At 72.0% G+C, this 56,352-nt stretch carries 51 protein-coding genes (1 of these 51 only partly in view); 27 read left to right on the forward strand and 24 right to left on the reverse strand.

What is annotated here, in order from left to right; translation table 11 throughout:
- Both VQ02_RS10850 and VQ02_RS10855 read right to left on the reverse strand, forming a co-directional pair.
- Positions 1 to 187, reverse strand: a 187-nt coding sequence (locus VQ02_RS10850) for a transposase (protein WP_048444205.1), incomplete at its 3' end; no start/stop codon positions are given.
- A 59-nt stretch (positions 188 to 246) separates the two neighbouring features.
- Positions 247 to 759, reverse strand: a complete 513-nt coding sequence (locus VQ02_RS10855) for a MarR family winged helix-turn-helix transcriptional regulator (protein ID WP_209436999.1) — start codon at positions 757 to 759, stop codon at positions 247 to 249.
- Between the two features lie 77 nt (positions 760 to 836).
- Here VQ02_RS10855 and VQ02_RS10860 point away from each other — a divergent pair, with 77 nt between their 5' ends.
- From VQ02_RS10860 to VQ02_RS10870, 3 genes are all read left to right on the forward strand, one after another.
- Complete coding sequence (locus tag VQ02_RS10860) at positions 837 to 1,616, forward strand: glucose 1-dehydrogenase (RefSeq protein WP_048444206.1); 780 nt, start codon at positions 837 to 839, stop codon at positions 1,614 to 1,616.
- Between the two features lie 10 nt (positions 1,617 to 1,626).
- The gene (badI, locus tag VQ02_RS10865; RefSeq protein WP_048444207.1) at positions 1,627 to 2,418 is read left to right on the forward strand and encodes a 2-ketocyclohexanecarboxyl-CoA hydrolase; all 792 of its coding nucleotides are present in this window, start codon (positions 1,627 to 1,629) and stop codon (positions 2,416 to 2,418) included.
- Positions 2,419 to 2,874: 456 nt separating this feature from the next.
- Positions 2,875 to 3,111 (forward strand): hypothetical protein, encoded by a 237-nt coding sequence (locus VQ02_RS10870; protein ID WP_048444208.1) that lies wholly within the window; start codon positions 2,875 to 2,877, stop codon positions 3,109 to 3,111.
- Between the two features lie 76 nt (positions 3,112 to 3,187).
- Here the strand turns inward: VQ02_RS10870 and VQ02_RS10875 are convergent, their stop codons facing one another.
- Genes VQ02_RS10875 through VQ02_RS10885 form a run of 3 tightly spaced genes read right to left on the reverse strand, consistent with a single transcriptional unit; the run spans position 3,188 to position 6,257 of the window.
- Positions 3,188 to 3,505, reverse strand: coding sequence for an AtuA-related protein (locus VQ02_RS10875; protein WP_048444209.1), 318 nt, complete (start codon positions 3,503 to 3,505; stop codon positions 3,188 to 3,190).
- Positions 3,506 to 3,507: 2 nt separating this feature from the next.
- Positions 3,508 to 4,848: an acyclic terpene utilization AtuA family protein gene (locus VQ02_RS10880; RefSeq protein ID WP_048444210.1), complete on the reverse strand. Its 1,341-nt coding sequence runs from the start codon at positions 4,846 to 4,848 to the stop codon at positions 3,508 to 3,510.
- 35 nt (positions 4,849 to 4,883) lie between these two features.
- Entirely contained in the window at positions 4,884 to 6,257 is a 1,374-nt protein-coding gene (locus tag VQ02_RS10885; protein ID WP_048444211.1) for a CitMHS family transporter, read from the reverse strand.
- A gap of 102 nt (positions 6,258 to 6,359) precedes the next feature.
- Here VQ02_RS10885 and VQ02_RS10890 point away from each other — a divergent pair, with 102 nt between their 5' ends.
- From VQ02_RS10890 to VQ02_RS10900, 3 genes are all read left to right on the forward strand, one after another.
- Positions 6,360 to 7,259: a LysR family transcriptional regulator gene (locus tag VQ02_RS10890; RefSeq protein ID WP_048444243.1), complete on the forward strand. Its 900-nt coding sequence runs from the start codon at positions 6,360 to 6,362 to the stop codon at positions 7,257 to 7,259.
- A gap of 284 nt (positions 7,260 to 7,543) precedes the next feature.
- Positions 7,544 to 9,814, forward strand: a complete 2,271-nt coding sequence (locus VQ02_RS34715) for a PAS domain S-box protein (RefSeq protein WP_053080324.1) — start codon at positions 7,544 to 7,546, stop codon at positions 9,812 to 9,814.
- Entirely contained in the window at positions 9,811 to 10,188 is a 378-nt protein-coding gene (locus VQ02_RS10900) for a response regulator (RefSeq protein WP_048444212.1), read from the forward strand. The genes VQ02_RS34715 and VQ02_RS10900 overlap by 4 nt, the downstream gene beginning before the upstream one ends.
- Here VQ02_RS10900 and VQ02_RS10905 read toward each other — a convergent pair.
- Positions 10,169 to 11,104 (reverse strand): HWE histidine kinase domain-containing protein, encoded by a 936-nt coding sequence (locus VQ02_RS10905; RefSeq protein WP_157080581.1) that lies wholly within the window; start codon positions 11,102 to 11,104, stop codon positions 10,169 to 10,171. The two genes, VQ02_RS10900 and VQ02_RS10905, sit on opposite strands and share 20 nt — an antisense overlap.
- 669 nt (positions 11,105 to 11,773) lie before the next feature.
- On the opposite strand from VQ02_RS10905, the gene VQ02_RS10910 reads away from it, so the two are divergent.
- Entirely contained in the window at positions 11,774 to 12,523 is a 750-nt protein-coding gene (locus VQ02_RS10910) for a Crp/Fnr family transcriptional regulator (protein WP_053080326.1), read from the forward strand.
- 52 nt (positions 12,524 to 12,575) lie between these two features.
- On the opposite strand, the gene VQ02_RS10915 is transcribed toward VQ02_RS10910, so the two are convergent.
- Positions 12,576 to 13,694 carry a M48 family metallopeptidase gene (locus VQ02_RS10915; protein ID WP_245239687.1) on the reverse strand — a complete coding sequence of 373 codons (1,119 nt, stop codon included), beginning with the start codon at positions 13,692 to 13,694 and terminating at the stop codon, positions 12,576 to 12,578.
- A 2-nt stretch (positions 13,695 to 13,696) separates the two neighbouring features.
- Positions 13,697 to 14,962 (reverse strand): YjgN family protein, encoded by a 1,266-nt coding sequence (locus tag VQ02_RS10920; RefSeq protein WP_048444214.1) that lies wholly within the window; start codon positions 14,960 to 14,962, stop codon positions 13,697 to 13,699.
- A gap of 562 nt (positions 14,963 to 15,524) precedes the next feature.
- On the opposite strand from VQ02_RS10920, the gene VQ02_RS10925 reads away from it, so the two are divergent.
- Genes VQ02_RS10925 through VQ02_RS10955 form a run of 7 tightly spaced genes read left to right on the forward strand, consistent with a single transcriptional unit; the run spans position 15,525 to position 22,066 of the window.
- Entirely contained in the window at positions 15,525 to 15,821 is a 297-nt protein-coding gene (locus tag VQ02_RS10925) for a hypothetical protein (RefSeq protein WP_048444215.1), read from the forward strand.
- A 6-nt stretch (positions 15,822 to 15,827) separates the two neighbouring features.
- Positions 15,828 to 16,856, forward strand: a complete 1,029-nt coding sequence (locus tag VQ02_RS34720; protein ID WP_053080327.1) for a DUF6745 domain-containing protein — start codon at positions 15,828 to 15,830, stop codon at positions 16,854 to 16,856.
- A 60-nt stretch (positions 16,857 to 16,916) separates the two neighbouring features.
- Positions 16,917 to 17,843, forward strand: a complete 927-nt coding sequence (locus tag VQ02_RS10935) for an STM4015 family protein (protein WP_048444216.1) — start codon at positions 16,917 to 16,919, stop codon at positions 17,841 to 17,843.
- Positions 17,840 to 19,003, forward strand: a complete 1,164-nt coding sequence (locus VQ02_RS10940; protein ID WP_048444217.1) for an STM4014 family protein — start codon at positions 17,840 to 17,842, stop codon at positions 19,001 to 19,003. Before VQ02_RS10935 ends, VQ02_RS10940 begins: the two co-directional genes overlap by 4 nt.
- Positions 19,000 to 19,803, forward strand: coding sequence for an STM4013/SEN3800 family hydrolase (locus VQ02_RS10945; RefSeq protein ID WP_209437000.1), 804 nt, complete (start codon positions 19,000 to 19,002; stop codon positions 19,801 to 19,803). The genes VQ02_RS10940 and VQ02_RS10945 overlap by 4 nt, the downstream gene beginning before the upstream one ends.
- On the forward strand, positions 19,800 to 21,161 hold the full coding sequence (locus VQ02_RS10950; RefSeq protein WP_048444218.1) for an STM4012 family radical SAM protein: 1,362 nt from the start codon (positions 19,800 to 19,802) through the stop codon (positions 21,159 to 21,161). Before VQ02_RS10945 ends, VQ02_RS10950 begins: the two co-directional genes overlap by 4 nt.
- A gap of 2 nt (positions 21,162 to 21,163) precedes the next feature.
- Positions 21,164 to 22,066 carry an STM4011 family radical SAM protein gene (locus VQ02_RS10955; RefSeq protein ID WP_048444219.1) on the forward strand — a complete coding sequence of 301 codons (903 nt, stop codon included), beginning with the start codon at positions 21,164 to 21,166 and terminating at the stop codon, positions 22,064 to 22,066.
- A gap of 31 nt (positions 22,067 to 22,097) precedes the next feature.
- Here the strand turns inward: VQ02_RS10955 and VQ02_RS10960 are convergent, their stop codons facing one another.
- The 3 genes from VQ02_RS10960 to VQ02_RS10970 form a co-directional block, all read right to left on the reverse strand.
- Entirely contained in the window at positions 22,098 to 23,012 is a 915-nt protein-coding gene (locus tag VQ02_RS10960) for a carbohydrate ABC transporter permease (protein WP_245239688.1), read from the reverse strand.
- Positions 23,009 to 23,878 (reverse strand): carbohydrate ABC transporter permease, encoded by an 870-nt coding sequence (locus VQ02_RS10965; protein WP_048444220.1) that lies wholly within the window; start codon positions 23,876 to 23,878, stop codon positions 23,009 to 23,011. Before VQ02_RS10965 ends, VQ02_RS10960 begins: the two co-directional genes overlap by 4 nt.
- 265 nt (positions 23,879 to 24,143) lie before the next feature.
- Positions 24,144 to 25,520: an ABC transporter substrate-binding protein gene (locus VQ02_RS10970; protein ID WP_048444221.1), complete on the reverse strand. Its 1,377-nt coding sequence runs from the start codon at positions 25,518 to 25,520 to the stop codon at positions 24,144 to 24,146.
- 313 nt (positions 25,521 to 25,833) lie between these two features.
- Between VQ02_RS10970 and VQ02_RS10975 the strand changes: the two genes are divergently transcribed.
- Positions 25,834 to 26,922 (forward strand): mandelate racemase/muconate lactonizing enzyme family protein, encoded by a 1,089-nt coding sequence (locus VQ02_RS10975; RefSeq protein ID WP_048444222.1) that lies wholly within the window; start codon positions 25,834 to 25,836, stop codon positions 26,920 to 26,922.
- Positions 26,923 to 27,016: 94 nt separating this feature from the next.
- Here the strand turns inward: VQ02_RS10975 and VQ02_RS10980 are convergent, their stop codons facing one another.
- The 6 genes from VQ02_RS10980 to VQ02_RS11005 all read right to left on the reverse strand — a co-directional run bounded on the left by VQ02_RS10980 (position 27,017) and on the right by VQ02_RS11005 (position 35,644).
- The gene (locus VQ02_RS10980) at positions 27,017 to 28,324 is read right to left on the reverse strand and encodes an HlyD family type I secretion periplasmic adaptor subunit (protein WP_048444223.1); all 1,308 of its coding nucleotides are present in this window, start codon (positions 28,322 to 28,324) and stop codon (positions 27,017 to 27,019) included.
- Positions 28,321 to 30,099, reverse strand: a complete 1,779-nt coding sequence (locus VQ02_RS10985; protein ID WP_245239689.1) for a type I secretion system permease/ATPase — start codon at positions 30,097 to 30,099, stop codon at positions 28,321 to 28,323. Before VQ02_RS10985 ends, VQ02_RS10980 begins: the two co-directional genes overlap by 4 nt.
- 78 nt (positions 30,100 to 30,177) lie before the next feature.
- Positions 30,178 to 31,572 carry a hypothetical protein gene (locus VQ02_RS39720; protein WP_157080582.1) on the reverse strand — a complete coding sequence of 465 codons (1,395 nt, stop codon included), beginning with the start codon at positions 31,570 to 31,572 and terminating at the stop codon, positions 30,178 to 30,180.
- A gap of 336 nt (positions 31,573 to 31,908) precedes the next feature.
- A complete protein-coding gene (locus VQ02_RS10995; RefSeq protein WP_048444224.1) occupies positions 31,909 to 32,493 on the reverse strand; it encodes a hypothetical protein in 585 nt (194 codons plus the stop codon).
- Positions 32,494 to 32,702: 209 nt separating this feature from the next.
- Positions 32,703 to 34,571: a TRAP transporter large permease gene (locus VQ02_RS11000; protein WP_048444225.1), complete on the reverse strand. Its 1,869-nt coding sequence runs from the start codon at positions 34,569 to 34,571 to the stop codon at positions 32,703 to 32,705.
- Positions 34,568 to 35,644: a TRAP transporter substrate-binding protein gene (locus VQ02_RS11005; protein WP_245239692.1), complete on the reverse strand. Its 1,077-nt coding sequence runs from the start codon at positions 35,642 to 35,644 to the stop codon at positions 34,568 to 34,570. The genes VQ02_RS11000 and VQ02_RS11005 overlap by 4 nt, the downstream gene beginning before the upstream one ends.
- A gap of 340 nt (positions 35,645 to 35,984) precedes the next feature.
- Between VQ02_RS11005 and VQ02_RS11010 the strand changes: the two genes are divergently transcribed.
- From VQ02_RS11010 to VQ02_RS11035, 6 genes are all read left to right on the forward strand, one after another.
- Positions 35,985 to 36,902, forward strand: a complete 918-nt coding sequence (locus tag VQ02_RS11010) for a LysR substrate-binding domain-containing protein (RefSeq protein WP_048444226.1) — start codon at positions 35,985 to 35,987, stop codon at positions 36,900 to 36,902.
- 191 nt (positions 36,903 to 37,093) lie between these two features.
- Positions 37,094 to 38,455 carry an NAD(P)H-dependent oxidoreductase gene (locus tag VQ02_RS11015; RefSeq protein ID WP_048444227.1) on the forward strand — a complete coding sequence of 454 codons (1,362 nt, stop codon included), beginning with the start codon at positions 37,094 to 37,096 and terminating at the stop codon, positions 38,453 to 38,455.
- A gap of 116 nt (positions 38,456 to 38,571) precedes the next feature.
- A complete protein-coding gene (locus tag VQ02_RS11020) occupies positions 38,572 to 38,919 on the forward strand; it encodes a putative quinol monooxygenase (RefSeq protein ID WP_048444228.1) in 348 nt (115 codons plus the stop codon).
- Entirely contained in the window at positions 38,916 to 39,830 is a 915-nt protein-coding gene (locus VQ02_RS11025) for an NAD(P)-dependent oxidoreductase (protein ID WP_048444229.1), read from the forward strand. Before VQ02_RS11020 ends, VQ02_RS11025 begins: the two co-directional genes overlap by 4 nt.
- A gap of 99 nt (positions 39,831 to 39,929) precedes the next feature.
- Positions 39,930 to 40,775: a class I SAM-dependent methyltransferase gene (locus VQ02_RS11030; RefSeq protein ID WP_053080330.1), complete on the forward strand. Its 846-nt coding sequence runs from the start codon at positions 39,930 to 39,932 to the stop codon at positions 40,773 to 40,775.
- Positions 40,772 to 41,713, forward strand: coding sequence for a GNAT family N-acetyltransferase (locus tag VQ02_RS11035; RefSeq protein ID WP_053080331.1), 942 nt, complete (start codon positions 40,772 to 40,774; stop codon positions 41,711 to 41,713). Before VQ02_RS11030 ends, VQ02_RS11035 begins: the two co-directional genes overlap by 4 nt.
- Positions 41,714 to 41,762: 49 nt before the next feature.
- Here VQ02_RS11035 and VQ02_RS11040 read toward each other — a convergent pair whose 3' ends face one another.
- From VQ02_RS11040 to VQ02_RS11065, 6 genes are all read right to left on the reverse strand, one after another.
- Entirely contained in the window at positions 41,763 to 42,314 is a 552-nt protein-coding gene (locus VQ02_RS11040) for a histidine phosphatase family protein (RefSeq protein WP_048444230.1), read from the reverse strand.
- A 17-nt stretch (positions 42,315 to 42,331) separates the two neighbouring features.
- Positions 42,332 to 44,101 (reverse strand): hypothetical protein, encoded by a 1,770-nt coding sequence (locus VQ02_RS11045; RefSeq protein ID WP_048444231.1) that lies wholly within the window; start codon positions 44,099 to 44,101, stop codon positions 42,332 to 42,334.
- A 44-nt stretch (positions 44,102 to 44,145) separates the two neighbouring features.
- On the reverse strand, positions 44,146 to 44,760 hold the full coding sequence (locus tag VQ02_RS11050) for a DUF1989 domain-containing protein (protein ID WP_048444232.1): 615 nt from the start codon (positions 44,758 to 44,760) through the stop codon (positions 44,146 to 44,148).
- A complete protein-coding gene (gene gntA / locus VQ02_RS11055; protein WP_048444233.1) occupies positions 44,750 to 45,454 on the reverse strand; it encodes a guanitoxin biosynthesis heme-dependent pre-guanitoxin N-hydroxylase GntA in 705 nt (234 codons plus the stop codon). Before gntA ends, VQ02_RS11050 begins: the two co-directional genes overlap by 11 nt.
- 265 nt (positions 45,455 to 45,719) lie before the next feature.
- The gene (gene egtD / locus VQ02_RS11060) at positions 45,720 to 46,667 is read right to left on the reverse strand and encodes an L-histidine N(alpha)-methyltransferase (protein WP_048444255.1); all 948 of its coding nucleotides are present in this window, start codon (positions 46,665 to 46,667) and stop codon (positions 45,720 to 45,722) included.
- Positions 46,668 to 46,684: 17 nt separating this feature from the next.
- On the reverse strand, positions 46,685 to 47,653 hold the full coding sequence (locus VQ02_RS11065; RefSeq protein ID WP_048444234.1) for a methyltransferase: 969 nt from the start codon (positions 47,651 to 47,653) through the stop codon (positions 46,685 to 46,687).
- Positions 47,654 to 48,127: 474 nt separating this feature from the next.
- Here VQ02_RS11065 and VQ02_RS11070 point away from each other — a divergent pair, with 474 nt between their 5' ends.
- Genes VQ02_RS11070 through VQ02_RS11085 form a run of 4 tightly spaced genes read left to right on the forward strand, consistent with a single transcriptional unit; the run spans position 48,128 to position 52,165 of the window.
- On the forward strand, positions 48,128 to 48,703 hold the full coding sequence (locus VQ02_RS11070) for an alcohol dehydrogenase catalytic domain-containing protein (protein WP_083469153.1): 576 nt from the start codon (positions 48,128 to 48,130) through the stop codon (positions 48,701 to 48,703).
- A gap of 1 nt (position 48,704) precedes the next feature.
- Entirely contained in the window at positions 48,705 to 49,439 is a 735-nt protein-coding gene (locus VQ02_RS11075; RefSeq protein WP_053080332.1) for a GntR family transcriptional regulator, read from the forward strand.
- A 45-nt stretch (positions 49,440 to 49,484) separates the two neighbouring features.
- Positions 49,485 to 50,681 (forward strand): mannonate dehydratase, encoded by a 1,197-nt coding sequence (uxuA, locus tag VQ02_RS11080; RefSeq protein WP_048444235.1) that lies wholly within the window; start codon positions 49,485 to 49,487, stop codon positions 50,679 to 50,681.
- Positions 50,678 to 52,165 carry a mannitol dehydrogenase family protein gene (locus VQ02_RS11085; protein ID WP_425339894.1) on the forward strand — a complete coding sequence of 496 codons (1,488 nt, stop codon included), beginning with the start codon at positions 50,678 to 50,680 and terminating at the stop codon, positions 52,163 to 52,165. Before uxuA ends, VQ02_RS11085 begins: the two co-directional genes overlap by 4 nt.
- A gap of 497 nt (positions 52,166 to 52,662) precedes the next feature.
- Here the strand turns inward: VQ02_RS11085 and VQ02_RS11090 are convergent, their stop codons facing one another.
- Positions 52,663 to 53,328: a GntR family transcriptional regulator gene (locus VQ02_RS11090; RefSeq protein ID WP_053080333.1), complete on the reverse strand. Its 666-nt coding sequence runs from the start codon at positions 53,326 to 53,328 to the stop codon at positions 52,663 to 52,665.
- A gap of 224 nt (positions 53,329 to 53,552) precedes the next feature.
- Between VQ02_RS11090 and VQ02_RS11095 the strand changes: the two genes are divergently transcribed.
- Both VQ02_RS11095 and VQ02_RS11100 read left to right on the forward strand, forming a co-directional pair.
- Positions 53,553 to 55,154: an ABC transporter substrate-binding protein gene (locus VQ02_RS11095; RefSeq protein ID WP_048444238.1), complete on the forward strand. Its 1,602-nt coding sequence runs from the start codon at positions 53,553 to 53,555 to the stop codon at positions 55,152 to 55,154.
- A gap of 286 nt (positions 55,155 to 55,440) precedes the next feature.
- Positions 55,441 to 56,352, forward strand: partial view of an ABC transporter permease gene (locus tag VQ02_RS11100; RefSeq protein WP_048444239.1) — the 5' portion only. 102 nt of this gene lie beyond the right edge of the window; only the first 912 of its 1,014 coding nucleotides appear in the window; its start codon is at positions 55,441 to 55,443; the stop codon falls past the right edge of the window.

The raw sequence follows: 56,352 nt of genomic DNA on the forward strand, positions 1-56,352 counted from the left end.
CCCCGGCGCGCCTGCGGGTCGCTTTGGAGGTGGACCCCTCCATCAGCACGGTTCGCCACTGGCGCAGCATGGAGGGCTGGATCCCGAGTTCCGCGGCGACCTGCATCTGCGACCGGCCGCTGCTCTCGAGCAGGGCGACCGCCTCGCGCTTGAACTCGGGGGTGAATTCGCGTCGTGTCTTTGCCATCAAACACCTTCCCCGCCCGTAACGAGCGTAGCAGAGGTGTCCGCGAAACCGAGGGAGGATCAGTCCATCGCCGCAAGGCCGCTCTTCAGGCGGTCGAGCAGGCGGTAGAGCTGGAGCAGCTCGTCGGCCGAGAGACCGGCGAGCGACGCCTCGTAGAAGTCACCGATCTCGACGAGCATCCGCGTCCACTCGGCCTGGCCCGCCGGGGTCAGCCGCACCCGGCGGCTGCGCCGGTCCACCGGATCCGGCACGCGCTCGATCCAGCCGCGGCCCTCGAGGCGGTCGAGCACGATCGTGAGGTTCTGGCGGGTGAGCAGCAGGAAGGCGATCAGCTCCTTCACGCTGACGCCGTCCGCCGCGACCCGCGGGCGCGCCAGCGCCCCCAGCACCGCCCATTGCTGCGTCGTGCTGCCGAAGGACGACACCGCCCGCGTGCCGACTTTGTGCAGCAGGTTGGAGCTCTGATAGAGGCGGAAGAACAACCGGTTGGCCAAGTCGAAACGGTCGATGCCGAAACGGTCGGTGTCGGCGTCGACGCGGTCGGCGGCCGGGGGAGCGGCGGGATCGGTCACGGGCATATATGGCAAGGTATTGCTATTTCGGGCCGCAGGTCTAGGCTGCGTGCAGGATATCAGAAGGATGCCGGCGCGTGACGAGGTTCGAAGGCAGGACGGCCGTGGTGACCGGGGGCGCCGGCGGCATCGGATCGGCGGTCTGCCACCGGCTCGCGGCGGAAGGCGCGGCGGGGGGGGTCCTCGACCGCGACCACGACGCGGCCCGGGCGGTCGCCGACGCGATCAATGCCGGAGGGGCGGGCGCGGGCGGTCGCGCCGGCGCGTTCTGCTGCGACATAACCCGCCGCGACGAGGTCGAGGCGGCGCTCGCCGGCGTGACGGAGGCGCTCGGCCCGGTCGACGTCCTGATCAACAACGCCGGCTTCGACATCTTCAAGCCGTTCCTGGCGACCGAGCCGTCCGAGTGGGAGCGCCTGATCGCGGTCAACCTCGTCGGTGCGCTCACCATGCACCACCTCGTCCTGCCGGGCATGGTCGAGCGCGGCTACGGCCGGATCGTCAACGTCGCGTCGGATGCCGCCCGGGTCGGCTCGACGGGCGAGGCGGTCTACGCGGCCTGCAAGGCGGCGCTCCTGGGGCTGACCAAGACCCTGGCGCGCGAGCACGCCCGGCACGGCATCACGCTCAACGTCGTCTGCCCGGGCCCGACCGACACCGCGTTGTTCGAGGAGTTCCGGCGCGGCGCCGGCAACCCCGACAAGCTGATGGACTCCTTCCGCCGGGCGATCCCGCTCGGCCGGATCGGCCGGCCCGACGACCTGCCCGGCGCGATCGGCTTCCTGGCCAGCGACGATGCGGCTTACGTCACCGGGCAGGTGATCAGCGTGTCCGGCGGCCTCTCGATGGCCGGGTGAGGAGACGACGATGGCTTACGACGACATCCTGTACGAGGCGCAAGACGGCGTCGCCCGCATCACGATCAACCGGCCGGAGCGCTACAACGCCTTCCGCGGCCAGACCGTCGAGGAGCTGATCCGGGCGTTCCAGGAGGCCGGCTGGGACAGGAGCATCGGCGTCATCGTGCTGGCGGGCGCCGGCGACAAGGCGTTCTGCACCGGCGGCGATCAGACGGCGCATGAAGGCCAGTACGACGGCCGCGGCACGATCGGGCTGCCGATCGAGGAGTTGCAGAGCCTGATCCGCGACGTGCCCAAGCCCGTGATCGCCCGCGTCCAGGGCTTCGCGATCGGCGGCGGCAACGTGCTGGCGACGATCTGCGACCTGACCATCGCCTCGGAGCGGGCCCAGTTCGGGCAGGTCGGGCCGAAGGTCGGCTCGGTCGATCCCGGCTTCGGCACCGCCTACCTCGCCCGCGTCGTCGGCGAGAAGCGGGCACGGGAGATCTGGTACCTGTGCCGTCGCTACACGGCGCAGGAGGCGCTGGCGCTGGGGCTCGTCAACGCGGTCGTGCCGCACGAGGCGCTCGATGCCGAGGTCGCGCGGTGGTGCGCCGAGCTGATGGAGCGCAGCCCGACCGCGCTCGCCATCGCCAAGCGCTCCTTCAACGCCGATACGGAGAGCATCCGCGGCATCGCCTCGATGGGGATGCAGGCGCTGAGCCTCTACTACGACACCGACGAGTCCCGCGAGGGCGCCGCCGCGTTCCGCGAGAAGCGGAAACCGGATTTCCGCTCCCCGCGCAAGCCGGGCGCGTGACGCGATAGCCCGCATCGTGCGCCGGGCCGGTCGGGATGTGTATGACGACGTGCCCGGGCGGATGCGGTCTCGCGCGCAAGGTCGGCCGGCTCGGCTCCTGAGGCGAGAGCGGTCGGCCGCAGCCGCGACCCGCGTGGCGTCGGCGCCGCCGGGTGTCGGTGCCGCCGATGATCACCCGCACGCGCAGGATGCCTCCTCCCGCAGCGTGAGCGTGCCGCCGCCTCGGCCTCGGCGAGGAAGCGTGACAGCCCTCCGACCCGCGACCAAGATTGACGACCATAACATCGGGTGCCGCGAGCCGCACAGAGCGGCTCCGGCGCGGATCAGGGTACGATCCGGCAGGTTTGTGCGGGACCGCACATCCCGTGCGGACCGTGCCGTCCGCCGACGTTTCTGACATCTTGTCGTAACCCGGCTGTTCGAGACAGGCTTCGCTTCACGGAAGGAGAAGCCAGGATGCTTGCAGGACGCACGGACACGGACGACTTCTTCGAGACGTTGCTGCGGCGGCTGATCACGGACGCCGTGATCGGAGGCATCACTCACGGGAACTCGCGCGATGACCGTCTCGTCATCCGCCTGAGGCAGTATGACAAGCGCGCCCGCCTGGAGCGGCTCAGCTCCCAGACCCGTCAGGTGATCGCGTCGGCGCTGCGCCTCCTCGGCGAGGAGCCGGAGGTCGTCCGGGCCTGAATCCCGTGAGCCTGGAGGAGGCCGGTCGGACACGAGCGGTCCCGGGCGCCACGAGGGGGCGACAGGAAGCGCCCTCTCACCCCTCGTCAGGGATCTCGATGTCCAGCACCGCCGAGGCGAGGCACTTGCCGTGGGCGTCGAGGGCGAGGGAGCGCGTCACGCCGCCGCCGAGCGCCCCGTGCAGCACGAAGTTAAGGGCGCCGAGCCCGGGCAGCGCGAAGCGCTCCACCTCGCCGCGCACGAGCCCGGCGAAATGCGCCGCGACTCGCTCCGCCGTGACGTGGCGCTCCAGACGGGCGTAGTCCCGCGGGTCGTAGGCGATCACCGAGATGTTCGAGACGTCGCCCTTGTCGCCGGTGCGGGCATGGGCGAGGCGGCGCAGAATCGTCGGCATCGTCAGCTCTCCACGACATGGATGGCGGGGGTCACCACGCCCTCGGGCAGCAGCAGCGAGCGGATCCCGACGATCTCGCGAGCCGACTTCGTCGCGCCGCCCCCGCCCGCCGGGCCGTTGAGATAGAGCGACTCGACCTCCTGGCCGATCCGCTCCGCCTCCGCCCGGCTGTCGGTGCGGCCGACGACCCGGACCCGCACCTCCCGCGGCTCGGGGGCGCCGGCCGAGAGCGCGGGCCCCAGGATCGCGTCGACGCCGATCAGCTCGAAGCGCGTCTCGCGGCACGCGACGCCGGTCATCCGCAGGCGCTCGGCCACGATCTCGAGCGCCAGCCGCCCGCGCGCCACCGCGCCGGCGCCCGCGTACGAGATCTGCCCCTCGCCGACCCAGCTGTCGCGGTAGCCGACCGACACCTTCAGCAGGCCGGTGCGCGGGGCGCCGCCGCCGCCCTCGATCCGGACCCGGTCCGGCCCGTCCTCGCTCACCCGCACGCCGGAGAAATCGGCCACGACGTCGGGCTGGAGGTAGCGGGCCGGGTCGTGCACCTCGTAGAGGAGCTGCTCCTTGCAGGTCGCCGTCGTCACCCGCCCGCCGGAGCCCGGCACCTTGGTGACGACGGCCGTCCCGTCCTCGGCCACCTCGGCGAGGGGGAAGCCGAGCCGGGCGAGGTCGGGCACGTCCTTGCAGCCGGGATCGGCGAAGTAGCCCCCGGTGACCTGGCCGGCGCATTCGAGCAGGTGGCCGACCACCGTGCCGCGGCCGAGCCGCGTCCAGTCGGTCATCGACCAGCCGAACTCGTGGACCAGGGGCGCGAGGAACATCGCCGGATCGGCGGCGCGGCCGGTGACGACCACCTCGGCTCCCTGCGCCAGGGCCGCGGCGATCGGGCCGGCGCCCAGATAGGCGTTGGCCGAGACGAGACGGTCGGCAAGGGCGCTCACCGGCTCGCCGGTCTCGTCGAGCCGGTGATCCCCGGCCCGCACCGCCTCGAGCACGTCGTCGCCGGTGACCGCGGCGATCCGCAGGCCGTGCAGGCCGAGGTCGCGCGCGACGGCCGCGATCGCCTCGGCCGCGGCGACGGGGTTCGCCGCCCCCATGTTGGTGACGATCCGGATGCCGCGCTCGCGGCAGGGCCGCAGGACGGCGCGCATCCGGGCGGCGAGCAGCGGGTCGTAGCCCGCGGCCGGGTCCCGCATCCGCGCCTGCTGGGCAAGCGCGATGGTGCGCTCGGCCAGGCACTCGAAGACGAGGTACTGCACGTCGCCCTTCTCGGCCAGCTCGACCGCCGGCTCGATCCGGTCGCCCGAGAAGCCGGCGCCGGCGCCGATCCTGATGGTTCTCACCCTGGACACTCCTTATGCCGGGCCTGAGGGCGGCGTCAGCCCAGGACGCCGGTCGCGAAGGCGACCGCCGTCATCACGAGCGTGGTCCCGAACGCCCACGGGAAGATGAAGCGCTGGTGGTCGCCGAGATTCACCCCGCACAGGCCGATCAGGATGAAGGTCGAGGCGGTGAGCGGGCTGAGCGGGAAGCCGGTCGTCATCTGGCCCAGGATGGCGCCGCGGCCGACCAGGACCGGATCGACGCCGAGATTGGCCGCGGTCTGCCCCAGCACCGGCAGCACGCCGAAGTAGTAGGCGTCCGGCGTGAACACCAGGCTGAGCGGCATGCTGGTGACGGCTACGATGGCCGGCAGGTAGCCGGCGAGGCTCGCCGGGACCACCGACACCGCGGCGGCCGCCATCGCGTCGATCATCTTCGTGCCGGTGAGCACGCCGGTGAAGATGCCGGCCGCGAAGATCATGGTCGAGACCGTGACCACGCTGTCGGCATGCGCGACGAGGTGCTTCTGCTGCTGGTCCCAGCGCGGGTAGTTGACCGGAAGCGCGATCGCGAAGGCGAGGATGAACAGCACCGGCAGCGGCAGCAGCGCCATCAGGAGGGCGACGATCAGCACGGCCGTGAGTGCCGCGTTGAACCAGTACAGCCAGGGCCGGGCGAGGGCGACCTTGCCTTCGTCCGCCTCTGCGGCGGCGTGGGCCGGCGAGCCGGCCGGCAGGTCGGCAGGCAAGTCGGCCGGGACCGCGGCGGAGAGCGAGGCCGGCCGCAGGCCCGCCGCCGCGCCGCCGGCGGCCGGGAGGCCGAGGCGGGCGCGCTCGCGCCGACCGAAGATGTAGGCCACGAGGAGCACCCAGGCGATGCCGACCGCCATCGCGGGCACGACCGGGTTGAACAGGGAGGCGGAATCGACCTTGAGGGACGCCATGGCGCGCACGGTCGGCCCGCCCCACGGGATGATGTTCATCACGCCCGCCGCGAGGGCGACGGTGCCGGACAGGACCAGCCGGTCCATGCCGAGGCGCTGGTAGAGCGGCAGCATCGCCGAGACCGTGATGAGGAAGGTGGTGGCGCCGTCGCCGTCGAGGGAGACCGCCAGGGTGAGCGCGGCGGTGGCGAGCGTCACCCGCACGGGATCGCCCTTCACCAGCCGCACGAGGCGCCGGATCATCGGCTCGAACAGCCCGACGTCGAGCATCAGCCCGAAATACAGGACGGCGAAGACGATCATCACGCCGACCGGCGCGACGCGGGCGATGCCGTCGAGCATCATCTTGCCGAGACCGGGGCCGGCCCCGGCGAGGAGCCCGGCCACGGCCGGGATGAGGATCAGCGCCACCAGCACCGACAGACGACGGGTCATGATGGCGTACAGGAAGATCGCGATGGTCGCGAAGCCCAGGGCAGCTAGCAAGGTTTCCTCCCGGCGCCTGCGATTGTCGGGTGCAGGCTGCACGCGCCGAGGGTCGGTCAATGACGGGGGTGCATTCAACCTATATATTGATAACCGATGCGCATGAATTTCACGCCCCAGCAGCTCACGGCGTTCCTGCATCTCGCCCGCAGCGGCAGCTTCGGCGAGGCGGCGCGGCTGCACGGCGTGTCGCAACCGGCCCTGAGCCGCACGATCCAGCAGATGGAGGCCGCCCTCGGGCGGCGGCTGTTCGACCGCACGACCCGCAGCGTCGTGCCGACCCCAACCGGGCTGGAGCTGCGCCGGATCGCCGAGGCGCTCGTCGCCGAGTTCGACAGCGCCGCCGACGACCTCGCCCGCTTCGTCGAGGGGCGCAGCGGCCGGGTCGCCGTCGCGGCCCTGCCCTCGATCGCCGCGGTGCTGCTCCCCCCCGCCATCGCGCGCTTCCGCGAGGGACGCCCGGACGTCGAGATCGAGGTCCGGGACGGCCTCTCGGGCTCGGTGCTCGAGGCGGTCTCCGGCGGCGGGGCCGATCTCGGCCTGACGATACGACCCCCGCACCCGCAGGCGGCGCTGGTCTACCGATCCCTCCTGTCCGACGAGTTCGGCCTCGTCTGCCGCCCCGGGGACGCGCCGGGCGGGGAGGGGCCGCTGCCCTGGTCGGTCTTCCAGGGCCGGCCGTTCATCGCGATGGCCGCCGCGAGCAGCGTCCGGCAGATGACGGATGCGGCCTTCCTCCAGGCCGGCCTCGCCGTTCCGCCGCTCTACGGCTGCGCCTTCCTGGGTACGGTCGGCCACATGGTCGCGACGGGCCTCGGCGTCACGGCCCTGCCGCGGCTGACGCTCTCCCTGCTCGGACCGTTCGACCTCGCGTGGCGCAGGCTCGAACGGCCCGTGATGCGTCGGTCGATGGGGATCGTGACCCGGGCCGGCCGCAGCCCGGCGCCCGCCGTGCTCGAGTTCCTGGCCCAGCTGGAACGGCAGGCGAAGTCGCTCCGCTAGGGCAGGGGCGGCCGACGGCCGCGGCGGGCGTCCGGGGATGCCGCTCGCCTGCTGGGCTCGCACCGCGGCCGGGGGATCGTGCGGGCCGGTGAGCCGTGCTGGCGAGCGGTCGGTCGAAGACCCCGGCGGCCGAGCCGGTCTCGGTGGAGTTGTAGAAACAAAGTTTCGGCCTGTCGAGCCGGCAATTCCAAGTTGGGGGCCTCGATGTGACAGGTAATGTTGACAAATAGCGGCGATCGCTCCAGTGCGATGGATGCTGCTGGTATCGATATTGCGACCGCTTCATGCTGAACGAGTTGGAACTTGACCAGGACGCGGTGGACCGCCTCCGCACGCTCAGTCGCTATGGCATCCTGGACTCGGAGTCGGAGCCGGCCTTCGACGATCTCGTGCTCCTCGCCTCCCAGATCTGCCAGGCACCGGTGGCCCTCCTCAGCCTGGTTGCGTCCGATCGGCAGTGGTTCAAGGCCCGTCGCGGCTTCGCCCCGTCCGAGATACCGATCGAGCAATCGATCTGCCGCCATGCTCTCGACCGGATGCCGCTCCTCGTCGTTCCCGACCTGAGCCGCGATCCGAGGACGCGGGCCGATCGTCTCGTGACGGGCGAGCCGCATTGGCGCTTCTATGCCGGAGCACGCCTGTCCTCACCGGAGGGCGTCGCGCTCGGCCGGCTCTGCGTGATCGACACGAAGCCCCGGCCCGAGGGCCTGACGACCGCACAGGCCGACGGCCTCCAGGCACTCGCCCGCCAGGTCATGGCGCAGCTGGAGCTGCGCCGCGTGGTGCTCGAGCGCGCCGGGACCGCTCCGCGGAGGAGCGAGCGGCGGCTGCGCAACGCGCTCGCGATCAGAACGGTCGGGGTGATCTTCTGGGACGCGGCCTTCCGGCTGACCGAGGCGAACGACGCCTTCCTGCAGATGTCCGGGTTCAGCCAGGAGGACGTGCTCGGCCGGACGTGGCAGGAGCTCACGCCGGAGGAGTTCCACCCTGTCTCACACAGGGCGGTGCAGGAGATCATGACGCACGGCGAAGCGACGCCCTACGAGAAGGAGTACCTCCGCAAGGACGGCTCCCGCTGGTGGGGGATGTTCGCACCCCGCAAGGTCGGCGAGGAGGTGGTCGAGTTCGTGCTCGACATCACCGACCGTCGGCAGATGGAGGCGGCGCTGCGGGCCAGCAAGGCGAAGCTCGCCGCCATCTTCGACAATGCATCGGTCGGATTGTCGGAGATCGACCCGGACAGCGGACGCTTCCTGAGGGCCAACGACGAGCTGTGCCGCATCCTCGGCCGCACCCGCGAGCAGGTCCTGGCCGTGAGCATCGCCGACGTGACGCATCCGGACGACGTGCCGCCCAGCGTCACCCTGGTCTCCCGCGCGCTCGAGGGCCGCGCGTCGGCGACGCTGGACAAGCGCTACGTCAGGCCCGACGGGACGCTCGTCTGGGCGAACAGCACGGCGACCGCGCTTCCGGGCGGGCAGTCCGGCTCGCGCAGCCTGCTCGTCGTCACCGTCGACCTCACCGCGCGCAGGCAGGCGGAAGAGGCGGTCCGCGCGAGCGAGGAACGCCTGCGCGGCCTGATGGAGGGCATCCCTCAGCTCGTCTGGCGCGCCGTGGGGGATGGCCGCTGGACCTGGTCGAGTCCGCAATGGAGCGCCTATACCGGCCTTCCCTGTGCCGAGAGCCTCGGCCTCGGCTGGTTGCGGCCCGTCCACCCCGACGACAGGAACGCCATGCTGGCCGCCTGGCAGCTGGCCGAGGAGGCGGGCAGCCTGTCCGTCGAGCACCGGGTCCACAACGCCGCCGAGGGGCGCTACCGGTGGTTTACGACCCGCGCCGTGCCGCTCCGCGACGAGCACGGCCGCATCCTGGAATGGCTGGGCACGTCCACCGACATCGACGACCTGCGTCAGCTCCAGGAGCAGCAGCACGTGATGGTTGCCGAGCTGCAGCATCGCACCCGCAACCTGCTCGGCGTGGTCACGTCGCTCTTCCGGCAGACCCAGCGCAGGAACACCTCCCTCGAGGCCGTCTCGGAGCAGTTTCGCGAGCGCCTCGACGCCCTGGCCCGGGTCAACGGCCTGCTGTCGCGCTCCGAGCAGTCGCGGATCACCATCGGCGAGCTGGTCCGCACCGAGCTGGACGCCCTCGGCGCCTGCACCATGGGCCAGCGCGTCCGCATCGACGGTCCATCGGTGCCCCTGCGCAGCTCCACGGTGCAGACCCTGGCCCTGGCCCTGCACGAACTGGCCACCAACGCCCGCAAGTACGGTGCGCTCGCCACCGAGCACGGGAGCCTAGCGGTCACGTGGTCGGTACGGGAGGCGGGGAACGAGGGCCCGCGCCTGATGCTGGACTGGATCGAGGAGGTGGGTGCGCCGGCGCGGCTCGCGGCCGCGCCGGAGAAGCGCGGCTACGGTCGCGAGTTGATCGAGGAGGCGCTGCCCTACGCGCTGAAGGCCAGGACGTCCTACGAACTCGGGAACGACGGCGTGCGTTGCTACATCGACCTGCCTCTCACCGGTGCGCAGCGAGGAGGGAGGAGCACGGCATGAGCCACCCGGACGCGCCCGCAGCCTACCGCGTGCTGCTGGTCGAGGACGAGTACTTCCTGGCCCAGGATCTGGCCGAGGCGTTCAAGGCCCGCGGTGCCGAGATCGTCGGGCCGGTGCCGAGCGTCGACGAGGCGCTCGCGCTGATCGCCGACGGTTCGCGCCTGGACGGCGCCGTGCTCGACCTCAACCTGCAGGGCGAGATCGCCTACGTCGTCGCGGACACGCTCCAGGAGCGCGGCATCCCCTTCGTGTTCGCCACCGGCTACGACCAGGCCGTCATTCCGCCCCGCTACGCCCTGGCCCGGTACTGCGGCAAGCCGCTGGATGCGAAGGAGGTGGCGCAGGCGCTGCTCGTTAGTCCAGCGGCAGCGTGATCGTGCAGCGCACGCCGTCCGGCTCGGGCACCCAGGTGACAACCGCCCGCAGCTCGTAGGGCAGCATGCGGTGGAGCAGCTCGGCGCCGAAGCCCCGGTGACGCGGGGCCTCGCCGCGGCCGGCGACCCCGGTCTCCTTCCAGACGAGCGTCAGCCGCCGCGCATCGGGGCCCGGCACGATCTCCCAGCGGATGGCGATCCGCCCCGTCGGCCTGCCGAGGGCGCCGTGCTTGATGGCGTTGGTCGTGAGCTCATGGATCGCGAGGCCGAGGCGCTCGCTCACCCTCACCGGGAGGCGCACCTCGGGACCCGCGAGCGACACCTGCTCGCCCTCGCGCGCCTGCTGGGCGAGCAGCTCCTCGCCCAGCAGCAGTTCCAGATCGACCCCGTGGGCCGGGTTGCTGGCGGTGGAGAGCGCCCGGCCCACCGCAGCGACGCGGCCGTCGAGGTGGAGCGCGAGATCCTCCAGCGTCTGGCTCGCCTGCAGGCTGCGGCGGATGACGGCCCGGATCACCCCCAGGGTGTTGCGGGCCTGCCGCCTCATCTCGATGCTCAGGTCGCGCTCCTGCTGCAGCGCCTTCGCCTGATCCTCGGCGCCCGCCCGCAGGACGACGAACAGGCCCGCCGGCGCGCCGGTCTCATCCACCACCGGCGAGCCGTCGAGGTCGAGGGCGGCCGGAACCGGCTGCCCGTCGCGCATCACCGTGACCCGTCCGTCGCGCAGGGACCGGGACCGGCCCGCCAGCGCCGCGCCGAGGAGGTCGGTGTCGCCGCCGGCCAAATCCGGGCAGATCGCCGCCAGGCGCTCGCCCAGCCAGCCCCGGGGCGGCCCCAGCAGGGCCGCGCAGGCGTCGTTGCCGAGCAGGGTGCCTTCCGGCCCCCAGGCGAGCGCCATCGCCGTTGGCGAGTGCAGCACGAGGTCCGTCGCGGATCTCAGGCTCTGCGGCCATGTCCGCGGTGCCCTCAGCGGCGTTGTCCGCCAATCCTTCTCCCGGATCAGGGCGCCGGTCTGGCCGCCACCGGACGGCCAGATACAGCTCGGGTCCTGCTCTGCACTCACACGGCGTCCTCCGCGGCGCCCGACATGTGTCAGATAGACGACCTACCATGCCGTTCCGTTCCCATCCGGCCCGGACTCGCGTGCATCGAGACGGCGGCTCTTATGCTCTGAGGTCAGGTTAGATCGGTGTGAGGAGGGCTGCACGGCCGGAGGCGCTCCTCATCCCCGCGCGCCTTAAGCCGAACCAGGGTCCGGCAGGTCGAGCCAAGCGGTCCCATCCTCGTCGGCAAGGCTCCGATGCGAGCGGGGACGCCGCCGGGATCGCGGATCGGCCGGAACGCGATCCTGGGGCGATCATGAGCTCTAGAGATCACGCCACGTGCCAAGGCTCGCTGTGTTGTGTACCGCACGAAGCGAGCCGCTCGGGTGCTTTCGGACCGGCGGATTTAACGTGGGTCAATCGGATCGTGAACTGCCATTGTTCGATTTCGCACCGATCCTGCCGCTCGGGAGCAATCTGCTCGTATTCACGAGCCAATCGAGTATGCGGCAGCGGTTCCACAGCTGCGCTCGTACCCACCGCTCGTGTCCACGCTCCCCGCCTACCAGAACCGCCTGCTCGCCAGCCTCTCCGACACCGATCGTGCATGGCTCCGGCCGCACCTGGACCCGGTCGACCTGCCGCTCCACACGGTCCTCGTCGAGCCCGGGCGGCCGATCACGCACGCGACCTTCCTCGAGGCGGGACTCGGCTCGATCATCGTGAACTCCGAGGAGGGCGGCCGCGTCGAGATCGGCTTGTTCGGCCGCGATGGCTTCGCCGGAACGGCCCTGGTCCTCGGCTCTGACCGCATCCCGCAACAGATCTTCATGCAGGTGGGAGGGCACGGTCACCGCATCGGCGCCGACGCCTTCATTCGGCTCACCGAGGCGAGTGCGTCGCTCCGCGCGCTCCTGCTGCGCTACACGCACACATTCCTGGTCCAGACGGCCTGCACGGCCCATGCCAATGCCAGCGCCCCCGTCCAGGAGCGGCTCGCGCGCTGGCTCTTGATGTACCATGACCGTCAGGACGGCGACGAATTGTCGATCACGCACGACTTCCTGTCGATGATGCTGGGCGTGCGGCGAACGACCGTCACGCTGACGCTGCAGCTGCTGGAAGGAGCGCGCCTGATCCAGGCGCGGCGCGGCCGCGTGATCGTGCTCGACCGTGAGGGGCTGGAGGGAGCCGCAGGCGACGCCTACGGGCCGGCCGAGGCCGAGTACGAGCGCCTGATCGCGCCCCTGCGTCGCAGACCGGACCGGCCTGGGCCGGTCCCGCCCCGCGCGTGAGGGCCGCGGCGCGCCGAGGGCCAGTCCTCATCGCCAGCCGCGGCCTTCCGCGTCACGGTGACGGGCCGCAGATGCCCTTCAGGGCGGCCCAGTCCTCCGCCGACAGGATCTGACGCCCGGGCGCCTCCGGACCGGCCAGCGCGCGGATCGCGGCGGCGCGCTCGGCGGTGAGCGGGTGGGTGCGCAGGAGGTCGAGGGTCCCGCGCCGGTCGTCATCGGAGGAGATGCGCTCGAGGACGTCGGCGAGCGCGGCGCCGTTGCCGCCGGCGCGCGCCATCAGGCCGACCGCGTGGGCGTCGGCCGCCCGCTCCGCCTCGCGGCTGTAGCCCGCCGACAGCAGCGCCTGGCCGATGGCCACGATCATCGTCGAGCCGGTGAGGTCGCCGAGGATGAGGCTGAGCAGGAACGAGGTGCCGGAGGCCCGGATCAGGGACCGGGTCGGGTCGCGCGCGCTGACGTGGCCGAGCTCGTGGGCGAGCACTGCCGCGACCTCGTCCGGCGCCTTCGCCCGTTCGATCAGGCCCGAGAGGAGGATCACCCGGGCGCCCGGGAGCGCGAAGGCGTTGGCCGTCCCCTGGCGGCGCACGCTCACCGCCAGGTCCGACGGCGACGCTCCGTCCGCCTGTCCCGCCGCGGCGAGGCGGGCGACGAGGCGCGCGAGAGCTGCGCGCCCGGACGCCTCCGTGCAGGCCGGGGGGCTGCCCAGGAGGCGCAGCACCTGCGGCTCGACCGTGGCGCCCAGGCGCGCCTCCACGGTCTCCGGCACGAGCGGCACGAGCAGCCGCGCGAGGTGCGGAACGCCGAGGATCGCCACGAGAAGGACCGAGAGCCCGGCGGCGACGGACCAGAGCACGAGGCGCAGGACGCCGCCCGCCTCGTCGCGCCGGTGCAGGTCCGGGCAGCGCGCCGCGAGGGCCGCGGCGAGGGCGTCGTCCGAGAACTCGACCCGCTCCGGCTCGTGCGCCGGGCCGACCCGCATCAGCGGCGGCATCGAATCGGCGGCCCGGAGGTCGAGCGGGTTCCAGTCCCTCGCCACGCCGGGGCCCGTGACCCGGAATCGCCCGTCGAGGCGCAGGCATACCTGGTGCGGCCGCGCGCTGGCGCCGTTGAAGTAGCGCCCGGCGGCCTCGACCGGAGGCGCGTCCGCGCCCGGCGGAATCGTCGACGTCACGATCAGAGGCCGATCTGGAGCGCACCGCCGACGTCGAGCGCATCGGCGAGGCCTTCCTGCAGGCCGCTGCCGGCGCCCCGCGACGAGGCCAGCACCGCCGCGAGTTCCTCCGGGTTGACGACGACGGTGCTCGTCGCGACCGCCGCCCAGAGCCGGGCCTGCACCAGGCGGACGTAGAGCACCGCGAACAGGGGCAGCCCGACCAGGTAGGCGAGGATGACGATCCAGTGGATCACCGAGACGCCCGCATTCTGCGCCGCGAAGACCATGACCCCGGTCACGAAGCCGAGGGCGAGGAAGATGCCGAGGAGGGATAGCCCGTAGACGATGTAGGGCCAGTAGAAGTCGCGGGCGCGCAGGCTCGAGGCGAGGCGCACGCCGCCGAGCCGCGCCGCCCGCATGAAGGCGCGGGTCTCGCGGGCGCGGTAGAACGGGATCAGCAGCAGCGCCGCCGGAATGCAGACCGCGGTGGCGAAGAGAAGCGTGTTCGCGATGAGGCCGATGTTGGAGCCCGCATAGGCCGGGTTGAGGATCGTCTCGCCCGGCTTGCCGCCCGGCCTCGGCACCAGGAGGTCCGTGGGCAGCGAGAAGTCCGCCGCGGCCAGGAGGGCGAGGCCGAGCCAGATCAGCGGCCCCAGCGCGACGACGTAGAACAGCAGCCACGGCCCCAGCACGCTGCGCCCGCGCGCGGTCGAGGTCATCCGGCTCGTGCCGACGAGGGTGTGGTTGATGCGGTAGCGCTCCAGGCTCGCCCGCATGAACGGGAAGGCGACCCCGAAGGTCAGGAACACGAGCAGCCACCAGGCCCCCGCCCGGGCCGCGTAGGCGAGGCCGGAGCCGTCCTGCCCGAGCCGGATGCCGCGCCAGAGCGTGCGCATCGCCCGGTAGCGGCGCCCGCGATAGATCGCGTACTGGCCGAGCAGGAACAGGGTCACGAAGGAGATCACGACCGAGAACGGCGCGAGGGCGGGCGCCGCGAAGGAGAGCGCGAACAGGCCGAGATAGACCGGCACTAGGATCGCGAGCGCCACCAGGAAGCCGAGGAAGAGCTCCTTGCCGGTGCCGGTGTACTCGGCGGGCGATCCGTCGACGGCGGTGCGGCTCCAGAAGAAGCGCCGGATGTCGGTGACGTACCAGAACCGGTAGATGCCGAAGGTCACCAGCGAGAGGAGAGCCCCCTTCAGCGCCAGCCAGGTCAGGCCGTTCAGCCGCGGGTCGAAAGTCACGGCGGCGTCGTGCGGTGCGCGGCGGCCTGTCTCGACATCCATCGATCCGGTCATCCTGTGCGATTGCTCCGTGGGGTGATCCTATCCACGCCCGCAGCGATAATCCAGAGGTCTCACGAGGCTCGATGCGCCAGATGGCCTGTCGATGGGCGGCTCTTGATCGATCATCGCGCGTATTCTGCCATCGCTACGACGACGGCGATCTCTGATCATCGGGAAGCAAAGCCAGTCTCGGCCGGTACAATCGTCGATACCGGCAATTCGTCTCTTGTTTCCCTGCGTCAGACCGGCGCAGGATGCCGTGGAGCAGCAGGCGATCCGGTCGGATCGCGCCGCGGAACTCTCCGGCGTCGGAGCCGCCGCTCTCACGGGCGGGCGGTCGTCCGGCGGATGGGAGCCGGGCTCGCTCCCGCGGCCGGCCGCGGTTGACCAACGGTCGATCCCTGGGCTAGCGTCCGCGCCGCAGAGTATTTCCGGTTGTCCCCAATGTCGAGGCTCGACCTCCCGGGGCGACGCGCGGCCGTCACCGAACGATGACTACGGTCATCAGCCGACTACAGATCGTCGATCGAGCCGTTGATCTCACGCAGGAGTGGATGATCCGATGTGGCGTCAGGGTGATATCTTCATTCGCGAAATCCCCGCGCTCCCGCCGGAGGTGGCCGGCCGGCCGCTGCCGCACACCGTGCTCGCCCACGGCGAGGTGACCGGTCACAGCCACCGGGTCGCCGATCCCGCCGCCCTGTTCGCCGGCGACGGCTGCTTCTACCTCGACGTGCAGGGTGACCAGGCCCGCGTCGTCCACGACGAGCACGGCACGATCATCCTCGCGCGCGGCTTCTACCGGGTCTGGCGGCAGCGCGAGTACACCCCCACCCGCATCGTGACCGTGCAGGACTGAGCGCCGGTGAGCCCGCGACGGAACCCCGCCGCCCCCGCGCGGCGCGAGCCCGCCCGGCGCGTCCTGCGCCCCCACGAGAGCCTCGCGGACGCGGAGGCCGGCCTGGTGCTCGACCAACTCGACATGCCGGGCAACGAGGCCGCCCGCACGCTGCCGGAGGGCCTCGTCTGCCACCGGCTCCGGGCACCCGATAGCCGGCTGGAGGAGGTCGGCGGCGGCCTGCGCTGCCGCGAGCTGGTGCTCGACGGCTCCGCCGTGGCCCGCATCGCGGACGGCGTCCGGATCGACTACCGCCTCTCCGCCCGCGCCTGCCAGCGGCTGAAGGCCCTGCCGGCGGACTTGCGCGCCGGCATCGTCGACCTGCGCGACTGCCTCGCCCTCGAGAGCCTGTCGCCGGGCCTGTCGCCGGCCTTCCTCGACCTCGAGGGCTGCACCGCCCTGGCGCGGCTGCCCGACGACCTGACCCTGCGCGGCGGCCGGCTCAACCTGCGGGATTGCGCCCTGATCGACGCCCTGCCGTCGCGGGGCTGCGTCGCCCAGCTCGACATCGCCGGCTGCGGCCGCATCGACCACATTCCCGAGGATTTTCGCGTCACCTCCTGGATCGACGTCGCCGGCTCCGGCCTCGCGGCGCTCCCGGACCACCTGGCCGGGGTGGGCCTGCGCTGGCGCGGCGTGCCGGTGGATGACCGCATCGCCTTCCGGCCGCACGAGCTCGGCGTCGCCGAGATCCTGGGCGAGCGCAACGCCGAGCGGCGGCGGGTGATGCTCGAGCGCTTCGGCTTCGAGGCCTTCATGGCGGCGGCCGAGGCGGTGGAGCTCGACGCGGACCACGACCCCGGCGGCCCGCGCCAGCTCCTGCGGGTCGAGCTCGACGGGGACGAGCCCCTGGTCTGCGTCTCGGTCGGCTGCCCCTCGACGGGGCGGCGCTACTTCCTGCGCGTGCCGCCGACCATGACGACCTGCCATCAGGCCGTGGCCTGGACGGCGGGCTTCGACGACCCGGCCGACTACGCGCCGCTGGTCGAGACCTGAACCCCCGCGATCCGACAGCACCCGCCGACGCCACCGCCGCCAGCCTGAGGAGCCGGGACCATGCCCTACGACACCCTGACGACCTTCTTCGGCAAGCCGGTCGAGGACTTCCAGAGCGGGATGGAGGCGTGGGACTTCGCCCGCACGGTGCCGCGCTTCCGGATCGACTACGATTCGCAGGACACCGTGCCGATGCTGCTCGCCGCCTACGCGGCGCTGCCCGGGGCCGAGGCGACGGACGCCCTCGTCGTCGGCGCCTGGCAGGGCGACGCTTCGGAAGCGTCGTCCCAGGAGGTGGTCGAGGCGCTGGTCTCCTACGCCGAGCGCTTCCCGGACCTGCGCGCGCTCTTCCTCGGCGACATCGTCTCGGAGGAGAACGAGATCTCCTGGATCAACCAGAGCGACCTCTCGGCGCTGTGGCCGGCCTTCCCGAACCTGGAGCACCTGCAGGTGCGCGGCGGCAACGACCTGGCGCTCGGCCGGTTCGAGGCGCCGCGCCTGACCACGCTGATCCTCGAATCGGGCGGCCTGCCGCGCCGGGCGGTGCAGGATGCCCTGGCGGCCGGGGCGCCGGAGCTGCGCCATCTCGAGCTCTGGCTCGGGACGGATAATTACGGCGGCGACAGCACGCCGGACGACTTCGCCGACCTCTTCGCCGGCCGGCTGTTTCCGAAGCTCAACACCCTGGCCCTGCGCGACTGCGACTACGCCGACGCCCTCGCGGCCGCGGTCGCCGAGGCGCCGCTCCTGGAGCGGATCGCGACCCTCGACCTCTCGCTCGGCAACCTCTCCGATGCGGGAGCCGAGGCGCTGCTGGCCTCGCCCGCGGTCGCGAAGCTGTCGCGGCTCGACCTGCACCACCACTTCCTCACCGACGCGATGATGGCGCGGCTCGAGCGGCTCGGGCCGGCCGTCGACCTCTCCGAGCAGCAGGACGAGGAGGAGTACGGCGGCGAGATCTACCGCAGCATCGCCGTCTCGGAATGACGCGCGACGCCGGGCCGGCCGGCTCCCCGCTCACCCCTTGCGTCATCCTCGGGGCCGCGGACGACGAGCGCGCGGAGGGTTTCGGTGCGGCCCTGGTCCGGGCCGGGCTGCCGCCTGCCCGCGTCCTCGACTACGCCCGTTTCGCCGAGGCGCCGGAGCGCCTCGCCGCCCTGTATCCGGAGGGGCGCGGCCTGCTGCGCCTCGAGTCGCCCGGCGGCGACCCGCGCATCCGCCGGGCGCTGGTGCGCCTCGCTGGTGCGGTGGAGGCGCCCGAAGACGAGCCCGATCCCCCGACGCGGCTGCGCCCCGACCGCGCGCTCCAGCGCGGGCTGGCGGCGGCGATCGGGCTGGCTCACCGGACCGTGCCGCCCGGGATCGTCGCGACCCACGATGCGGAGGCGGTCGCGCGGCTCTACGACAAGCGCGCCTGCCACACCGCCATGGCGGAGGCGGGTCTGCCGGTGCCGCGGGCGCTGCCGCCGGCCGGGTCCTTCGCAACGCTCCTGGACGAGATGCGCGCGGCCGGGCTCTCCCGCGTCTTCGTCAAGCCGCGCTACGGCTCGGGGGCCGCCGGCATCGCCGCCCTCGCGGTCGCGCGCGGGGAGATCGTGGCGCTCTCCTCGGCCGAGCACGTGCCGGGCGAGGGATGCGGGACGCTCCACCACACCCACCGGCTGCGGCGCCACCGCGGCGCCGAGGCCGTCGCGCTCGTCGACGCGATCCTGGCGCAGGACGCGCATGTCGAGCAGTGGGTGCCGAAAGCGGCGATCGAGGGGCGCCCCTGCGACCTGCGCGTGCTGGTCGTGGCGGGCGAGCCCGCCCACGCGGTCCTGCGCCTGGCCGCCGGCCCGATCACCAACCTCGATCTCGGCGGATGCCGGGCCGACGCCGATCTCCTGCGGAGGCTCGCGCCGCCCGCCACCTGGGAGGCCATGATGGCGGATTGCCGCCGCTTCGCCGCGACGCTCCCGCACAACCTCCACGTCGCCTTCGACGTGGCGCTGACAGTGGGCTTCCGCCGCCACGTCTTCTTCGAGGCGAACGCCTTCGGCGACCTGATCCGGCGCGTCCGGCACGAGGGGCTCGATCCCTACGAATGCCAGGTCGCGCGCCTGCCCGCCTGGATCGCCGCCCGCCGCGCCTCGAGGCTCGCCGCGTGATCCGGGCCGCCGCGCTCCTGGGCTCGCACGACATCCTGCTCGTGACGCTCGATTCGCTGCGCTACGACGTGGCCTGCGCCGCTCTCGCGGCGGGCCGGACGCCGAACCTGGCGCGCCTGCTGCCGGCGGAGGGCTGGGAGCGCCGCCACGCGCCGGGCAGCTTCACCTTCGCGGCGCACCAGGCGATCTTCGCCGGCTTCCTGCCGACCCCGGCGACGCCCGGCCCGCATCACCGCCACTTCGCGCTGCGCTTCGAGGGCAGCCGCACGACGGGGCCGGACACCGCCCTGTTCGACGCGCCCGACATCGTCTCGGGGCTCGCCGCCCACGGCTACCACACCCTCTGCATTGGCGGCGTCGGCTTCTTCAACAAGCGGACCCCCCTCGGCCGCGTCCTGCCGGGCCTGTTCGCCGAGAGCCACTGGCGCGCCAGCTTCGGCGTGCAGGCGCGGGACTCGACCGCCGCGCAGGTCGGCGCCGCGGTGGAGCGGATCGCGGCCCTCGACCCGGAGAAGCGTCTCTTTCAGTTCATCAACGTCTCGGCGACCCACCACCCGACCCTGGCCTACCTGCCGGGCGCGACCCGGGAGAGCGCGGAGACGCAAGGCGCCGCCCTCGCTCACGCCGACGGCGCCCTGGCCCCGCTCTTCGCGGCGCTGAGCCGGCGCGGCCCGGCCCTCTGCATCCTCTGCGCGGACCACGGGACCGCCTTCGGCGAGGACGGCTATCGCGGCCACCGCCTCGCGCACCCCACCGTCTGGGACGTGCCCTACGCCGAGTTCATCCTGGAGGCGGCATGACCACTGGCACGAGGACTGGCGCCGCGGCGATCCTCGCCGGAACCGTCTATGGCGGCTACCAGTACGCCTACCCGCACAAGACCGCCTACCGGCCGCTCGCCCGGCCGGTGCCCTTGAGCGAGGCCTGGGCGGAGGAACCGAAGGACGGCCTGTTCCTCTACGCGCACGTGCCGTTCTGCGCGATGCGCTGCGGCTTCTGCAACCTGTTCACCCTGACCCGGGGGGAGGGGCAGGTCGGCCCCTACCTCGACGCCCTGCGGCTCCAGGCCGAGACCGTGGCCGCGAGCCTCGGCCGGTTCCGGGTCGCCCGCATGGCGCTCGGCGGCGGCACCCCGACCTTCCTCGAGGCCGCCGCCCTCGACCGGCTGCTCGGCGGCCTCGGCGAGACGTTCGGAGCCACGCCCAGCACCGTTCCGGCCTCGGTCGAGACCGCCCCCGGCACCACCACGCCGGAGCGCCTCGCCGTACTGCGAGCGCACGGGGTGGAGCGCGTCAGCATCGGGGTCGAGTCCTTCCGCGACGACGAGGTGCGGGCGATGGGCCGGCCGCAGGCGCGCCGGACCGTCGAAGCGGCCCTCGGGGCGATCCGCGACGCCGGCGTCCCGGTCCTCAACATCGACCTGATCTACGGCGCCGCCGGGCAGACGCCGGCGAGCTTCCTCGATTCCGTCGAGGCGGCGCTCGCTTGGGCCCCGGAGGAGATCTTTCTCTATCCCCTCTACGTCCGGCCGCTGACCGGGCTCGGCCGGCGCGGGGGCGCCGTCGAGGATGACCGCGCCGAGGACGACCGCACTTGGGACCGCCGGCGCCTCGCGATCTACCGCGCGGCCCGCGACCGGCTGCGTGCGGCGGGCTATGCCCAGATCTCGATGCGGATGTTCAGGCGCGCGCCGGAGGCGGCGTGGGGGCCGGCCTATGACTGCGCCCGCGACGGCATGGTCGGGTTGGGCGCCGGCGCGCGCTCCTATGCCGGCGACCTGCACTACTCGACACCGTTCGCCGTGGGGCAGCGCGGCGTCGCCGAGATCGTCGCCGACTACGTCGCCCGCGACGCCTCGCGGCACGCCCGCGCCGATTACGGGGTGTGGCTCGACGCCGAGGACCGGCGGCGGCGCTTCGTGCTGATGCACCTGCTCCAGGCCGCCGGCCTGCCGCTGCGGGCCTACGCGGACCGCTTCGGCGCGCCGCTCCTCGACGACCTGCCGGACCTCGCGGACCTCGCTGCGGCGGGGCTCGCGACGCTCGACGCGGAGCGCCTCGCCCTGACCGAGGGCGGCCTCGAGCGCTCGGACGCGATCGGGCCCTGGCTCCAGACGGCGGGCGTGCGCGAGCGGATGCGCGCCTTCGCGCTGCGGTGACCATGGCCCGCGCCCATCTCGACATCCTGTACCGGGGGCCGCTCGCGAGCTGCAACTACGCCTGCCCGTACTGCCCCTTCGCCAAGCGGCGCGACAGTCGCGAGACCCTGCGGCGCGACGCCGACCAGCTCGCCCGATTCGTCGACTGGGCGGGCGGCCAGACCCGGCGCACCCTCGGCATCCTGTTCACGCCCTGGGGCGAGGCCCTGATCCGCCCCGCCTACCGGGCCGCGATGGCGTCCTTGAGCCGGATGCCCCACGTCCGGCGGGTGGCCGCGCAGACGAACCTGTCCTGGCCGACCGGCTGGCTCGCGGAGTGCGACCCGGACCGCATCGCCTTCTGGTGCACCTTCCATCCGGGCGAGACGCCGCTCGACCGGTTCCTCGGCCGCTGCGCCGACCTCGACGCGCGGGGCATCGGCTACAGCGTCGGGATCGTGGGCAAGCGCGAGCATCTCCCGGCCCTCGCCGCGCTCCGCCGGGCGCTGCGTCCCGAGATCTACCTCTGGGTCAATGCCTACCGGGACGAGGGGCCGAACCATTACGGGCCGGACGACCTCGCGCTCATCCGGTCGATCGATCCGCTGTTCGACATCAACCGGGCCGGGATCCGCAGCCGCGGCCGGGCCTGCGCCACCGGGGAGAGCGTGGTCAGCGTCGACGGCGACGGCGAGGTCCGCCGCTGCCACGTCGTCCCGGCCCGGCTCGGCAACCTCTACGACCCGGACTTCGACGACGCGCTGACGCCGCGGCCCTGCCCGCTCGCCCAGTGCCGCTGCCACATCGGCTACGCCCACATGCCGCATCTGGGCTTTCGCGGCCTGTTCGGCGCGGGGCTGCTCGAGCGGGCGCTGCCGCCGCCCTTTGGCGCCGGGGCGGCATCCGGCACCGGCGCGCCGGGGTGAGGGCGCGGCCGCACCCTCGCCCTGGCGATCATCAGCTCTTGACCGCGCCGGCCGTGAGCCCGCCGACCATGTAGCGCTTGAACACGTAGTAGATCGCCGCGGGCGGCAGGGCGTAGATCAGCCCCGTCGTCATGAGCAGCTCCCACGGCGAGTCGTCGGCCGCCAGGAAGCTGCCGAGCGCGACCGGCAGGGTCACGTCCGTGTCGCGGGACAGAAGCAGGAACGCGAACAGGTACTCGTTCCAGGCGAGCAGGAGCGCGTAGACGCCGATCGCGACGAGCGAGGGGACCATCAGCGGCAGGTAGACGAAGCGGAAGAGCTGGGGCGGCGAGGCGCCGTCCATGATCGCCGCCTCGTCGAGCTCCACCGGCAGCTTGTCGGAGGCCTGCTTCAGGACCCAGATCGCGTAGGGGCTCGCGATCGTCACCATCGCGAGGATCAGCGCCCACTTCGAGTTGAGCAGCCCGTAGGCCCCCATCGTCTTGTACATCGGCACGGCCAGGAACGCCGCCGGGATGAAGTAGGTGAACAGCGCCATGTTCATCACGGTTCGGCCGCCCTTCACCTTCAGGCGGCTGATCGCGAAGGCCGCCGCGGTGGCGATCAGGAGCGTCAGCACGCCGGTCGCGAAGGCGATGACCGCCGAGTTCCAGAACTGCTGCCAGAAGTTCGACAGGAAGTAGTGGTTCTGCCCGAAGACGATCTTGAAGTTCTGGAGGGTCGGGTGGGCCGGGAACAGCGCGCCCGACATCGCGTCCTGCTTCGGCGAGATCGCGAACAGGACGAGGTGATAGATCGGGATCACGGTCCAGAGCAGGACCGGGATGCCGATGAGGAGGAGCTTGGCTTCCGTGCCGGCCGCTCTCAGCCAGTTGGTGCGGGCAGCGGAGCGCTCCTCGGGAGAGGGCGTCGCGGCGAGCGACGCACGGGCGGTGGTCGTGCTCATTTCGAGAGCCTCTTCATCAGCACGTAGACGAGGGGCAGGACGAAGGGCATCGCGCAGACGACCGCCGCCATCGAGTGGTCGACCTGATCGAGCCGGAGATACCGGATGCCCAGGGTCGCGAGCACGTGGGTCAGGTCCGCGGGACCGCCGCCGGTGAGCAGGTAGACGGAGTTGAAGTCGCCCAGCGTCCAGATCATCGAGAGGATCGTGCACGTGACGTACAGCATCCGCATCGACGGCCAGGTGACGTGCAGGAACTTCTGCCACTTCGTCGCGCCGTCGACGGAAGCCGCCTCGTAGAGGTCGGCCGAGATGGCGAGCCGCCCGGCAAGCAGGATCAGCGTCCAGAACGGCAGCGACTTCCAGATATGGACCCCGATGGCGAGCGCCAGCGCGAGCGAGGGATCGTTGAGCCAGTTCGGGCCGTCGTCGCCGGTGAGCCGGAAGATGGTCTGGTTCACGATGCCCCATTCGGGGTTCAGCATGAACCGGACGGACAGGATCGTCGGGATCGACGGCACCGCCCAGGGCAGGATGAACAGGACGGACAGCCAGCGGATCCAGCGCCGCTCGTTGGTGAAGAAGCCCGACAGGAGGAGCGCGATCGCCATCTTCACGTTGATGCCGACGATCAGGAAGATCAGCGTGTTGACGACGGCGCGCGCGAAGATCGGGTCGGCGGCGAGGTGGGTGTAGCTCTCCGGGCTGCGGGCGAGCCAGAGCCCGTAGCCGATCGGGTAGATGACGAAGAACAGGAACACGAGCAGGTAGGGCGCGATCAGGATCACGCCCCAGGCCTGCCACGAACTGAGGCGGAAGGACTGCGCCGTGGGTGCCGGCGCGGCCTCAGCGACCGTTGCGGACATGATCGGTCTCCCTATGAGGATCCGCCGCGGGCAGGCGGCACCGGATGGAGCGTGTCCCGCCGGATCGGGACAGGACACGCCCTGTACTCAAAAACCGAGAGCGGGATCCGACGACGATGCGATCGGATCCCGCTCCCGACAGACTGGCCTCGCGCAATTCCGCCTATCCTCGTGTTGTCGCGTCGGGCTGGCCGCCGACCCGGTCGAGCGGGGTCGGCGGCCGACGCTCAGCCTCGTTGCCTCGGCCTTGCGGCGCTCGGGCCCGTTACGGCGCGGCGATCTGCTTGATGCGGGCGAGCATCTCGTCGGCCGCCTTCTCGACCGGGACCTTCTCGCTCACCACCCGGTTCATCGCCTTGGCGAAGACGTTCTCGTTGTTGACCAGCGTGAACTTGTAGTTCTTCACGTAGTCGAACGGCTCGGTGCCCGACTTGAACTGGTTGTAGACCGCCTTGCGGTGCTTGTCGGCCTGCCAGAACGGGCTCTCGATCGACTCCTTCGTGACCGGGAACCAGCGGCCGATCGCGCCCTCGACGTAGGGACGGAGGTTGTCCTCCTCCATGATGAACTTCACGAACTCCTTGGCCGCCGCCTTGTTCTTGGCGCCGGAGAAGACGACGCCCTGCTTGACGTCGGCGCGGTAGGTCATCGGCTTGCCGTCCGGCCGGTTCGGGAACGGCGCGGTGATGATCGTCTCCTCGTAGGCCTTCTTCGAGGCCTCGCGCTGCTCGGGCGTGTTGTTCGGGTTGACGCTGTCCTCGTACCACTTCGCGGCGATCGAGATGGTGAAGTTGTGCGTCATCACCGTGGTGCGGTTGTGGAAGGCGACGTTGTTGTCGGGGTCCTTCCAGGTCGTCGCCGACGGCGGCACGCAGCCCTTCACGTAGGGGTCGGTGTAGTCCTTCAGCGCCTTGACCACGCCCTCGCGCGTCTTCGGGTCGTCGACGGTGAGCTTGCCGTCGCTATCGACGAGCTTGGCGTCGTAGGCGTCCATGAAGGCGTAGAAGGACTGGAAGCTGTCGGTCGATTCGACGCCCATCGGCGCGCCGATGCCGTAGGTGCGGGTGCCGGACGCCTTGCGGTAGGCCGGCTGGACCTTGTCGCACCAGAACGCCCAGTAATCGGCCCACTTGGTCGGCACGTCGCTCGGCTTGAAGCCGGCCTTCTCGAGCATGTCGCCCCAGGTCTCGGTGTGGAGCGTCTGGCGCTTCAGCGGGAAGCCGTAATACGCCTTCTTCTGCGTCTGGCCGTTCATGAGCAGCACGTGCTCGACGGTCTGGGGCGCGAAGCGCGACATCATCGGCTGCAGGATGTCGGTGAGGTCCTCGAGCTTGCCCTCGAAGGCCCACTTGCCGGCCGCCTGGTTGTTGTAGGTGTCGGAGTAGCCGACATCCGGCGGCGAACCCGAATCGAGCGCCGCGACCGTCTTCGGGATCATGTCCTGGATCGCGTATTGCGACAGCTCGACCTTGATGCCCGTCTTCTGCTCGAACTTCTTGATGGTCGCCCAGAGCGACTCGTCCTCGGACCGGTAGAAGCCCTTGCTGAACCAGACGGTGAGCGTCTTATCCTGCGCCATGGCCGGCATCGCGGCCAGCACCCACGCTCCCAGGGACAACACCCCCGCGATGCCTCGCCTCATCGGACCTTCCTCCCATCCGCCTCGTTGATCGGGCGACTGTCTGGTATATCAGCACGGGACGACGCCCGAAGCAATTCGGCGAAAGTCGCCATCCAGCGCCGGTCACGCGACAACCGGTTGCGCGCAACAGGGTAAGCCGACCGCGAATATTGCGCATATCATGAGCGCGCTCGCCAAAATGAAATTCGTGTATTTTAATAATACATTAACAATATAACTTGACGGGCTGGCCGCAAGACAGCACACAGAGACTCTAACACGAAGCTGACCTATCAAGGCGCAGCCGCAGAGCTGCAAAATCGGGAGGAGTGCCATGCCGCGCATCGTTTCGCTGGAATCCGGCTACTATCGCGTGCCCCTGGAGGTCGCGCTCAGCGACAGCATGCACGGCGACATGCTGGCCTTCGAGCTCAACACCGTCGCCTTGCGCGACGCGGACGGGGCCGAGGGGGTCGGCTACACCTACACCTGCGGCCGGAACGGCGCGGCCATCGACGCGATCCTCCGGCGCGACGTGCCCGAGCAGATCGTCGGGCAGGATGCCGACCGGATCGAGCACCTCTGGCAGAGACTCTGGTGGGGTCAGCATTACGGCGGCCGCGGCGGGCCCACGGTCCTCGCCCAGTCGGCCGTGGACATGGCACTGTGGGATCTGAAGGCCAGGCGCCTGGGCCAGCCGCTCTGGGCCCTGCTCGGCGGCAACGACCCGCGCGTCCCCTGCTACGCCGGCGGCATCGACCTCGCCCTGCCGCTCGACAAGCTGCTCCGGCAGACCGACGACAATCTCGAGAAGGGGTTTCGCGCCATCAAGATGAAGGTGGGCCGCAAGCGGCTCTCCGAGGACGTCGAGCGCGTCAAGGCGATGCGGGAGCACCTCGGCGAGGGCTTCCCGCTCATGGTGGACGCCAACATGCGGTGGACCGCGGACGAGGCGATCCGCGCCGCGCGGGCCTTCCAGCCCTTCGATCTGACGTGGCTGGAGGAGCCCCTCATTCCCGACGACGTCGCCGGTCAGGCCCGCGTCGTGCGCGAGGGCGGCCTGCCGATCGCCGCCGGCGAGAACCTGCGCACGTTGTGGGACTTCAAGCAGCTGATCTCGGCGGGCGGCGTCACCTTCCCGGAGCCCGACGTGACGAATTGCGGCGGCGTGACCCCTTTCATGAAGATCGCGCACCTGGCCGAGGCCTTCAACCTGCCGGTCACCTCCCACGGGGCGCACGACGTCACGGTGCACATGCTCGCAGCGGTACCGAACCGCTCCTACCTGGAGGCCCACGGCTTCGGCCTCGACCGCTACATCGCCGAGCCGCTCACGATCGAGGAGGGGTTCGCGGTGGCGCCCGACCGGCCCGGCCACGGCATCGCGTTCGACTGGAAGGGTCTCGACTCGATCCGCGCCTGAATGCCGTCGCCCTTCCAGGGTGCAGCATAGCACCCTGGGAGGCATGGCGCTGAGGCCCGATGCCCGCGCGGGGGCACGCCGCCGTCCCGCCCGCTCACTTCTCCCGGAACGCCCGGCGCGCCTGGTCGAGCAGGGGCTTCGACAGGTAGCCGATCACGGTGCGGTCGCTCGTCCGGATGAAGGCCTCGATGGGCATCCCGGGCATCAGGCGGGCGGCGTGAAGCCGGGCGAGATCGTCTTTCGGCACCGTCAGGCGAACCAGGTAGTAGGACAGGCCGGTGCGCTTGTCCTCCGTCACGTCGGCAGCGATCCGCGACACCGTGCCGGGGAGGTCGGGGGTGGTGCGGTGGTCGAAATTGGGGATGCGCAGCGCCGCCGGCTGGCCGAGACGGATCTGGTCGATGTCCTGCGGCGCCACCCGGACCTCCGCCACGAGGGTGTCGCTGGTCGGCACGATCATCATGATCGGCTCTCCCGGCGCGATCACGCCGCCGCGGGTGTGGATGGCGAGCTCGTGCACGGTGCCGGCCTGCGGCGCGCGGATGTCGATCCGCCGGATCTGGTCGCGGGCCGTGACCTGCTGCTCGGTCAGGGTCGCGCGGCGGGCGCGGATCTCGGCGAGCTCCTTGCTCACCTCGCTGCGCACGTCCTGCGCGAGCTGCAGGATCTGGAGCTCGGTCTCGGCGATCTTCGCCCGGGCCTGGGCGGTGCTGGCCGTCAGGGCGCCGCGCTCGCCGCGCAGGCGCGCCATCTCGCGCTCGAGGCTGGTGACGCGCGTCAGCTGAATCAGGCTCTTCTGCCACAGGTCCTGAACGCCGGCATATTCGCGCGCGATGATGGCGATCTCCTGCTCCTTGGCGCCGCCCTGCTCGGCCAGCCCGACGATCTCCTCCTGCAACTGGCGCACGCGCTCGCGCAGCTGCGCCGTCTGGCCGGCCCGGGCGTCGCGGCGGAAGCGGAACAGGCTGCGCTCGCCGGCGATCAGGGCGTCCGCCACGGGGCCCGCCTCGGCGAGGTCCGCCGGAACCGCGAGGTCGTCGCGCCCGTCGCGCTCGGCCTCGAGGCGGGCGCTTCGGGCCGACAGCTCCCACAGGCTCTTGGTGACGGCGTCGAGATTGGCCTTCGCCACCGTGGCGTCGAGGCGGACCAGCAGCTCGCCGGCCTCGACCCGCCGGCCCTCCTCGGCGCGGAGCTCCGCCACCACGCCGCCGGTCGGATGCTGCACCTTCTTGCTGCTGCTCTCCACCACGAGGGTCCCGGTGGCGATGACGGCGCCGGAGAGCGGCGTCTCCGCGGTCCAGGCCACCGCCGCGCCGGCGAGCCCGAGAACCAGCACGAGAGCGGCGACGTGGCGGGCGAGGGAGCGTCGCGTGCTCCAGCCGGGTTCGGTCGGCAGGCTCATGCCGCCCTCGCCGCATCGGCGTCGGTGCCGGGCGCTGCCGGAGCCGGGGCGACCGGGCGCGCGACCTTGGCGAGCTCGGCCAGGACCGCGTCGCGCGGCCCCTGCATCTGCACACGGCCCTCGTTCAGGACGAGGATCCGGTCGACCGCCGCGAGCGCGCTCGGCCGATGGGCGACCACCACGGCGATGCCGCCGCGGGCCCTGACGCCCTGGATCGCGGCGGTCAGCGCCCGCTCGCCCTCGGCGTCGAGATTGGCGTTGGGCTCGTCGAGAACCACCAGGAACGGGTCGGCGTAGAGGGCCCGGGCGAGGGCGACGCGCTGGGCCTGCCCGCCCGACAGGCCGGCGCCGCCGGGGCCGAGCCGGGTGTCGTAGCCGGCCGGCAGCCGCACCACGACGTCGTGCACCCCCGCCGCCTTCGCGGCCGCCAGCAGGGCTTCGGGGTCTGGGTCTGGGTCGAACCGGGCGATGTTCTGCGCGATGGTGCCCTCGAGGAGGCCGGCCTCCTGCGGCAGGTAGCCGAGGGCGCGGCCGAGGGCGTCGGGCTCCCACTGGTCCAGGGTCGCGCCGTCGAGGCGGATCACGCCGCGGCTGGGAGCCGCGATCCCCACCAGGGCGCGGGCAAGGGTCGACTTGCCCGATCCGCTCGGGCCGATCACCCCGAGGGCGCTGCCGGCCGAGAGCGCGACGCTGACATCGTGCAGGACCAGGCTGTGGGTACCGGGCGCCGCAACGCCGAGGGCGGTCACCCGAAGGCTCTCCCGGGGCAGCGGCAGCGCCGTCGGCACTGCCGGCTCCTGCGCCGGCACGAAGGCGGCGAGGCGCCGCCACGCCTCCCGCGCCGCGGCGATCGACTTCCCGTTGGCGATGGTCATGTCGATCGGGGCGAGGGCCCGCGCCGACAGGATCGTGGCCGCCAGCATCACGCCGGCCGTCGCCTCCTCGCGCACCACCAGGAAGGCACCGAGGGCGAGGACGCCGGATTGCAGGACCGTGCGCAGGAAGCGCGAGAGGCTGCTGAAGGCGATCGCCCGGTCGGTCGCGCGCTCGGTCGCGTCGAGGTAGCGGGCTTCGCAGGCCGCCCAGTCGGCGGTGAGGCGCGCGCGCATCCCGAGGGCCGTGACGAGCGGCGCCATGCGCAAGGCCGCCGCCGCGAGGATCCGGCGTGCCGCGCCCGCACTCGCGGCGTCCCGCGCCGGCCCGGCGGAGGCCCAGCCGGTGACGAGGGTGAGCAGGGTGAGCAGGCCCGCGCCGAGCCCGACGGCGACGGCGATCCAGGGGTGGAACAGCGCGCAGACGGCGACGTAGACCGGCATCCAGGGCAGGTCGAACAAGGTCGCGAAGGCCGGTCCGGCCAGGAAGCCCTGGACGGTGTCGAGATCGCGCAGGGCCTGCTGGCCCTCCTCGGCTCCCGCCGGGTGGAGCCCGCGGCGCAAGCCCTGCCGGAACAGGCGCGTTCCGATCCGCTCGGCGGTCAGGCGGCCGAACCGCGCCAGGATGCGGGCGCGAAGGACCTCGAGCACCGCCTGGATCACGAACAGGATCAGGGCGATCCCGGCGAGCCCGACCAGGGTGACGACGCTGCGGCTCGGCAGGACCCTGTCGTAGACCTGCAGCATGAACAGCGGCGCCGTCAGCATCAGCAGGTTGATGAGGGTGCTGACGGCGATCGTGGCGGCGAGCGCGGCCTTCGCGGCCGTGGCGGCGGCGAGCGCCTCGCGGATTCCCGTCTCCCGGGATTCTGCCTCGCGGCGGGCGGAGCGATCCTGGCTCACGGCGATCACGGATCCTTGGTCCTCCTGGTCAGGACGGCGCCGGGGAGACGGCCTCCGCCGGAGCGGAGGCCGTCCCGATCAGAGGCCGAGCAGGTGCGCGACGGGGGCGGCCGCGTGGTGACCCGCATCCGCGGCCGGCGCGTCGGAAAGACCGCCGATGTCGAGGCCGACGATCCCGAGATCGACCGAAGGACCGTGCGCCGCCTCGCCGCCGACGAGGGAGCCGAGGGACGCCGCGGTCTCGTGCAGCGTCCCGACGAGGGCATCGGCGCCGGCCCCCGACAGCGAGGGGAACGCGATGCTGTCGCCGTCGAGGAGGTGCAGACCCGCGAGCGGCGGGCCGCCGATCGCCTCGACCTGCACCGCGTGGGGTGTCGCGCTCGCGGGGGCGAGGACGTGCAGATCGACGAGGGGCGCGGCCACCTCCGGGCCGGCCGTCACGCTCACGACCGACGTGCCGGCCGCGCCGCCGGTGCCGGTGCCGGTGCCGGTGAGGCCCTGGATCACGCCCTGGGCGACGTCGCCGAGCCCGTTGGCGCCGGTGCCCGTGCCCGTCAGCCCGCCGAGCGTATCGAGGACGGGCGCCAGGGCCCCCCCGCTCGCGCCGGTGCCGAGCACCGCCCCGGCGACGCCACCCGCCGCGTCCGCGACATGGCCGAGATCGGCGATGGCCTGGGTGACCGCCTCCGGCGCGTGACCACCGAGCACGGCGCCCGGCAGGTTCACCGCATCCGTCACGATGTTGCTGGTCTCGCCGAGGTTCCCGAGCCCGACGGTGTTGCCGAGATTGATCACCGCGTGGAGCGGATCGTTGAGGGCCGGGACGTCGTGCCCGAGGGTCTCGAGGCTGCCGTGCACCCCGTCGATGACGGCGTTGGCCACGTTGGCGACGGGCTGGAGCGGGGCCCCCGGGCCGAGGAGCGCGGCACCCGGATCGACCTGCCCGGGCAACGCGCCGGTGAGGGACCCGGTGACGCCGTCGGCGAGGTGACCGACGCTCGCCGCCACGCCGCCGAGATCGCCCAGGACGGGCGTGACCGACCCGATCCCGCCGGCACCGCCCGGCACCGCGAGCAGGGCGCCCGCCAGGGTGCCTGCCGCGGTCGCGGTGGCACCGACATCGTGCAGGACCGCCGGAAGGGCATCCCCCGCCTCGCCCGCCGTCACCGCGGACGGAAGAGCGAGCGCATCGGTCACGAGGTTGCCGGCCGTTCCGATGTGGCCGAGCCCGACCGTCTCGCCCAGCGAGGTCAGGGCGTGGACGGGATCGTTCAGGACGGGATGCTGATGGCTGAAGGTCTCGAGATCCGCGTGCAATCCGATGACGGCTTGGTTCAACCCGCCGACGACCGGAGTCAAGAGCGGCGCGGCGCTGGACGAGAGCGCCGTGGATGACGAGAGATTCAATGCAGGCACCGTTCCCAGAACCGACGAGACCGGCGCCGAGAGACCAGACAGCAGAGATGAGATCATGATGTTTCCCTCCGTGAAATACGACGGGAAAATCAGATTGTCTGCGGCCGAGTTTCAACCGTAAGGCGAGTGGTCGCCATCTAGGTAAACAGTTTTCTCCGGATCAACCGGAAAGAAAAGATAAGTTTTGTGCGAATGCGTCTCTGTTGCTCGCCATCGGAGCCCGATCCCGCTCCGAGACGATACAAATTGTCCATCCATCACGCGTGGCCGGTCGCGCATGCGGTGGGGCGATACGCGACGCGTGCCGGCAGCGTCTCGCGGCTCGGGTGGCCAGCCTGGCGGCGGGCATCGGTGCCGCGCAGACGAGCGTGTCGTCAGGCGCCCGGGGATTCATCAGCTGCTCCGATAGCGAAGGCAGTCCTGCAGCACCTCCTCGGACGTGAACGGCCTCATCGGGCCGACCTTGGCTGCGGCGAAGAAGTCGGGGATCTTCTCGCTGAGCTCGGGCGTGCGCAGATATTTCACCGTCGCGTTCCGGGTGCCGAACAGCAGGACCACGTCCCTGGCGGCGACGACCCGGTCGAACTCCTTGGCGGTCGCCGGCGTGCGGTCGAAGAACATCTCCGTCTTGATGAGCTCGCCCGGGATCGAGAAGGCCCTCGTCTCGTCGACGAGGAAGCGGCCCTCGATTCTCTGGAACGTCGACGGGAAGTCGGCTTTGAGACCGCGCACCTTGCGCATCTCGAAGCTGATGTGGATGAAAGTGTCCGGATCGCGAGGACATGTATAGAGCTCGACGTTCGGCATGTCGCCGGTCGGCGTGACGGCGAAGCGCCGGTAGATGCGCTTGTCGGGATATGTGTCGGCGACCCGGAGGAACCAGGCCGAGTGCGTCAGCATGGCCTGCTGGGCCGAGGCGGCCCCGGGCAGCGCGAGGGATGCGAGAAGGACGAGGGCAGGGAAGCGGGAGCGCGCCAAGGACGGCCTCGATCAACGCGAAAGCGATCGGAGCCGGCAGCCTAGGGGCCTTCGGGAGAGGTTGCGAGGGACCGGCGCGCGGCTTCGATCCTCACCGTCAAGACTCCGTTACCCCGCCCGGGACGGCGTGACCGGCGGCCGAACGAAGGAGCAGGCGCCCGAAGGAACCTGCTCCGCTCCCGCGCGCCGAGCCTCGTCGCGGGGTCGCCTCACAGGAACCCGATCGAGAACCACGGCACGAAGGTGAGCACCAGGAGGCCGACGAACAGCGCGCCGAGATAGATCCAGATCCGGCGCATCCCGGCCTCCGGCGAAACCCCGCCGATGATGCAGGCGGCGTAGTAGCAGAGGCCGAAGGGCGGGGCGAACAGGCCCAGTCCCATCGCCAGGATCACGATCATGCTGTAGTGCACCTCGTGGATCCCGAACTGGTGCGCGATCGGGAAGAGCAGCGGGGCGAACAGCACGATCGCCGGGATGCCCTCGAGCAGGCTGCCGAGCACGATGAAGGCGACCACCGAGATCAGCAGGAACCCGGTCTGGCCGCCGGGCACCGCCGCCATCGCCCGGGCGAGGTCGTGCGAGAAGCCCGACTGGGTCAGCGCCCAGGCCATCGCGCTCGCCGCGCCGACGATGAACAGGATCGCCCCCGACAGCGAGGCGGTCCGCGCCAGCATCGGCACCATCTCCCGCCACTTGAGCCCGCCGCGATAGATCACGAGGCCGAGCACCAGCGAGTAGGCGATGCCGATGGTCGAGACCTCGGTCGCCGTCGCCACGCCCTCCACCACGGCGGTGCGGATCAGGAACGGCAGCAGCAGGGCCGGCAGCGCCACGAGAAGCGTCTTGCGCACCACCGAGGCGGGGGCCCGGGGGATGACGACCGCGTCCTCCTCCTGACCGGCGCGGTAGCGGGCGACCACCGCGAGGACGAGGGCCAGCACCAGCGCCGGCAGGATCCCGGCGGTGAACAGGGCGGCGATCGAGACGCCGGTCGCCGACGCGATGGCGATCAGCACGATCGAGGGCGGGATCGTCTCGCTCATCGCGCCCGACGCCGCGAGGATCGAGAGCAGCTCGCCGTCCTTCATCCCGCGCCGGCGCATCTCCGGAAACAGCACCGGGGCCACCGCCGCCATGTCGGCGGTCTTCGAGCCGGAGATGCCGGAGACGAGGAGCATCGCGCCGAGCAGCACGTAGGACATGCCGGCCTTCACGTGGCCGAGCAGCGAGGCCAGGAACGCCACCATCACCCGCGCCATCCCGGTCGCGTCGACGAGCTGGCCGAGCAGCACGAAGAGCGGGATGGCGAGCAGGATCAGGCTGCTCATCCCCTCGTCCATGCGCCCGACGACGACGGTGAGCGGGGTCGAGGTCGTGGTCAGCAGGTAGGCCGAGGTCGCGAGCGCGAACGAGAACGCGATCGGCACGCCGGCCAGGATGCCGACCCCGAGCAGGCCGACGAAGAACACCAGGAGCGCCCAGTTGCCCATGCCGGTCAGCGCCGGCGCCGCGACGGCGAGGACCGCGATCAGGACGGCCAGCACCGCGCCGACGCCGAGGAGGTCGGCGACCCGGTGGCGGGCGAGGCGTAAGGCGCAGCTCAGGAGCGCCAGCGCGAAGCCGACCGGCACCGCGAGCGCCCGGACCGTCCCCGACCAGCCGAGCGCCGGGGTCTCCACGAAGGACTGGTCCTCGGTGTAGTCGTAGGCCGCGTGCATGAGGAGCGCCAGGAAGGCGAACACCGTGCCGACGGCGAGCGCCTCGCACCACGCCCGCGCCCGCGGCGACAGCGAGCCGACCACGAAGGTCAGCCGCATGTGCTCAGCCCGCTGGATCGCCACGACGCTGCCCAGCATCGCGAGCCACAGGAACAGGATCGAGGCGAGCTCGTCGCTCCAGATGATCGAGTGCCCGATCGCCCGCGAGACGATGCCGGCGAACAGGATCACCGCCTCGGCGGCGACCAGGATGGCCGCCGGCACCTCGACGGCGAGCCGCAACGCGCGCTCGGCGGACGAGAGCCAGTCGGAGGGGAGGGCGGCCGCGCGCCCGTGGGTGTCGGCGAGCGCGCTCATGCCAGCCCCCCGGTCACGGCCTCGAGGGCCTTCCACGCCTCGGGGCCGAACTTCTCCTTCCAGTCGCGGTAGAAGCCGGCCTGGGTCAGGCCCCGGCGGAAGGCCTCCTTGTCGGCCTTCTCGAACACCAGCCCGCGGGCCGTGAGCTGGGTCTTCAGCGTGCCGCTGAGGCGCACGACGTCCTCGCGCTGCTCCAGCGCGGCGCGGTCGAACTCGCGCCGGACGATCTCCTGCAGCGGCTCGGGCAGGCGGGTCAGCGCCCGCCGGTTGGCCACGATCCAGAACGGGTCCCAGATGTGGTTGGTCTCCGAGACGTATTTCTGCACCTCGTAGAGCTTGCCGGCGTCGATCGCGACGAGGCCGTTCTCCTGCCCGTCGACCAGCCGGGTCTGCAGCGCGGTGTAGAGCTCGTTGAAGTTGATCGACGTCGGGCTCGCGCCCAGCGCCGAGAACAGGGAGGTGAAGATCGGCGCGACCGGCACGCGGATGCGGTAGCCCTTGAGGTCCTCGGGCGTCCGGATCGGCTTGGCCGCGGAGGTGATCTGCCGGAAGCTGTTGTCGGCGGCCTTGGCGGCGACGAGGAGGCCGGCCTTCTCGATCTGGCTGCGGACGTACTGGCCGACCGGCCCGTCGACCCCGCGCCAGACCTGCTCGTAATCCGAGAAGGCGAAGCCCACGTTGGTGATCGCCGCGCCGGACGCCACCGTCGAGATCACCGAGCCGGCGATGTTGAGGAACTCGATCCCGCCGGTGCGGACCTGGGTGATCAGGTCGGTGTCGGAGCCGAGCTGGCTCGCGGGGAAGAACCGCAGCTCCATGCGCCCGCCCGAGGCCTCGCGGATGCGCTGGCAGGCCTGCTCGAGCCGGGCGTTGATCGGCTGGGTCAGGGACTGGCCGGTGGCGAGCTTGTAGGTGAATTCCGCGGCCCGCGCCGGGCCGGTGCGGATCGCGACGAGCGGGACCGCGGCCGCACCGGCGAGGACGAGGCGGCGCGACAGGCCTGTCCGGGAATCGGACGTCTTGGATCCGGGCGTTTTGGATCCGGGCGTCTTGGAATCGGGCGTGGACGTCATGGGCTTCCTCCAGCGCGCCGTCATCCGCGCGTTCGGCGGTGCGGCATCGTTTCGTCAAGGCGTGGGCGTGATGCGTGTCGCAGCCGGGACGCCGCCTCGTCGGGCATGGCTCGCGGGGCTTGGCTCGGGGGGCTTGGCTCAGGCCGGCCGGATGGCACGCGGCGGAGCGCGGCCTCGCGCTCGTCGTCCTCCCTGTCGTATCGGCGCCCTCGCTGTCGGCTCACACCGTTTGGGTGGGCGCGGGGCGGCTCGTCTTGCTGAGGGCCGACACTAGGAACCGGCTTCTTGTAGGACAATCCAGATTATTTGCAGATCCGTGAAGCGCAGCTAAACTGTTGGGATGTCGGTTCCGCTCCGCGCCATCACGGTCTTCCACGCCGTCGCCCGCTTCGGCAGCATCACCCGGGCGGCGGAGGATCTCGGCGTCACGCCCTCGGCGGTGAGCCAGCAGATCCAGACCCTGGAGGTCGGCCTCGGCACCGCCCTCATCGGCAAGGCCGGCCGCAACGTCGTCCTGACCGAGGCGGGCGAGCGCTACTTCGAGATGATCGGGGCTGAGATCGACCGGATCATGGAGGCGACCCAGCGCATCCAGGGCTTCCGGTCGGTCACGACGCTCACCGTGCGGGCGACCCCGAGCCTGTCGACCAAGTGGCTCCTGCCGCGGCTCGCCGGCTTCGTGGAGGCGCATCCGGACATCGAGCTGCGCCTCGACGGCACCAACGAGCCGACGGCGTTCCAGAAGGAGAGCGTCGACGTCGAGATCCGGCACGGCACCGGCGGCTGGCCCGGGCTGTTCGCCGAGGGGCTGGCGGAGGAGAGCTTCCGGCCGGTCTGCGCCCCGTCCCTCGCCGCTCCCGGCAGCCTCGCGGCGGAGGACCTGCCCCGCCACCGGCTGATCCACTCGGTGAAGTCGCAGGTGCAGTGGGCGCACTGGTTCAAGCTCGCCGGCGTCGTGCCGGCGGCGCGCTGGCGCCGGCTCCTGTTCGACCGCACCCACATGGCGATCGACGCCGCCGCGGGCGGCCTCGGCATCGCGCTGGAGAGCGACCTGATGCTGTGGGGCGACCTGCGGGCAGGGCGGCTCGTTTGCCCGCTCGCGACGCCGCCGCGGATCACCCTCGTCACCCAGTGGGTGACGTGCCCGCCCGACCACCTGCGCCACCGCAAGGTGCGCGCCTTCCTCGACTGGATCCGCCAGGAGCGGGACGCCTGGGCGGCGGAGCGGAGCGCGGAGACCCTCCCGGCAAACCTTTAGCGGCGCTTCACGATCGCGTCGGAAATCTGGATTGTCCTTCAAGAAACGCGCTTCTAGCGTCTCCGGCGTCACGACCTCGCCGGGCGGCACCACGCGCCCGCCGCGGTCGCGCCGAGACCGGCCCCGCCCTCCGTGCTCCCTGCGCGGAACGGGCGGACGAGAGCCCGGTCGGCGAAAAACGGAGGAAACCGATGAACCTGTCCACCCTGCTGCTCGCCCGCGCCTCGGCCGGCCGTCCGGTCCGCGTCGGGCTGATCGGCGCCGGCAAGTTCGGCTCGATGGTGCTCGCCCAGGCCCAGCGCATCGAGGGCCTGCACGTCGTCGGCGTCGCCGACCTCAATGTCGGCCGCGCCCGCGAATCCCTCGCCCGCGTCGGCTGGCCGGCGGAGCGCTACGCCGCCACGTCCCTCGGCGACGCCGTGAAGTCCGGCCGCACCTGCGTCACCGACGATGCCGGCGCGCTCGCCGCCTGCGACGAGGTCGAGTGCATCATCGAGGCGACCGGCCACCCGATCGCCGGCATCCGCCACGCCATCCAGGCGATCGACGCCGGCAAGCACGTCGTGATGGTCAACGTCGAGGCCGACGTGCTGTGCGGCCCGCTGCTCGCCGAGCGGGCGCGCCGCCAGGGCGTCGTCTACTCCATGGCCTACGGCGACCAGCCGGCGATCATCTGCGAGCTGGTCGACTGGGCCCGCTCCTGCGGCTTCGAGCTGACCTCGGCCGGCAAGGGCATGAACTTCGAGCCGCGCTACCGCTACTCCACCCCCGACACCGTCTGGGGCTACTTCGGCTGGTCCGAGGAGGAGGTGAAGAAGGGCGACTTCAACCCGAAAATGTACAACTCGTTCACCGACGGCACCAAGGCGGCGATCGAGATGGCGGCGGTGGCCAACGGCACCGGGCTCGACTGCCCCGACGACGGCCTCGCCTTCCCGCCGACCGGCCTGCACGACCTCGCCCGGGTCTTCCGCCCGGTCGCCGACGGCGGCCGCCTGCCGCGCAGCGGCCTCGTCGACATCGCGGCGAGCCAGGAGCCGGACGGGCGCGAGGTCTTCAACAACATCCGCTACGGCGTGTTCGTCACCTTCAAGGCGACGAGCGAGTACACCAAGGCGTGCTTCCGCCAGTACGGCCTGCTCACCGACCCGTCCGGCTGGTACGGCTCGATGTGGCGCCCCTTCCACATGATCGGCCTCGAGACCAGCGTCAGCGTGCTCTCGGCTGTGCTGCGCAACGAGCCGACCGGCTGCTCGAAGGAGTTCCGTGGCGACGCGGTGGCCACCGCCAAGCGCGACCTCAAGCCCGGCGAGATGCTCGACGGCGAGGGCGGCTACGCCGTGTGGGCGAACGCGATCCCCGCCACCCGCAGCCTCGCCCTGGGCGCCCTGCCGATCGGGCTCGCCCACAACGTCAAGCTCAAGCGGCCGGTCGGCAAGGATCAGATCGTGAGCGTCGACGACGTCGAGCTCACCAGCGACCTCGACGTGGTGGCCCTGCGCCGCCAGATGGAGGACGAGACCCGCCGGACGGCCCCGCAGAAGGCGGCCTGATACCGAAACCGCATGACGCGAGGCGCCGCCGGCCGGCCCGTCCGGCCGGCGGCGCCCTCCCTCTCCCGGATCCGACGATCCGGCGCCGGACGGGCCGGTGCCGCGCGAGCCCGCCCATGTCCGAGCCCATGCCCAATCCCAACGCTTCCCGGCCCTTCGTGGTCGTCGCCGAGTTCCGGGTGAAGCCCGGCGCCCTCGACGCGTTCCTCGACCTCGCCCACGACGACGCCCGCTCCTCGGTGGCCCACGAGCCGGGCTGCCGCGCCTTCGACGTCGCGGTGAGCGAGAGCGACCCGCAGACCGTGGTGTTCTACGAGGTCTACGACGACCGCGCCGCCTTCGACGCCCATCTCGAGACGCCGCACCTCGCCCGGTTCCGGGACGGCTTCCCCGCGCTGATCGAGGAGGAGCGGCCGGTGCGCTTCCTCGGCCGGACCTGCTGCGGCGCGGAGGCGGCCCGATGACGCGCCTGACGATCGGCTTCCTCGGCACCGGCATCATGGGCGCGCCGATGGCGCGCCACCTCTGCCGGGCCGGCCACGCCGTCCGGGTCTGGAACCGCACGCCGGACAAGGCGGACGCCCTCACGGATGCCGGAGCGACGAGAGCCGCCGACCCGCGCGAGGCGGCCGACGGCGCCGACGCGGTGATCTGCATGCTGAGCTCGGGCCCGGTCTGCGACGAGATCCTGCTCGGCCGGTACGGCGCACTCGCGGCGCCCGCGCCCGGTGGCGCGCTCGCGGCAATGGCGCCCGGCAGCGTGCTCGCCGTGATGAGCTCGATCCCGGTCGAGACCGCGCAGCGCCAGGCCGAGGCCGCCGCCGCGGCCGGGATCCACTACGTCGATGCTCCCGTCTCCGGCGGCGAGCGGGGCGCGGTCGCCGGCACCCTCGCGATCATGGCCGGCGGCAGCCCGGAGGCGTTCGGGCGGGCCGAGCCGATCCTCGCCGCGATGGGCAGGCCGACCCATGTCGGACCGGCGGGCTGCGGCCAGCTGGCCAAGCTCGCCAACCAGGCCATCGTCGCCTCGACCATCGTCACGGTGGCCGAGGCGATCACCTTCGTCGAGCGCGGCGGAGCCGATCCGGCCAAGGTCCGCGAGGCGCTCCTCGGCGGCTTCGCCGATTCGACGATCCTCAAGCAGCACGCCCTGCGGATGATCGCCCGCGACTTCGCTCCCGGCGGCCCGGCCAAGTACCAGGTCAAGGACACCGGCACGGCCGTGTCCCACGCCGCGACGCTCGGCCTGACGCTGCCCGTCCTGACCCTCGTCGATCGCCTGTTCGCCGAGATGATCGCGCACGGCGACGGCGACCTCGACCACAGTGCGGTGATCCGCGAGATCCACCGCCGCAATGGTCTGGACCCGGCCTGAGGCTTGGGCCCTGGCTCGCGACCGGTCGTCAAAGCCTCACAAACGCCCTGTGCGCCCCGTCGCCGCCACCTATCTCCCCGCGCGAGCGGAGCGGGTGGCATGACAGATCGCGTGATCCTCGAGCAGTGCGGACGGGGCGAGATCTCGCCGCAGATCGCGCTCGCCCGCCTGCTGCTCGCGGGTGGGCGCGTCGATGCCGCGCACCTCGCGGACGTGGCCGCCGGCCATCCCGGGTCGCATCAGCTCGCTGCCCTGGCGCGGCTGGCGGCGCGTCACGGCGATCGCCTGGAGAGCCTCGGCCGGCTCGCCCGCTCCCCGCTCTGGCCGAGCGGGGACGACGTCCTCGCCTCGACCGCCGCGATCTTCGACCGGCTCGCCGTCGAGGCGCCCGAGGCGGGCGTCGCCCTCTACTCCCTCGGCGATCCGGACGAGCTCGCGGCGGCGACGGCCGAGCTCGTCGGCGTCATCCGCGCCTGGTCCCCGTCCGCCTCCGGCCGGATCCTGGATTTCGGGTGCGGCATCGGCCGGGTGGCGATCGCGCTGGCCGACGGGGCGGAGTCGGTCCTCGGCCTCGACCTGTCCGGGCAGATGATCGCCGAGGCGCGCCGTCGGGCGGAAGGCCGCGGCACCGTCAGGTTCGCGCGGAACGCGGCGGCCCGCCTGCCGGTCGAGCCCGGTGCGATCGATCTCTTCCTCGCCGCCGACAGCCTGCCCTATGTCATTCATGCGGGCGCCTTCGACTCCTTCATGGCCGAGGCGGCGCGCGTGCTCCGACCTGGCGGCGATCTCCTCGTGTTCAACTGGTCGTTTCGCGGCGACCCGGAGCGGGACGTGACCGAGGCCCGCGCGCTCGCCGCCGGCCACGGCTTCGCGGTGATCCGCGCGGGCGAGCGCCCCTTCGCGATCTGGGACGCCCAGGGCTTCCAGCTGAGGCGGATCCCGTGACGCCGGAGGAGCACTGGTCGCTGTGGCGGCGCGATCCCCGGGCGACGCCGTTCCAGTCGCCGGCCTGGCTGGAAGCCTGGTGGACGCATCTGGGAGGCGGCGAGCGCCGCGATGCGGAGGTCCGCGACGCGGACGGGACGCTCGTCGCGGCACTGCCCCTGTTCGTGTGGCACGATGCCGGATTGCGCCGGCTCGTGCCGGTCGGCGCCGGCCACAGCGACTATTGCGACGTGCTGGTCGCGCCCGGCACGCCGACGGAGCGGGTGTGGGCGGCGATCCTCGGCTCGGCCGAGGCCTGTGACGAGGTGCTGCTGCCCGACCTGCGATCCGATTCCCCGCTCCTTGGAGCGCCGCCCCGCGGCTGGACGGCCGTCGACGAGGAGGCGGAGATCTGCCCGGTGCTGACCCTGCCCGCGCAGGGATCGCCGCTTGAGGGCCTGTCGCGCAGTCAGCGGCGCAAGGTCGTGCACGACCGCCACCGCGCCGAGCGGCTCGGCGGCATCAGCGAGGAGCTCGTCGGCGCCGGGGACGTCGCGGACGTGCTGGAGGCCTTGTTCGAGCTGCATCGCCAGCGATGGGCGCGGGACGGGCAGCCCGGCGTGCTCGGCGATCCCCGCGTGCAGGCCTTCCATCGCGCGGCTGCCCCCGCGCTGGCGGAGGCCGGGCTCCTGCGGATGTCGGTGGTCCGGCGCGAGGGCACGGTCGCTGCGGTGCTGTACGGCTTCGCCGACGGGGCGCGAGGGTACTCCTACATCAATGCCGTCGACGTGAGCGTGCCCGGGCAGAGCTTCGGCACGCTGGCCTTCGCGTGCCTCATCGAGGCGAGCGCGGCCGGCGGCGCCGGGGAGTTCCATTTCCTGCGCGGCGAGGAACCGTACAAGTATCGCTGGGGCGCCGCGCCGCGCTGCACGATCCGCCGCACGCTCAGGCGGGCGTGACCCGAGTCCCCGGGCCGCACGCTGCATCCGCTCCAGTGCGTTGGAGCGCTCAGGGATCCGCTGCCGCCAGCCGCCCGTCGGCATCCACGTGGCAGCGGACCCACGCGCCGTTGGCGACGCTGCGGCCGGTGACGGCCATGATGAACCCCCAGTGGCACACGACCAGGGTGTGGCCCCAGTCGGGGTCGCCGGCCATGTCGGCCCCGAAGGCCGTGGCCCGTTCCATGAAGGCGTGGTGGGGCTCCTCGTCCTCGTGCCACCAGACCTCGTCGACGAGGCCGAGGTCGAGATGCGGCCAGGCGCGGGCGAGGTCGGTCCGGCAGGTGCCGACGTCGCAGCTCGCGGCCCGACGCTCCCTCACGGCCGGCGTGACCAGGACGGGGACGCGAAGGTGCGCGGCGATCGGGGCCGCCGTCTGCAGGGCGCGGGTGAAGGGTGAGCAGAGGATGCGCCGGAGGTCCTCCCGCTCGAGGTGGCGCGCCGCGGCCTCCGCCTGCCGGTGCCCGAGCGGCGTCAGGGGGGCGTCGGCGATCCCGGGATCGATGCCCGTCGCGTCGAAATGGAGGTTGAATTCGCTCTGGCCGTGGCGAAGGAGGATCATGGCTCTCGGGTGAGGCGTCAGGTTCGGGGCGGGGCGCGCAGCCGCGCCACGAGATGGTCGCGGTAGCGGTCGGCCTGGCGTCGGATCCGGGCGCTCTCCTCGTGTTCCCCGGTCGCCTGGCCAGCCATGGTCGTCGCGCCGAGCTGGAAGGCGGAGTAGCAGATCTCCAGCCACGCGGTGAGCTGCGGATCCGGCGGCCGGCCGGTCTCCTGCGCGACGACGTCGCGCAGACGACGCCCCGCCGCGCCGTCCATGGCGAGCTCGACCGCGGCACCGGCGACGTCCCAGGCGATGTCCTGGCAGCCGACGAGATCGTGGCCGGCGTGATGGTCGACCGCGTCGGTCTTCACGATGCGGCCGTCCGGCAGGACGAGCCATTCCCAGGCGTGCAGGCGGTTGTCGGTCTCGACGGGCCGCACCGACGACGCAAGGCCCGGCAGGGCCGCCCGCCAGCCGTCGAGGCGCCGGGTGAGATCGGCGCCGAGCGCCTCCGCCGCGTTGTGGCGGGCCATCTCCCAGAGCGCCTCGAGGGACGCGCCCCGGCCGGGACCGCAGCCGAACGCGCGGGCGCGGTAGCCGAGATACCGGCCGACCCGCTCGGCCAGGCGCAGGGGATCGACGCGGCCGCGATCGAGCGGCATCGCGTCCTCGACCCAGCGCTGGACCAGGAAGCCGTGCCGGAACCCGGCCACCTCCGGCGTGAAGCCGGCCACCGCCAGCATGCGGGCGCGCCGGACCTTCCGTTCCCCCTCGGCCCCGAGGCCCGCGAACTTCACGAGCCAGGTTCCGCTCTCGCTCCGCGCCAGGAACTTGCGCCGCTCCTGCATGGGATGGGCCGGCGGCCAGGCGCTCGGATCCTTGCCCTGGTGGGTGCGCCAGCCTCCGCCCGAGACGTCCTCGAGGGGAGCCGTCAGCGGTCCGACGAGCGGGGAGAGCCACGCCTCCAGGCGATGCTCCGGCCGCTCCGCGCGCAGGACGAGGTCGTCGAAGGTCCGGATGTGGCGCGGCGAGGACCGGTAGCGGCGGCGGGTCTCGTCCGTCGCCTCCGACCCCGGCTCGCCGGCATGGCTGGGAAAGAGGGCGATGCGGTCCGCCGGCACTCCGTGGTCGCGCAGGAGGCCGAGCGCCGCGCCGAAGGAGCTTCCCGAGAGACCCGGCCCCTCGTCGGCGACCGCGACGCGGGCCGCCGGACCCGGGGCGAGCGCGCCCCGTAGCGTCTCCGAGAGGCGAAGCTCGCGATGGAACGGGTGACCGGTCGGGCGGACGGTCACCAGGTCGGCGGCGCCGAGACCGGCCGCGACCATGGCGCCCAGCGTGGTGCCGATGCTGCGGATGCCGATCACCGTCGCGCCGGCATCCAGGCCGGACGCGGCGGCGGCCAGGGCGTAGGCTTCCGGATAGACGGCGTAGAAGGCGAAGCCCTCGGGCAGGCGGATCTCCAGCGGACCGGGCATACGGTCGGCGGAGAATCCCTCGATGGCGGTGCCGGCCGGAATCTCGCCGTGCGCAAAGCCGCTCTGCCAGGACGCCCAGACGGCGCCGGCGAGGCGCACGAGCAGCCCGGCGAGACGATCCGCGTCGCCGCCGCGCGCATCCCGGCCGGTGCGCTGGAACTCCGCATCCGCCACGCCCTGCACCAGCTCGCCCGTCGCGATCAGCACTTCCACGAGGGCGGCGTGGCGCGAAAGCCCGGGACCGAGCCGGCGCGCCGCCTCGCAGCCTTCCGCGATGCGGGCGACCTCCTCGCGGGGATCGGCCTGGCGTCGAACGTCGCCGTAGACGAGCATGATCGGAACGCGCCTCGTGAGCGAGAGCGGGGTTTACGGCCCTATCAGGTCACGGTCGCGGCGGGCGTGACGCGGTAGTGGATCGGCTTGAAGCTGCCGTTGTTCGACTGCAGCGCCGAGCAGGCGGTCAGGCCGATGACGAGGTCGGTCTCGGCCTGGAAGGTGATGAAGTCCCCGGCCCGGCTGAGCGGAGGCTGGACGCTCAAGGAGCCTGTAGTCCCGTCCACGGGCACGTTCATGAAGCAGTTGAAGGCGACCGGGATGCGGTCGGGCGCGATCCCGTACGGCGCGAGGGCGGCGGCGAGATTGCCGAAGCAGCCGCGATGGGGGTGCGCGTCGCCGTAGATGATGCGGAACGTGTCGGCCGAGCAGGGCGTCAGCAGGAAGTCGTGCCGCCCGACCGTGTCCTCGACGATCCGCAGAAGCACGTTCGAGCGGTTCGAGTAGAGCGGGTCGCCGGTCGTCAGGTAGATCCGGCTCGCGTAGTCGAGCGTGCGGCCCGAGGAGATGACCTCGTCGACGTCGTGGCGGTTGAAGGCGAGCAGGTCCGCCACCTGCTCGCCGCGCGGGTCGATGACGGTCAGGCGGTCCCCCCGCCCGAGGGTGAACGCGACGCCCGACCGGGGGGCAATCTCGTGCGTCCCGCCGTCAGCGCACATCGGAACCTCCGGCATTCGCGTGGCGCGGCTGGAACGGGCAGCGCCAGCCGTCGTCGACGGCCCGGCCGCTGTACTGGCGCGCCTCCGACAGCTCGCCGTGCCGTGCCAGCATCGGGTTGACCGAGCCCGCCAGCGCCACGTCCCGCCGCAGGATGGAGGAGCGGAGCGTCTCGTAGCGGCCGGTCTCCCGCAGGTGCTCGAACTGGCTGTGGGGATTGAACACCAGGGCCGGCGAGGAGAAGCGGCGCCCCGGACGGCTGGCGCCGGGATGCAGCCCGACGACGAAGAAGGCCTCGCCCGCGAAGCTCAGCGAGAAGTGCGGGTTGCCCGGGTCGGCGGCCACGCGCTCGTCCCACCGGTGGCCGAGCCAGGCGTCCTTGTCGGCGAGCGACTGGAGCCGGTCCCAGAGGTGGCGCTCGAACTGCTCCTCGCTCAGGTCGCCCGCCTCCTCGAACACGACGGCGAAGCTCTGGAAGAGGTCGGGCCGCGCCCGGTAGCGCGCCGCGAAGGCGAGCAGGGCCGGGTAGATCCGCATGTCGTCCCACGCCGACGTCACGCTCCGGGCGACGAGGACCCGCAGCTGCGCCTTGGACAGGGCCGCCTTGGCCCCGACGCAGGGAAAGTCCGTCTGGCGGATGAATGCACGGAAGGCCTCGGCCCTCGGATGGTCACGGTCATCTCTGGGAAGCTGCATGGGAACTCGGGTACTCAAGGGGTAGAACGACACGGGACACCTCGATGGAGGCCGCAGCACGGAGCGACCGTGCCGGCCGACGTCTCAGGTCAGACGGGTGCAGGACGCGGGAGGCACCTGCGCGACGGCGCCCGGACGTCGGACGACCGGCGCATGGGACGTCGTCGTCGGTTCTCGTCCCCCGCGGGCGAGGCGCGGATGACAGGAGGGCCGGGCTGGGCCGAAGAGGTGCGTCGCGTCCTTCATGGGTCGTGCGGCTCCCGGCTCAGGCGCTGCGCAGCAGGTGCAGGCTGAACACTCCGAGCTCGTCCAGCCACACCGCCTCCGGCGTCCAGCCGCTCCTGCGGGCGATCTCCTGGAAGGCCTCGGGCGCGTACTTGTAGGAATTGTCCGTGTGGATGCTCTCGCCCGCCGAGAAGCGGAAGACCTCGCCGCCCAGGCGGCATTCCGTGTCCCGCGTCGCCACGAGGTGAGCCTCGACGCGGAACGGATCGTCCAGCACGCGCGCCTCGTGCCGGAAGGCGTCGAGGTCGAAGGTCGCGCCGATCTCCCGGTTCGCGCGGGCGAGCAGGTTCAGGTGGAGCGCCGCCATAAGGCCGTCGGCGCCGCCATAGGCCCGCAGCAGCCTGTCCTCGTCGCGCGTCGGGTCGACGCCGATCAGGAACCAGCCCGTCCCGAGCGTGGCGCGGGCGCGCTCCATGAAGGCGACCGCCTGCGGGCCTGAGAAGTTGCTGATGCTGGTGCCGGGGAAGAAGCCGAGCACCGGCCCGCCCGCGAGGTCGACCGGGAGCGCGATCGGCTGCGAGTAGTCGGCATGGACCGGGATCATCTCGACGCCCGGATAGTCCTGGGCGAGCCGGGCGATGGCCGCCTTCAGGAAATCCCACGAGATGTCGAGCGCCACGTAGCGGGCCGGCTGCGGGAGCGCGTCGAGGAGGACGCGGATCTTGCGGCTCGCGCCGCTGCCGTACTCGACGACCGTGGCGCCGGGCCCGACCCGGGCCGCGACCTCCGCCGCCACGCCGGGCAGAAGGGTCATCTCGCGACCGGTCGGGTAGTAGTCGCGCGTGCTGCAGATCCGGTCGAACAAAGTCGAGCCGGTCTCGTCCCACAGGTACTTGCCCGGGAGGGCCCGCGGCCGGGCCGACAGACCGGCGCGCGCGTCGCGCAGGAAGGCGGCCGCCTCGGGCGTCTCGGCGTTCTGGGTCGTCATCGGGTTCGGCTCCGGCATCATAGCGGTCGCGTCGCGGTCAGGACCGCGAGGGCGATGCGGTCGGCATCCGCGTAGGCGGGACCGGCGAGCTCCTCGCCGTAAACGTCCGGGTCGACCTCGTCGTAGGCGCAAGCCAGTCCGGCGCCGGCGCACAGGTCCTCGGCGGCGGCGCGGAACGCGTCCCGTCCCTCGACGATGACCGTCCCGGTGAACAGGACCAGCGTGCCGCCCGGAGCGAGCCGGCGCGTCGCCGCCTCGACCACGGCGAGGGGCAGCCCCGACCCGTGGGTTCCGCCGCCGTCCCGGTAGGCCCGTCCGGCGGGGTCGACCATGAAGGGCGGGTTCGAGACGATGAGGTCGAACTCGCCGTCGACCTGCGCCAGCAGGTTGCTGCGCCGCGGCACCGTCGACCCGACCCGGGCCGCGCGGGCGTTGAAGGCGGCCGCGCGCAACGCGGCCTCGTTGATGTCGACGAGCGTGACCTCCGCATCGGGCGCGCGCTTGGCGACCACGATCCCGGCGGCGCCGGACCCGCAGCCGATGTCGACGACGCGGCGCACCGGCGTGGCGCGGGTTTTCAGATGCGCGGTGACGGCCCGGACGAACCGGACCGTGTCGGGGCCGAAGAACACCGCGTCGGCCGCCAGCGGCGGGAACGCCGAGTGCAGGAACAGCTCGCCGTCGAGGCTCGACAGCCGCAGGATGGGACGCCAGAGGTCGCCGTCCGGCACGGCCGCTCCAGCGTCCCGCATCAGGCCGAACAGCTCCGGCGGGAGCAGGTCGGGGTGGAAGGGCCGGCTCCAGCCGAGCACGTCGCGCAGCGTGCGCGCCACCGCGTTGCCGGGCCGCCGGTTCACCACCTCGTGCGTCGCCGGCGTCACCGTGGTGAAGGCATAGCCCGTCGCGCGAACCTCTTCGACGAGGGCGAGGAGCCTCGCCTCCGTCTCCGGGGTTGATCCCACGAACGGGCTCGGTGGTGTCGTCATCGGTTCGGATGCCTCTGGGTGTCTGGCGCACAGGGGTTGCGCCGGCGCGGGTCTCGGGCGCGCGGATCCGCCGAGGCACGCGCCAGGGCAGCGTGGCTGCGCCGATCGTTCACGGGGAGCCGGCCGAAGGGCGGGCGCGCCGGTGCCCCTGGTCCGCGATGACGGACCCATCGACCTGTGTCCGGCATTGACCGCTCACGCGGCGAAGCCCTCCCGGCGCGCACAGCACGAGCCTCGTCATACCCAGTAGCAGTATACGAGGCGGTTCGACCTCCAACGCTCGAGAGGCGCATCGGTTCGAGGAGAGCGGCAGCGACCTTACGCCGACGCTCATCGACATCGACCCGCAGCGTGCGGCTTCGTCAGTCTGTTCCGGCCGGCAGGGCAGGGCGGCTCGTCGGGCCACGGCCGATTGACGCGGGTGCCGCAACATCATACTTGTCGACTAGTCAACAAGATGGGCGGGACGGGTGGTTGGTCGCGATCTCGGTTCAGGCGCCGCATGCCCTCACGGTCTCCGACCCGGCGGAGCTGGGTGCGTTGAGAGCGGGCGAGGTGCTGCTGCAGGTGGAGCGCGCCGGCATCTGCGGCTCGGACATCCACATCCTGCACGGCTCGAACCCCTTCGCCCGCTACCCGCGGGTGATCGGGCATGAATTCGCCGGCCGGATCGAGGTGCTTGGCCCCGGCGTCGCCGGGTTCCGGACCGGGCAGCGGGTGGTTGTCGATCCCGTCGCGGCCTGCGGCCACTGCTATCCGTGCCGGATCGGACGCCCGAACGTCTGCGCCAACCTCGAAGTGTTCGGCGTCCACCGCGACGGCGGCTTTCGCGACCGGCTGACGGTGCCGGCCGTCAACTGCATCGCGGTGCCGGACGACCTCAGCCCCGAGGTCGCGGCGCTGGCCGAGCCGCTCTCGATCGCCGCCAACGTGCTGACCCGGACCGGGATCTCGGCCGACGACACGGTGCTGCAGGTCGCCAAGCTGCACGGGGCGCGCTGCACCCTCGCCGACATCGACCCGGCGCGCCTCGCGATCGGATTCCTGTGAGATGGGGCAGATCTTGGCCATGTATGCGTACTCTCGAACGGCCGCGGACCGGGACGCAGGTCGCGACGAGCCCGCCGGTCCGCTGGACCGGCGCGCGATCCACGAGATCCTGCGGCGCGACATCGTCGCGCTGCGCCTGCGCCCGGGCGAGAAGCTGTCGGAGAACGAGCTGGCGGCCCGCTTTGGCACCAGCCGCGCGCCCGTCCGCGAGGCGCTGATCCGGCTGATCGAGGACGGGCTGATCGAGGTCCTGCCGCAGCGCGGCAGCTTCGTCGGCCGGATCTCGCTCTCGGACATGGAGCGGGCGCGCTTCGTGCGCGAGGCGCTCGAGATCGCCATCGTGCGGCGCGCCGCGGAGCGCGGCGTGCCGCCCGGCACGCAGGCGCTGGCCGAGGCGCTGCTCCTGGAACAGGCAGAGTGCCGCGACGACCCCGAGCGGTTCACCCTCTGCGACGATCGCTTCCACCGCGCCTTCGCGGAGGGCGCCGGCCTCGCCAGCGTGTGGGCGATCATCGAGCGCGAGAAGGCGCAGTTCGACCGCGTCCGCTACCTCAGCCTGCCGGCCGCCACCCCGGTCGACGTCCTCATCGCCCAGCACCGCGCCATCCTGTCCGCGGTGCTCGCCCGCGATCCCGCCGCGGCCGAGGCGGCGATGCGCAGCCACATGGCGGAGGTGCTGAAGGTCGCCAGCGACCTCGCCCTGCGCCACCCCGATCTCATCCAGGCCGACCTCTAGCCGTTACGGCGCGAGGGCGGCGATCAGCGGAGCACCACAGGCCTCATGGAACAGACTTGGCGCTGGTTCGGGCCCGGCGACGCCGTCGGCCTTAGCGAAGCCCGCCAGGCGGGCGCCGCCGGCATCGTCACGGCCCTGCACCACATCCCCTACGGCGAGGTCTGGCCCGTCGCCGAGATCGAGCGGCGCAAGGCCGAGATCGCCGCCGACCCGGGCCTCGGCCTGCGCTGGAGCGTGGTCGAGAGCCTGCCGGTCCACGAGCGCATCAAGCTCGGGGAAGGGGACCTCGAGCCGCTCTTCGCGAACTACCGCGCCTCGCTGCGCAACCTCGCGGCCTGCGGGGTGACGACCGTCTGCTACAACTTCATGCCGGTGATCGACTGGACCCGGACTGAGCTCGCCCATCCGCTCCCGGGTGGCGGCACGGCCCTGCGCTTCAACGCGCACGAGTTCGCGGCCTTCGACTGCTTCATGCTCGCCCGGCCCGAGGCCGAGGCCGACCACGCGCCGGAGGCCGTGGCGCGCGGCCGGGCCTGGTTTCAGGCCAGCACCGAGGCCGACCGCGACAGGCTGCTCGCCACCATCATGGCGGGCCTGCCGGGCGCCTTCGACCGCTACGACATCGCGGGCCTGCGCCGCATGCTCGACCGCTACCGCGGCATCGACGCCGGCACCCTGCGCCACAACCTCGCGGCGTTCCTGCGCGCCGTGATCCCGACCGCGCGGGAGGTCGGCATCCGCATGGCGATCCACCCCGACGACCCGCCGCGGCCGCTGATGGGGCTGCCCCGCATCGTCAAGGACGCCGACGACCTCGCCTTCGTCACCGGCGCGGTCGATGCGGAGGAGAACGGCATCACCCTCTGCTCCGGCTCCCTCGGGGCCGGTCCCCAGAACGACGTGCCTGCGATGGCGCGCCGCTTCGCGCCCCGCATCCACTTCGCCCACCTGCGCAACGTCGCCCGTGAGCCGGACGGCTCGTTCATGGAGGCCGACCACCTCGGCGGCGATACCGACATGGTGGCCCTCATCGGGGCGCTCCTCGCCGAGGAGGCGCGGCGGCGCGAGGCCGGCGATCCGCGCTGGCGCATCCCGATGCGCCCGGACCACGGCCACGCGCTGCTGAGCGACCTCGGCCAGAACGCCTTTCCGGGCTACACCGCCGTCGGCCGCCTCAAGGGCCTCGCCGAGCTGCGCGGCGTGATGACGGCGCTGGCCTCGCTGAAGGGCTGGCCGCTGTGAGCCCGCCGCGCCTCTCCCTGGCGACCCTCGACCGGCTGCCCGATCGTTGCGCCCGGCCGGCCTACGACGTCGCTTCCACTCAGGTCGGCATCATCCATCTCGGCATCGGCGCCTTCCATCGCGCCCATCAGGCCGTGGCCGTCGACGACCGCCTGGCCGCCGGCGAGGCGGGCTGGGGCATCTGCGGCGTCAGCCTGCGCTCCCCCGACACCGCCGACGCGCTCACGCCCCAGGACGGGCTCTACACCGTGGCGACCCGCTCGGGGGAGGGCGAGCGGCTGCGGGTCGTCGGCGCGGTGCGCCGGCTCCTGGTCGCCCCGCGCGAGCCCGATTCCGTGCTGGCGGCGCTCACCGATCCGGCGACCCGCCTCGTCAGTCTCACGGTGACCGAGAAGGGCTACTGCCACGACCCGGCGACCGGCGCGCTCCGGGAGGACCACCCGGACATCCTGGCCGACCTGGCGGGCGGGCAATCGGCGAACCCGCGGCCCCCGCGCAGCCTGCCCGGCCTCCTCGTCGAGGCGATCGACCGCCGCCGCCGGGCGGGCACCGCCCCATTCACGGTCCTGTCCTGCGACAACCTCCCAGCGAACGGCCACACCGTCTCGGGCGTGCTGGCGGCCTACGCCCGCCTGCGCGACCCGAATCTGGCCGCCTACCTCGCCGGGGAGGTCGCCTGCCCGTCGACGATGGTCGACCGCATCGTGCCGGCGACGACGGAGGCCGACCGGGCCGAGGTCTCGGCCGCCCTCGGGCTGCACGATGCCTGGCCGGTGATGGCCGAGCCGTTCTCGCAATGGGTGATCGAGGACCGCTTCCCCGCCGGCCGCCCGCGCTTCGAGGAGGCGGGTGCCGAGCTCGTCGCCGACGTGGCGCCCTACGAGCTGATGAAGCTCCGGCTCCTCAATGCCAGCCACTCGGCGCTCGCCTATCTCGGCTACCTCGCCGGGTTCGAGACCATCGCGGACGTCGTCGCCGAGCCGGATTGCGCCCGCTTCGCCGCGGCGCTGATGCGCGAGGAGGTGCAGCCGACCCTGCGCATGCCGGCGGGCGTCGACCTGGCCGTGTACGAGCGCGCGCTCCTCGCGCGCTTCGCCAACCCGGCGCTGCGGCATCGGACCTGGCAGATCGCCATGGACGGCTCCCAGAAGCTGCCGCAGCGCCTGCTCGGCACGGTGCGCGACCGCCTCGCCGCCGGCGCACCGTTCCCCCGCCTCGCCCTCGCGGTGGCGGCCTGGATGCGCTACGTCACCGGCCGCGACGAGCGCGGCGGCGCGATCGACGTGCGCGATCCGCTGAGCGCCCGCCTGCGCGCGATCGCCGACGAGGCCGGTCCGGTGCCGGGTCGGCTCGCGCCGGCTCTCCTCGAGGTCCGCGAGGTCTTCGGGGACGATCTGCGGACGAACCCGATCTTCATCGCCGCAGTCACGACGGCCCTCGAGCACCTCTTCCGGCGCGGCGCCCGCCAAGCCCTCCGAGGGTGACCGGGCCGTTCGGTCGGCGGCGCGACCGATCTCGGAGAACGACCGGCGAATGCGGTGTGCGGCACCGGGCGGCATCCCGGCCGTCCGGACACACCCGCAACCGCCGCCGTCCCGGGTTGGTCGGGCTCGGATCACCGCGCGGCGCTGTTCACGCCGGCTCTCCGGCGGTTGACCCGAGCAGGCGCCGTGCGTCCGGTGGGGGAGGCCGGCATGTCCGCCCGGCACGCGGCCGGGACGTCTCCCCGGCGCCGCATCCGAGAGTCGCATAACTAACATTATGGAACGAGAGAGGCGCATCGGTGAGAAGCACGTAAGTTCCCGAAAGCGTTTCCAGGTCTCCACCGATCGACACGCCAGGACATCGCCGATCGATCCCGCTCGCATTGCTTTGCGAGCAAGGTTAAGAACTCCTCAATCATCGAACCTGGCGGGGTTTTTCCCTGACGGGCTTTGATCGTGCCTCGCGCCATCGACATCCACCGCGCCATCCGACCCCGTCAGCGCTCCCCGACGTCCCGCGCCAGCAATCCCTCCACCGAGCTCTCCACCAGCGTGACGTGCCGCAGCATCGCCGCGTGCGCCTCCGCCGCCCGGCCGCTCAGGATCGCGGCGACCACCGCCCCGTGCTCCGCGTGCGAGCGGGCGAGCCGCCCGGGCAGGCGGAACTGCGCCGCGCGGTAGGGCTGGAGCCGGCGCCGCAGGCCGAGCGCGAAGTCGGATAGGACCGCGTTGTGGGCGCCGGCGTAGATCGCGCCGTGGAAGGTCGTGTTGGCGCGGGCGAAGGCCGCGGGGTCGCCGTCCCGGGCGAGGTCGGCCATGGCGTCGTGGAGGGCGTCGAGGCGGCGGCGCTCGAGCGGGCTCATCGACTGCGCGGCGAGGCGCGCGCAGGTGGCCTCGACCTCCCCCATGGCGACGAACAGCTCGGCGAGCTGGTCCGCCGTGACCTGCGCCACCACCGCGCCCCGGCGCGGCCGCACCTCGACGAGGCCGGTGGTGCCGAGCTGGCGCAGGGCCTCGCGCACCGGCGTGCGCGACACCCCGAACCGGTCCGCCAAGGCCTGCTCGTCGAGGCGGCTGCCCGGCGCCAGCGCGCCGGTGACGATCGCCTCGGCGATCTCGCCTGCCAGCCGCTCGGCCTGCGTCCGTCCTGCCGCTTCGTCCATCTCGCCCCCGTCGCGAACGGCCCCACCCTGGCGCACCATCAGGCGATCAGCCTGCCTGAAATTGCGGCTGTCGCGCTCAAACTACATGCGTGCAACATCCGCTGAATGCATGCACTCTACCCGTGTTGCATACAATTCTCAGTGCCGGTCTGAACCTTGCCTCATCGCGGCGCGTGCCCGCCGGTGCGGGCATCCGCCTCCTCTCGTCCGAAGGTCTGCGCCGCATGATCACCCGCCGCACCGCCCTCGCCGCCGGGCTCGCCGCGCCGTTCGTGGCGCGAAGCCAGGCGCGGGCGCAGAACCCGACCCGCAACGAGACCCTGCTGCTGGTGCAGGAATACGGGCCGAACTCCCTCGACATGCAGGGCATCGGCGCGTCGCAGCCGGTGAACGGCGTCGCGCTCAACTGCTACGATCGCCTGCTGCGCTTCGCGCCGGTGCCGATCCCGGGCGGCGGCGGCCACGCGGTCAAGATGGGCGAGCTCGAGGGCGAGCTCGCCGAGAGCTGGCAGGTCGCTTCCGACGGGATGAGCTGCACCTTCAAGCTCCGCGACGCCAAGTTCCATTCCGGCCGGCCGGTCACTGCCCGGGACGTGAAGTGGTCCCTCGACCGGGCCGTGTCGATCGGGGGCTTCGCCACCACGCAGATGAATGCCGGCTCGCTGGAGAAGCCGGAGCAGTTCGTCGCCCTCGACGACAAGACCTTCCGCATCGACTTCGTCCGCAAGGACAAGATGACGATGTCGAACCTGGCCGTCACGATTCCATTCGTGATCGATTCCGAGCTCGCCCAGCGCAACGGCGGCGGCGACCCGTGGGCCAAGGAGTGGCTCAAGAACAACGTGGCGGGCTCGGGTGCCTACCGGGTCGAGAGCTGGAAGCCCGGCGTCGAGACGATCTACGTCCGCAACGACGCCTGGACGTCCGGCAAGCTGCCGCAGCTGCGCCGGGTCATCGCCCGCGACATCGCCTCGCCCTCGACCCGTCGCGCCCTGATCGAGAAGGGCGACGCCGACATCTCGTACGGGCTGCCGCCGAAGGACTTCAAGGACCTGATCGACGCCGGCAAGATCAAGGTCGTGGGCGTGCCGATCCCGAACGGGGTCTGGTCGGTCTACCTCAACACCGCCGTCGGGCCGTTCACCGACGTGCGCCTGCGCCAGGCGGTCGCCTGGGTGCTGCCCTACGAGAAGATCCTGCAGGCCTCCTTGTTCGGCCGCGGCCTCGACATGTCGGGCGGGCCCGAGACGCCGCGCGTCGCCTGGCCGCAGCCCTTCCCGTACAGGACCGACCCGGCGAAGGCCAAGGCGCTGGTGCAGGCGGCGGCGCCTAACGGCCTCTCGACCACGCTGCTGTTCGACGCCGGCAACGCCACCGTCGCCGAGCCGATGGCGGTGCTGATCAAGGAGGCGCTCGCCGGGATCGGCATCACCGTCGAGATCGGCAAGATCCCGGGTGCGAACTTCCGCGGCGAGATCTCCAAGAAGACCAACCCGATGGTGCTCAACCGCTTCGCCGGCTGGCTCGACTATCCCGACTACTACCTGTTCTGGACCCTGCACGGGGCGAACTCGATCTTCAACATCGCCTCGTACCAGAACCCGGAACTCGACAAGCTCATCGACACCGCCCGCTTCACCGACGACAAGGCGGTCTACGACAGGAGCGTGATCGACTTCGTGTCACTCGCCGAGCGCGAGGTGCCGATGGTGCCGATCGCCCAGCCGACCCACGACGTCGCGATGCAGCGCACGATCAACGGCTACCAGTTCCAGCCCTGCCGCGAGCCGGATTTTCGGTATTTGACCAAGGGGACAGCCTCGTAACCGAAGGCAAGATCCAAATTTTCAATATACGTTGCTGCAATCCTCCCCCTTTCCGGGCCCGGAACGGGCCTGCACGACGGCAGCGAAGCGGAAGGAGATCCGGGATCCAGCAATTAAAATTCGTGAAGCGACCGTGTGTCTGCAACGGTACGGCTATGGAGCCACTTCGCGGCACTTCCTCTGCTGGATCCCGGATCTCCTTCCACTTCGTTTCAGTCGTCCGGAAAAGGGGGCAGACCCGACCGGCGACCTCGGCCATCACACTCACGCTCAGGAGGGCCACACGATGCTGCGCACGCTCCTCGACCGCCTCGCCACCACGCTGCCGGCGCTCGCCGGGGTGGTCGTGGTGTCGTTCCTCCTCACCCGGGTCCTGCCCGGCGACACGGCGGCCTACTTCGCCGGCCCCGCCGCGACCCCCCAGGCGATCGCCCAGATCCGGGCCGAGCTCGGCCTCGACCGGCCGCTGCCGGAGCAGTTCGCCCGCTACGTCGCCGACCTCGCCCGCGGCGATCTCGGCCGCTCGCTCACAACGGGCCAGCCGGTGACGGCGGATCTGGGTGCCCGACTGCCGGCCTCCGCCGAGCTGACGCTGTTCGGCCTCGCGCTGTCGCTCCTCGTCGCCATCCCCCTCGGGGTGGCGGCCGCACTCAAGCAGGGCTCGCTCGTCGACCACGCCTGCCGGGTCGTGGCGACCGCGGGCGTGTCGCTGCCGGTGTTCTTCACCGGGCTCCTCCTCGTCTACGCCTTCTACTTCGTCCTCGGCTGGGCCCCGGCGCCGCTGGGGCGCCTCGACGCCTTCGCCTCGCCGCCGCCGACGCGGACAGGCTTCTTCCTCCTCGACAGCCTGGCGGCGGGCGACCTCGAGACCTTCCGGGCGGCGCTCGCCCAGATCGCCCTGCCGGGGCTGACGCTCGCGATCTTCGCGCTCGCCCCCATCGCCCGCATCACCCGGGCGGCGATGCTCGCCGTGCTCGCCGCCGACTTCGTGCGCACGGCCCGGGCCGCCGGCCTGTCGAGCCGCCGGGTCGTGGTGACCTACGCGCTCCGCAATGCGATGCTGCCGGTGGTGACGACGCTCGGCATGGTCTTCTCCTTCCTGCTCGGCGCCAACGTGCTGGTCGAGAAGGTCTTCGCCTGGCCGGGCGTCGGCTCCTACGCGGTCGAGGCGCTGATCGCCTCCGACTTCGCGCCCGTG

The sequence above is a fragment of the Methylobacterium variabile genome (genome assembly GCF_001043975.1).
Taxonomy (GTDB): domain Bacteria; phylum Pseudomonadota; class Alphaproteobacteria; order Rhizobiales; family Beijerinckiaceae; genus Methylobacterium; species Methylobacterium variabile.

What these genes read in the sequence shown, in the direction of transcription:
- badI (WP_048444207.1), top strand. Translation starts at nt 1,627, where the DNA reads ATGGCTTACGACGACATCCTGTACGAGGCGCAAGACGGCGTCGCCCGC.
- VQ02_RS10870 (WP_048444208.1), top strand. Translation starts at nt 2,875, where the DNA reads ATGCTTGCAGGACGCACGGACACGGACGACTTCTTCGAGACGTTGCTG.
- VQ02_RS10875 (WP_048444209.1), bottom strand. Translation starts at nt 3,505, where the DNA reads ATGCCGACGATTCTGCGCCGCCTCGCCCATGCCCGCACCGGCGACAAG.
- VQ02_RS10890 (WP_048444243.1), top strand. Translation starts at nt 6,360, where the DNA reads ATGAATTTCACGCCCCAGCAGCTCACGGCGTTCCTGCATCTCGCCCGC.
- VQ02_RS34715 (WP_053080324.1), top strand. Translation starts at nt 7,544, where the DNA reads ATGCTGAACGAGTTGGAACTTGACCAGGACGCGGTGGACCGCCTCCGC.
- VQ02_RS10900 (WP_048444212.1), top strand. Translation starts at nt 9,811, where the DNA reads ATGAGCCACCCGGACGCGCCCGCAGCCTACCGCGTGCTGCTGGTCGAG.
- VQ02_RS10920 (WP_048444214.1), bottom strand. Translation starts at nt 14,962, where the DNA reads ATGGATGTCGAGACAGGCCGCCGCGCACCGCACGACGCCGCCGTGACT.
- VQ02_RS10925 (WP_048444215.1), top strand. Translation starts at nt 15,525, where the DNA reads ATGTGGCGTCAGGGTGATATCTTCATTCGCGAAATCCCCGCGCTCCCG.
- VQ02_RS10935 (WP_048444216.1), top strand. Translation starts at nt 16,917, where the DNA reads ATGCCCTACGACACCCTGACGACCTTCTTCGGCAAGCCGGTCGAGGAC.
- VQ02_RS10940 (WP_048444217.1), top strand. Translation starts at nt 17,840, where the DNA reads ATGACGCGCGACGCCGGGCCGGCCGGCTCCCCGCTCACCCCTTGCGTC.
- VQ02_RS10950 (WP_048444218.1), top strand. Translation starts at nt 19,800, where the DNA reads ATGACCACTGGCACGAGGACTGGCGCCGCGGCGATCCTCGCCGGAACC.
- VQ02_RS10955 (WP_048444219.1), top strand. Translation starts at nt 21,164, where the DNA reads ATGGCCCGCGCCCATCTCGACATCCTGTACCGGGGGCCGCTCGCGAGC.
- VQ02_RS10960 (WP_245239688.1), bottom strand. Translation starts at nt 23,012, where the DNA reads ATGAGCACGACCACCGCCCGTGCGTCGCTCGCCGCGACGCCCTCTCCC.
- VQ02_RS10965 (WP_048444220.1), bottom strand. Translation starts at nt 23,878, where the DNA reads ATGTCCGCAACGGTCGCTGAGGCCGCGCCGGCACCCACGGCGCAGTCC.
- VQ02_RS10970 (WP_048444221.1), bottom strand. Translation starts at nt 25,520, where the DNA reads ATGAGGCGAGGCATCGCGGGGGTGTTGTCCCTGGGAGCGTGGGTGCTG.
- VQ02_RS10975 (WP_048444222.1), top strand. Translation starts at nt 25,834, where the DNA reads ATGCCGCGCATCGTTTCGCTGGAATCCGGCTACTATCGCGTGCCCCTG.
- VQ02_RS10980 (WP_048444223.1), bottom strand. Translation starts at nt 28,324, where the DNA reads ATGAGCCTGCCGACCGAACCCGGCTGGAGCACGCGACGCTCCCTCGCC.
- VQ02_RS39720 (WP_157080582.1), bottom strand. Translation starts at nt 31,572, where the DNA reads ATGATCTCATCTCTGCTGTCTGGTCTCTCGGCGCCGGTCTCGTCGGTT.
- VQ02_RS11000 (WP_048444225.1), bottom strand. Translation starts at nt 34,571, where the DNA reads ATGAGCGCGCTCGCCGACACCCACGGGCGCGCGGCCGCCCTCCCCTCC.
- VQ02_RS11005 (WP_245239692.1), bottom strand. Translation starts at nt 35,644, where the DNA reads ATGACGTCCACGCCCGATTCCAAGACGCCCGGATCCAAAACGCCCGGA.
- VQ02_RS11010 (WP_048444226.1), top strand. Translation starts at nt 35,985, where the DNA reads ATGTCGGTTCCGCTCCGCGCCATCACGGTCTTCCACGCCGTCGCCCGC.
- VQ02_RS11015 (WP_048444227.1), top strand. Translation starts at nt 37,094, where the DNA reads ATGAACCTGTCCACCCTGCTGCTCGCCCGCGCCTCGGCCGGCCGTCCG.
- VQ02_RS11020 (WP_048444228.1), top strand. Translation starts at nt 38,572, where the DNA reads ATGTCCGAGCCCATGCCCAATCCCAACGCTTCCCGGCCCTTCGTGGTC.
- VQ02_RS11025 (WP_048444229.1), top strand. Translation starts at nt 38,916, where the DNA reads ATGACGCGCCTGACGATCGGCTTCCTCGGCACCGGCATCATGGGCGCG.
- VQ02_RS11030 (WP_053080330.1), top strand. Translation starts at nt 39,930, where the DNA reads ATGACAGATCGCGTGATCCTCGAGCAGTGCGGACGGGGCGAGATCTCG.
- VQ02_RS11040 (WP_048444230.1), bottom strand. Translation starts at nt 42,314, where the DNA reads ATGATCCTCCTTCGCCACGGCCAGAGCGAATTCAACCTCCATTTCGAC.
- VQ02_RS11045 (WP_048444231.1), bottom strand. Translation starts at nt 44,101, where the DNA reads ATGCTCGTCTACGGCGACGTTCGACGCCAGGCCGATCCCCGCGAGGAG.
- VQ02_RS11050 (WP_048444232.1), bottom strand. Translation starts at nt 44,760, where the DNA reads ATGTGCGCTGACGGCGGGACGCACGAGATTGCCCCCCGGTCGGGCGTC.
- gntA (WP_048444233.1), bottom strand. Translation starts at nt 45,454, where the DNA reads ATGCAGCTTCCCAGAGATGACCGTGACCATCCGAGGGCCGAGGCCTTC.
- egtD (WP_048444255.1), bottom strand. Translation starts at nt 46,667, where the DNA reads ATGACGACCCAGAACGCCGAGACGCCCGAGGCGGCCGCCTTCCTGCGC.
- VQ02_RS11065 (WP_048444234.1), bottom strand. Translation starts at nt 47,653, where the DNA reads ATGACGACACCACCGAGCCCGTTCGTGGGATCAACCCCGGAGACGGAG.
- VQ02_RS11075 (WP_053080332.1), top strand. Translation starts at nt 48,705, where the DNA reads ATGGGGCAGATCTTGGCCATGTATGCGTACTCTCGAACGGCCGCGGAC.
- uxuA (WP_048444235.1), top strand. Translation starts at nt 49,485, where the DNA reads ATGGAACAGACTTGGCGCTGGTTCGGGCCCGGCGACGCCGTCGGCCTT.
- VQ02_RS11090 (WP_053080333.1), bottom strand. Translation starts at nt 53,328, where the DNA reads ATGGACGAAGCGGCAGGACGGACGCAGGCCGAGCGGCTGGCAGGCGAG.
- VQ02_RS11095 (WP_048444238.1), top strand. Translation starts at nt 53,553, where the DNA reads ATGATCACCCGCCGCACCGCCCTCGCCGCCGGGCTCGCCGCGCCGTTC.